General features: G+C 57.8%; 46 protein-coding genes and 1 other RNA gene (2 of these 47 cut by a window edge). 10 read left to right on the top strand and 37 right to left on the bottom strand.

The features are described from left to right. The 7 genes from EGK14_RS01865 to EGK14_RS01835 all read right to left on the bottom strand — a co-directional run. Nucleotides 1–640, bottom strand: partial view of an efflux transporter outer membrane subunit gene (locus EGK14_RS01865; RefSeq protein WP_125287370.1) — the beginning only. It extends 785 nt beyond the left edge of the window; the window shows 640 of its 1,425 coding nt (coding positions 1–640); it begins with the start codon at nucleotides 638–640; its stop codon lies off the left edge, out of view. Between the two features lie 9 nt (nucleotides 641–649). Next, nucleotides 650–3,739: a multidrug efflux RND transporter permease subunit gene (locus EGK14_RS01860; RefSeq protein ID WP_125287369.1), complete on the bottom strand. Its 3,090-nt coding sequence runs from the start codon at nucleotides 3,737–3,739 to the stop codon at nucleotides 650–652. Further along, the gene (locus EGK14_RS01855) at nucleotides 3,736–6,906 is read right to left on the bottom strand and encodes an efflux RND transporter permease subunit (protein WP_125287368.1); all 3,171 of its coding nucleotides are present in this window, start codon (nucleotides 6,904–6,906) and stop codon (nucleotides 3,736–3,738) included. Before EGK14_RS01855 ends, EGK14_RS01860 begins: the two co-directional genes overlap by 4 nt. Beyond that, nucleotides 6,903–8,096, bottom strand: coding sequence for an MdtA/MuxA family multidrug efflux RND transporter periplasmic adaptor subunit (locus EGK14_RS01850; RefSeq protein ID WP_125287367.1), 1,194 nt, complete (start codon nucleotides 8,094–8,096; stop codon nucleotides 6,903–6,905). The genes EGK14_RS01855 and EGK14_RS01850 overlap by 4 nt, the downstream gene beginning before the upstream one ends. Before the next feature lie 269 nt (nucleotides 8,097–8,365). Further along, nucleotides 8,366–11,329: an autotransporter domain-containing protein gene (locus tag EGK14_RS01845; RefSeq protein WP_233598421.1), complete on the bottom strand. Its 2,964-nt coding sequence runs from the start codon at nucleotides 11,327–11,329 to the stop codon at nucleotides 8,366–8,368. Between the two features lie 251 nt (nucleotides 11,330–11,580). After that, nucleotides 11,581–13,299 carry a penicillin-binding transpeptidase domain-containing protein gene (locus tag EGK14_RS01840; protein ID WP_125287366.1) on the bottom strand — a complete coding sequence of 573 codons (1,719 nt, stop codon included), beginning with the start codon at nucleotides 13,297–13,299 and terminating at the stop codon, nucleotides 11,581–11,583. A 492-nt stretch (nucleotides 13,300–13,791) separates the two neighbouring features. Continuing rightward, a complete protein-coding gene (locus tag EGK14_RS01835) occupies nucleotides 13,792–16,074 on the bottom strand; it encodes a molybdopterin guanine dinucleotide-containing S/N-oxide reductase (protein ID WP_125287365.1) in 2,283 nt (760 codons plus the stop codon). Nucleotides 16,075–16,428: 354 nt separating this feature from the next. Here EGK14_RS01835 and galR point away from each other — a divergent pair, with 354 nt between their 5' ends. Next, nucleotides 16,429–17,430 (top strand): HTH-type transcriptional regulator GalR, encoded by a 1,002-nt coding sequence (gene galR, locus EGK14_RS01830; protein ID WP_125287364.1) that lies wholly within the window; start codon nucleotides 16,429–16,431, stop codon nucleotides 17,428–17,430. Between the two features lie 3 nt (nucleotides 17,431–17,433). On the opposite strand, the gene lysA is transcribed toward galR, so the two are convergent. Continuing rightward, nucleotides 17,434–18,687, bottom strand: coding sequence for a diaminopimelate decarboxylase (gene lysA, locus EGK14_RS01825; RefSeq protein ID WP_125287363.1), 1,254 nt, complete (start codon nucleotides 18,685–18,687; stop codon nucleotides 17,434–17,436). A gap of 119 nt (nucleotides 18,688–18,806) precedes the next feature. Here lysA and EGK14_RS01820 point away from each other — a divergent pair, with 119 nt between their 5' ends. Next, nucleotides 18,807–19,727 (top strand): LysR family transcriptional regulator, encoded by a 921-nt coding sequence (locus tag EGK14_RS01820; protein WP_125287362.1) that lies wholly within the window; start codon nucleotides 18,807–18,809, stop codon nucleotides 19,725–19,727. On the opposite strand, the gene EGK14_RS01815 is transcribed toward EGK14_RS01820, so the two are convergent. Further along, on the bottom strand, nucleotides 19,724–20,887 hold the full coding sequence (locus EGK14_RS01815) for an MFS transporter (protein WP_125287361.1): 1,164 nt from the start codon (nucleotides 20,885–20,887) through the stop codon (nucleotides 19,724–19,726). The two genes, EGK14_RS01820 and EGK14_RS01815, sit on opposite strands and share 4 nt — an antisense overlap. 470 nt (nucleotides 20,888–21,357) lie before the next feature. Here EGK14_RS01815 and EGK14_RS01810 point away from each other — a divergent pair, with 470 nt between their 5' ends. Then, nucleotides 21,358–21,981 (top strand): serine protease, encoded by a 624-nt coding sequence (locus EGK14_RS01810; protein WP_125287360.1) that lies wholly within the window; start codon nucleotides 21,358–21,360, stop codon nucleotides 21,979–21,981. Nucleotides 21,982–22,268: 287 nt separating this feature from the next. Here EGK14_RS01810 and lysS read toward each other — a convergent pair whose 3' ends face one another. The 6 genes from lysS to xerD form a co-directional block, all read right to left on the bottom strand. After that, the gene (gene lysS, locus EGK14_RS01805) at nucleotides 22,269–23,789 is read right to left on the bottom strand and encodes a lysine--tRNA ligase (RefSeq protein ID WP_125287359.1); all 1,521 of its coding nucleotides are present in this window, start codon (nucleotides 23,787–23,789) and stop codon (nucleotides 22,269–22,271) included. A 9-nt stretch (nucleotides 23,790–23,798) separates the two neighbouring features. Further along, nucleotides 23,799–24,897, bottom strand: a protein-coding gene (prfB, locus tag EGK14_RS01800) for a peptide chain release factor 2 (protein WP_125287358.1) whose coding sequence is annotated in 2 segments (ribosomal slippage) — nucleotides 23,799–24,821 and nucleotides 24,823–24,897 — 1,098 coding nt in all. Because the reading frame shifts where the segments join, the coding sequence is not laid out codon by codon here. 68 nt (nucleotides 24,898–24,965) lie between these two features. Beyond that, complete coding sequence (locus EGK14_RS01795; protein ID WP_158616018.1) at nucleotides 24,966–25,166, bottom strand: type II toxin-antitoxin system HigB family toxin; 201 nt, start codon at nucleotides 25,164–25,166, stop codon at nucleotides 24,966–24,968. 147 nt (nucleotides 25,167–25,313) lie between these two features. Next, complete coding sequence (gene recJ, locus EGK14_RS01790) at nucleotides 25,314–27,032, bottom strand: single-stranded-DNA-specific exonuclease RecJ (RefSeq protein ID WP_125287356.1); 1,719 nt, start codon at nucleotides 27,030–27,032, stop codon at nucleotides 25,314–25,316. A 5-nt stretch (nucleotides 27,033–27,037) separates the two neighbouring features. Further along, entirely contained in the window at nucleotides 27,038–27,736 is a 699-nt protein-coding gene (gene dsbC, locus EGK14_RS01785) for a bifunctional protein-disulfide isomerase/oxidoreductase DsbC (RefSeq protein ID WP_125287355.1), read from the bottom strand. Nucleotides 27,737–27,780: 44 nt separating this feature from the next. After that, entirely contained in the window at nucleotides 27,781–28,674 is an 894-nt protein-coding gene (gene xerD, locus EGK14_RS01780) for a site-specific tyrosine recombinase XerD (RefSeq protein WP_125287354.1), read from the bottom strand. A gap of 95 nt (nucleotides 28,675–28,769) precedes the next feature. Between xerD and fldB the strand changes: the two genes are divergently transcribed. Continuing rightward, on the top strand, nucleotides 28,770–29,288 hold the full coding sequence (gene fldB / locus EGK14_RS01775) for a flavodoxin FldB (protein WP_125287497.1): 519 nt from the start codon (nucleotides 28,770–28,772) through the stop codon (nucleotides 29,286–29,288). 9 nt (nucleotides 29,289–29,297) lie between these two features. Here the strand turns inward: fldB and EGK14_RS01770 are convergent, their stop codons facing one another. Then, the gene (locus EGK14_RS01770; RefSeq protein WP_125287353.1) at nucleotides 29,298–29,696 is read right to left on the bottom strand and encodes a protein YgfX; all 399 of its coding nucleotides are present in this window, start codon (nucleotides 29,694–29,696) and stop codon (nucleotides 29,298–29,300) included. Next, nucleotides 29,677–29,943, bottom strand: coding sequence for an FAD assembly factor SdhE (sdhE, locus tag EGK14_RS01765; RefSeq protein ID WP_125287352.1), 267 nt, complete (start codon nucleotides 29,941–29,943; stop codon nucleotides 29,677–29,679). Before sdhE ends, EGK14_RS01770 begins: the two co-directional genes overlap by 20 nt. Nucleotides 29,944–30,159: 216 nt before the next feature. Between sdhE and ygfZ the strand changes: the two genes are divergently transcribed. Further along, nucleotides 30,160–31,140: a tRNA-modifying protein YgfZ gene (gene ygfZ, locus EGK14_RS01760; protein WP_125287351.1), complete on the top strand. Its 981-nt coding sequence runs from the start codon at nucleotides 30,160–30,162 to the stop codon at nucleotides 31,138–31,140. A gap of 26 nt (nucleotides 31,141–31,166) precedes the next feature. Here ygfZ and EGK14_RS01755 read toward each other — a convergent pair whose 3' ends face one another. From EGK14_RS01755 to EGK14_RS01705, 11 genes are all read right to left on the bottom strand, one after another. Further along, the gene (locus EGK14_RS01755) at nucleotides 31,167–31,820 is read right to left on the bottom strand and encodes a hemolysin III family protein (RefSeq protein WP_125287350.1); all 654 of its coding nucleotides are present in this window, start codon (nucleotides 31,818–31,820) and stop codon (nucleotides 31,167–31,169) included. A gap of 316 nt (nucleotides 31,821–32,136) precedes the next feature. Beyond that, on the bottom strand, nucleotides 32,137–32,880 hold the full coding sequence (locus EGK14_RS01750; protein ID WP_125287349.1) for an SDR family oxidoreductase: 744 nt from the start codon (nucleotides 32,878–32,880) through the stop codon (nucleotides 32,137–32,139). Between the two features lie 63 nt (nucleotides 32,881–32,943). Continuing rightward, nucleotides 32,944–35,811: an aminomethyl-transferring glycine dehydrogenase gene (gcvP, locus tag EGK14_RS01745; protein WP_370255915.1), complete on the bottom strand. Its 2,868-nt coding sequence runs from the start codon at nucleotides 35,809–35,811 to the stop codon at nucleotides 32,944–32,946. Nucleotides 35,812–35,924: 113 nt separating this feature from the next. Next, nucleotides 35,925–36,311, bottom strand: a complete 387-nt coding sequence (gene gcvH / locus EGK14_RS01740) for a glycine cleavage system protein GcvH (protein ID WP_125287347.1) — start codon at nucleotides 36,309–36,311, stop codon at nucleotides 35,925–35,927. A 62-nt stretch (nucleotides 36,312–36,373) separates the two neighbouring features. Continuing rightward, nucleotides 36,374–37,465 carry a glycine cleavage system aminomethyltransferase GcvT gene (gcvT, locus tag EGK14_RS01735; protein ID WP_125287346.1) on the bottom strand — a complete coding sequence of 364 codons (1,092 nt, stop codon included), beginning with the start codon at nucleotides 37,463–37,465 and terminating at the stop codon, nucleotides 36,374–36,376. Nucleotides 37,466–38,235: 770 nt separating this feature from the next. Continuing rightward, a complete protein-coding gene (locus EGK14_RS01730) occupies nucleotides 38,236–38,661 on the bottom strand; it encodes a hypothetical protein (RefSeq protein ID WP_125287345.1) in 426 nt (141 codons plus the stop codon). Then, a complete protein-coding gene (locus EGK14_RS01725; RefSeq protein WP_125287344.1) occupies nucleotides 38,658–39,026 on the bottom strand; it encodes a tlde1 domain-containing protein in 369 nt (122 codons plus the stop codon). Before EGK14_RS01725 ends, EGK14_RS01730 begins: the two co-directional genes overlap by 4 nt. A gap of 385 nt (nucleotides 39,027–39,411) precedes the next feature. Then, nucleotides 39,412–40,611: an FAD-dependent 2-octaprenylphenol hydroxylase gene (gene ubiI / locus EGK14_RS01720; protein WP_125287496.1), complete on the bottom strand. Its 1,200-nt coding sequence runs from the start codon at nucleotides 40,609–40,611 to the stop codon at nucleotides 39,412–39,414. Between the two features lie 13 nt (nucleotides 40,612–40,624). Continuing rightward, the gene (gene ubiH / locus EGK14_RS01715) at nucleotides 40,625–41,803 is read right to left on the bottom strand and encodes a 2-octaprenyl-6-methoxyphenyl hydroxylase (protein WP_125287343.1); all 1,179 of its coding nucleotides are present in this window, start codon (nucleotides 41,801–41,803) and stop codon (nucleotides 40,625–40,627) included. Then, the gene (gene pepP / locus EGK14_RS01710) at nucleotides 41,800–43,116 is read right to left on the bottom strand and encodes a Xaa-Pro aminopeptidase (RefSeq protein ID WP_125287342.1); all 1,317 of its coding nucleotides are present in this window, start codon (nucleotides 43,114–43,116) and stop codon (nucleotides 41,800–41,802) included. Before pepP ends, ubiH begins: the two co-directional genes overlap by 4 nt. Nucleotides 43,117–43,196: 80 nt before the next feature. Further along, complete coding sequence (locus EGK14_RS01705) at nucleotides 43,197–43,775, bottom strand: YecA family protein (RefSeq protein ID WP_125287341.1); 579 nt, start codon at nucleotides 43,773–43,775, stop codon at nucleotides 43,197–43,199. Nucleotides 43,776–43,945: 170 nt separating this feature from the next. Here EGK14_RS01705 and zapA point away from each other — a divergent pair, with 170 nt between their 5' ends. From zapA to EGK14_RS01690, 3 genes are all read left to right on the top strand, one after another. After that, nucleotides 43,946–44,275 (top strand): cell division protein ZapA, encoded by a 330-nt coding sequence (gene zapA, locus EGK14_RS01700; protein WP_125287340.1) that lies wholly within the window; start codon nucleotides 43,946–43,948, stop codon nucleotides 44,273–44,275. A 41-nt stretch (nucleotides 44,276–44,316) separates the two neighbouring features. After that, nucleotides 44,317–44,501: non-coding RNA, 6S RNA (ssrS, locus tag EGK14_RS01695), on the top strand. A gap of 82 nt (nucleotides 44,502–44,583) precedes the next feature. Beyond that, the gene (locus tag EGK14_RS01690; protein ID WP_125287339.1) at nucleotides 44,584–45,213 is read left to right on the top strand and encodes a 5-formyltetrahydrofolate cyclo-ligase; all 630 of its coding nucleotides are present in this window, start codon (nucleotides 44,584–44,586) and stop codon (nucleotides 45,211–45,213) included. On the opposite strand, the gene serA is transcribed toward EGK14_RS01690, so the two are convergent. Continuing rightward, entirely contained in the window at nucleotides 45,207–46,442 is a 1,236-nt protein-coding gene (gene serA, locus EGK14_RS01685) for a phosphoglycerate dehydrogenase (protein WP_125287338.1), read from the bottom strand. The genes EGK14_RS01690 and serA overlap by 7 nt on opposite strands. 456 nt (nucleotides 46,443–46,898) lie before the next feature. Continuing rightward, nucleotides 46,899–47,558 (bottom strand): ribose-5-phosphate isomerase RpiA, encoded by a 660-nt coding sequence (gene rpiA, locus EGK14_RS01680; RefSeq protein ID WP_125287337.1) that lies wholly within the window; start codon nucleotides 47,556–47,558, stop codon nucleotides 46,899–46,901. A gap of 198 nt (nucleotides 47,559–47,756) precedes the next feature. On the opposite strand from rpiA, the gene EGK14_RS01675 reads away from it, so the two are divergent. Then, on the top strand, nucleotides 47,757–48,653 hold the full coding sequence (locus tag EGK14_RS01675; RefSeq protein WP_125287336.1) for a LysR family transcriptional regulator ArgP: 897 nt from the start codon (nucleotides 47,757–47,759) through the stop codon (nucleotides 48,651–48,653). Between the two features lie 88 nt (nucleotides 48,654–48,741). On the opposite strand, the gene EGK14_RS01670 is transcribed toward EGK14_RS01675, so the two are convergent. From EGK14_RS01670 to epd, 6 genes are all read right to left on the bottom strand, one after another. After that, on the bottom strand, nucleotides 48,742–49,461 hold the full coding sequence (locus EGK14_RS01670; RefSeq protein ID WP_125287335.1) for an oxidative stress defense protein: 720 nt from the start codon (nucleotides 49,459–49,461) through the stop codon (nucleotides 48,742–48,744). Nucleotides 49,462–49,612: 151 nt separating this feature from the next. After that, nucleotides 49,613–50,233, bottom strand: coding sequence for an arginine exporter ArgO (argO, locus tag EGK14_RS01665; protein WP_125287334.1), 621 nt, complete (start codon nucleotides 50,231–50,233; stop codon nucleotides 49,613–49,615). Between the two features lie 179 nt (nucleotides 50,234–50,412). Next, the gene (gene mscS, locus EGK14_RS01660) at nucleotides 50,413–51,309 is read right to left on the bottom strand and encodes a small-conductance mechanosensitive channel MscS (protein ID WP_125287333.1); all 897 of its coding nucleotides are present in this window, start codon (nucleotides 51,307–51,309) and stop codon (nucleotides 50,413–50,415) included. Nucleotides 51,310–51,594: 285 nt separating this feature from the next. Beyond that, entirely contained in the window at nucleotides 51,595–52,674 is a 1,080-nt protein-coding gene (fbaA, locus tag EGK14_RS01655) for a class II fructose-bisphosphate aldolase (RefSeq protein ID WP_125287332.1), read from the bottom strand. Nucleotides 52,675–52,765: 91 nt separating this feature from the next. Continuing rightward, nucleotides 52,766–53,926, bottom strand: coding sequence for a phosphoglycerate kinase (gene pgk / locus EGK14_RS01650; protein ID WP_125287331.1), 1,161 nt, complete (start codon nucleotides 53,924–53,926; stop codon nucleotides 52,766–52,768). A 22-nt stretch (nucleotides 53,927–53,948) separates the two neighbouring features. After that, nucleotides 53,949–54,995, bottom strand: a complete 1,047-nt coding sequence (epd, locus tag EGK14_RS01645; protein WP_125287330.1) for an erythrose-4-phosphate dehydrogenase — start codon at nucleotides 54,993–54,995, stop codon at nucleotides 53,949–53,951. Nucleotides 54,996–55,479: 484 nt separating this feature from the next. On the opposite strand from epd, the gene EGK14_RS01640 reads away from it, so the two are divergent. Further along, entirely contained in the window at nucleotides 55,480–56,217 is a 738-nt protein-coding gene (locus EGK14_RS01640) for a polymer-forming cytoskeletal protein (RefSeq protein WP_125287329.1), read from the top strand. A 40-nt stretch (nucleotides 56,218–56,257) separates the two neighbouring features. On the opposite strand, the gene tkt is transcribed toward EGK14_RS01640, so the two are convergent. Beyond that, on the bottom strand, nucleotides 56,258–57,671 hold the 3' portion of the coding sequence (tkt, locus tag EGK14_RS01635; RefSeq protein WP_125287328.1) for a transketolase. Its footprint extends 578 nt past the window's final position; 1,414 of the gene's 1,992 nt are visible here — the last part of the coding sequence; its start codon lies off the right edge, out of view; it ends in the stop codon at nucleotides 56,258–56,260.

The raw sequence follows: 57,671 nt of genomic DNA, 5'->3' as shown, positions 1-57,671 counted from the left end.
TAATAGTCAGGTAGCGCTGACAGGCCTCAACGCTTTGCTGATACAGCGCGATCTGCTGGTCCATGATGCGCAGCCGGAAATAATCCTGCGCCAGCTCGGACTGGGCGCTGAGAGTGATATTCGCCAGCTCTGCCTCGCTGGCCTGCGCGCTGGCTTTATTCTCTTCCAGCGTGCGCCGCAGCCTGCCCCAGATATCCACTTCCCAGCTGGCGCTGGCCTGTAGCGAATGGCTGTCGCTGGCGGTGCGCTGGCCCGTGCCCGTGGAAGCGCTGCCGCTGCGCGTTGAGGAACCGCTATAGGCCGCACTGGGCAGAAGGTCAGAGCGCGCTTCACTGACCAGCGCCCTGGCCTGGCGATACTGCGCTTCATACTGCGCCACGTTCTGGTTTGAAACGGCAACCTGGCGCAGCAGGCCGCTCAGCGTATCGTCGTGACAGGCCGACCACCAGTCGCCTTTGCTTTGTGCATCCTGCGGCGCGGCCTCGCGCCAGCCCTGCGCTTCTTTATACTGCACCGGCACGCTCACCGCCGGACGATGGTAATCGGGGCCGACGGCGCAGCCGCTCAGCAGCAGCGCCAGAAAAACAGGCGCGAGCCTGGAACTTGTCCTTTGCCCGGACAGAAACGGTATTTTTTTCATTGTCATTATTTAAGCTCTGAGGCGCGCCCACTGACGTTTAGTGGCACGGCTGGCACGATCGAGATAGAGGTAAACCACCGGCGTGGTAAACAGTGTTAACAGCTGGCTCAGCGCCAGGCCGCCAGCGATAGCCAGGCCCAGCGGACTGCGCAGATCGGCATCGCCGCCGCTGCCCAACGCCAGCGGCAGCGCGCCGAAAAAGGCCGCCAGCGTGGTCATCATAATGGGGCGGAAGCGCATCAGGCAGGCCTGCACAATCGCCTGCTGCGGCGTCATGCCCTGCTTGCGTTCCGCCGCCAGCGCGAAGTCGATCATCATAATGGCGTTCTTTTTTACGATGCCGATCAGCAGCAGAATGCCGATCAGTGCGATCACCGTCAGCTGCGTGCCGGTCAGCAGCAGCAGCAGCAGCGCGCCGACGCCTGCGGACGGCAGCGTGGAAAGGATGGTCAGCGGATGAATATAGCTTTCATAAAGCATTCCCAGCACGATATAGACGGCCGCCAGCGCGGCAAGGATCAGCCACGGCATGGACGCGGTGAGATCGCCAAAGGCTTTCGCCGTGCCCTGGAAACCGGCCTGAATATCGCCCGGCAGCGCAATTTTCGCCATCGCGGCTTTAATCAGTGCCGAAGCCTGCTCCAGCGAAACGCCGTCCGCCAGATTAAAGGCAATCGTGCTGGTGGCGGACTGGCCCTGATGCGCCACCGACAGCGGCGCGTTGGCGCCGCTGAAACGGGCGAAAGCCGAAAGCGGCACCTGGTCGCCGGCGTCGTTAATCACATACAGCTTGTTAAGCGTTTCCGGATCGCGCGTCCACGTATCCTGCAATGACATCACCACATGATACTGATTCAGCGTCCTGTACAGCGTGGCGACCTGGCGCTGCGCAAAGGAATTATTCAGCAGCGTATCGACCATCTCAACGTTGACCCCCAGCCGTTTGGCGCGGTCGCGGTCGATCGTGACCATTACCTCCTGGCCGCCGGTTTGTGAGTCGGAATCGACGCTGGTCAGCTGCGGGATCGCCTCCAGCGCGGCCTTGACCTTCGGCGTCCAGACGCGCAGCGTCTCCAGATCGTCAGCCTGAAGGCTGTACTGATAGCTGGCATTGGCGCTGCGGCCGCCGATATGAATATCCTGCGCCGCCATCAGAAACAGCTCCACGCCCGGCACGTTGCGCGTTTTACCGCTCAGCCGGTTAGCGACTTCCGTCGCCGTCGCGTCACGCTGGTCGAAGTCTTTCAGATGCACGAAAAAGTTGGCGGTGTTACGCGAACCAAACGCGCCGCTGCCCATTGACGACATCACGCCGTCCACCGCCGGATCCTGCTGGATCAGTCTGGCGAACGCCTCCATTTTCGGCTTCATCGCCTGGAAAGAGACGTTTTGATCGGCACGCAGCATCCCCATCAGCAGGCCGGTATCCTGATTGGGGAAAAAGCCTTTCTGCACCACCGAATAGAGGAACAGATTGAGGATCACCGTCAGCATCAAGCTAAACAGCGTCAGCCGCTGATGGCGCATCACCCGGTTCAGCCCACGGGCGTAGGCGGCCAGCAGACGATTAAGGCCGTTTTCGATCCACTGATAAAGCGGATGCGGCCGCGCGGTGACGTTGGGTTTACGCTTCAGCAGCCGCGAACAGAGCATCGGCGTGAGGCTGAGCGACACCAGCATAGAGATAATCAGCGAAACGGTCAGCGTCACCGCAAACTCGCGGAACAGGCGGCCAACGATGCTGCCCATCAGCAGGATCGGGATAAACACCGCCACCAGCGACAGCGTCATCGACAGCACGGTAAAGCTCACCTCGTTCGCGCCTTTCAGCGCTGCGCGCACCGGGCTTAATCCCTCTTCGATATAGCGCGTGATGTTTTCCAGCACCACGATAGCGTCGTCCACCACAAAGCCGGTGGCGATGATCAGCGCCATCAGCGACAGGTTATCCAGGCTGTAGCCGAGCAAATACATCACCGCGCAGGTGCCCACCAGCGAAACGGGCAGCGCCAGCGCGGGAATGGCCACCGCCTGCAAATTGCGTAAGAAAATAAAGACCACGCCAATTACCAGCGCGATGGCGATCAGCAACGTTTCTTCGGTGTCATAAAGGGACGCGCGCACGTTAGGAGAGCGGTCAACCACGATTTTCAGCGAGACGTCGGCCGGCAGGTTTTCCTCCAGCGCCGGCAGCTGCGCTTTGATGGCATCAATGGTTTGCAGCATATTGGCGCCCGCCTGGCGCGTGACGCCGATCATCACCGACGGCGAACCGTTGAAGTAGCCGACGTTGTACTGGTCCTCTACCGAATCGTAAACGGTGGCGATGTCGCTGAGGCGGATAGCACGGCCGTTCTGGTAGCTGACCACTAAATCGCGGTACTGCTTTGCGCCGTCCAGCTGGCTGTTACCGTCAATCACCCAGCTCTGGTTAGCACCCTGCAACATCCCTTTCGGCAGATTGCTGGTGCTGTTGGCGATGGCGGCGCGCACCGTATCCAGCGAGATCCCGGCATGGGTCAGCATTTGCGGCTGTAAATCTATCCTGACCGCCGGCAGCGCGCTGCCCATCAGCGAGACGTCGCCGACGCCCTGCACCTGCGCGATTTTCTGGTCGATTTTGCTCTCGGCGATATCGTACAGCTCGCCTTTGGAACGCGTAGTGGACGTCAGCGCCAGCATCACAATCGGCGCGTCGGACGGGTTGGCTTTGCGATAGGTCGGCAGCGACGGCATGCTGCTTGGCAACAGGCTGCGCGAGGCGTTGATCGCCGCCTGCACATCCCGCGCCGCGCCGTTGATATCGCGGGTCAGCTCAAACTGCAAAATGATATTGCTGGAGCCCTGCGAGCTGCTGGAGGTCATCTCGGTAATGCCCGCGATTTGCCCCAGCGCGCGCTCCAGCGGCGTGGCGACCGTGGCCGCCATCGTCTCCGGGCTGGCGCCCGGCAGGCTGGCGGAAACCATAATGGTCGGGAAATCGACCTGTGGCAGCGGCGCGACGGGCAGCAAACGATAGCCCAGCGCGCCCAGCAGCAGTAGCGCCAGCGTTAACAGCAGCGTAGTAACGGGCCGGAAGATAAAAAAGCGCGTAATCATTTAGCCGCCCGCATTCTGCGGCGTGCCCGCCCGGCCAGGCGATCGAACCACAGATAGATCACCGGCGTGGAGAACAGCGTCAGCACCTGGCTGAAGATCAGACCGCCGACAATCACCAGCCCCAGCGGCTGACGCAGTTCCGCGCCCGAGCCGGAAGCCAGCATCAGCGGCAGCGCGCCAAGCAGTGCCGCCATGGTGGTCATCAGGATCGGCCGGAAGCGCAGCAGACAGGCCTGGTGGATCGCTTCCCGCGGGCTGAGGTGCTGTTTTTTCTCCGCATCCAGCGCAAAGTCGATCATCATAATCGCGTTCTTTTTCACAATGCCGATCAGCAATATCACCCCAATCAGCGCAATCAGGCTGAATTCCGTGCCCGCCAGCAGCAGCGTCAGCAGCGCGCCGACCGCCGCCGACGGCAGCGTGGAGAGAATGGTCACCGGATGAATAAAGCTTTCATAAAGGATGCCCAGCACCACGTACATGGTCAGCAGCGCGGCCAGGATCAGCCACAGGGTGTTGCCGGTGGCGTTCTGGAAAGCTTCGGTTTCGCCCTGATAGCGCAGCGTCATGCTCGACGGCACTCTCAGGCTTTGCTGCGTCTCCGCTATCGCCTTTTGCGCCTCTTCCAGCGAGTAGCCGTCGTTGAGATTGAACGAGACGGTCACCGCCGGGAACTGGTTCAGCCGCATATGCACCAGCGAGCCGATGCGCTGATGAATGGTGGCGACAGAGGTCAGCCGCACCATGCCGCCGCTGCTGGTTGAAGAAGCGCTGTCAGACGAGCTACTGTCGGTATCGCCTGAGGCACCGCTGCTCGTGGAGGTGGTCGAGGACGAAGCGGCAGCCGCCAGCCAGATGTCGTTAAACGAGGCCGGAGACTGCTGATACTGCGGCGCGACCTCCAGCACCACCCGGTACTGATTCGACTGGGTAAAAATGGTGGAGACCAGCCGCTGGCCGAAAGCGTTATACAGCGCGGTATCCACGTCGGCGGCGGTAATGCCGTAACGCGCCGCCGCATCGCGGTTCAGTTCGACCCAGGCGACCTGCCCCTGATCCTGCAAATCGCTGACCACCGAGCTGAACTCCGGCCGTTTTTCCAGCGCGGCCACCAGCTTCGGCGTCCAGGCGACCAGGTTTTCGCCCTCGGCGTCGTCCAGCGAGAACTGATAGCGATCCGGCGTGACCCGATCGTTGACCGTCAGATCCTGGGCGGCCTGCATATAAAGCTGAATGCCCGGCACGCTGCGGGTCGCCTGCTGCAGTTCGGCAATCACCTGGTCAGCCCGCTCGTCGCGCTGGTCAAACGACTTCAGATTAATTTGCAGCCGCCCGCTGTTCAGGCTGGTATTGTTGCCGTCGATGCCGATAGTGGAAGAAAGACTTTCCACCGCCGGGTTCTTCAGCACGATAGCCGCCAGCTGCTGCTGCCGCTTCGCCATTTCACCAAAAGAAACGTCCTGAGAAGCCACGGTCACGCCCTGGATCAGCCCGGTATCCTGCGCCGGGAAAAAACCTTTGGGAATAACCAGATAGAGCAGCGCGGTCAGCGCCAGCGTCGCCAGCGCCACCAGCAGCGTCAGGCGCTGGTGGTTGAGTACTCTCGTCAACAGGCGATCGTAACCGGCCACCAGCTTATCGAAGAACTGACCGCCCTTGCGGTAAAAGCGGCTCTGCTTCTCTTGCGGGATATGGCGCAGCAGATAAGCACAAAGCATCGGCGTAAGCGTCAACGAAACCAGCATGGAAACCAGGATCGACACCGCCAGCGTAATGGCGAACTCACGAAACAGCCGTCCGACCACGTCGCCCATAAACAGCAGCGGGATCAGCACCGCAATCAGCGAAAAGGTCAGCGAGATAATAGTGAAGCCAATCTGCGCCGAGCCTTTCAGCGCCGCCTCCCTCGGCGTTTCGCCCTGCTCCAGCCGCCTTGAGATATTTTCCACCACCACGATAGCGTCATCAATAACGAAACCGGTGGCGATGGTCAGCGCCATCAGCGACAGGTTATTCAGGCTGAAGCCCGCCAGATACATCACGCCAAAGGTGCCGACCAGCGACAGCGGCACCGCCACGCTCGGGATCAGCGTCGCCGCCACGTTGCGCAGAAACAGAAAGGTCACCATCACCACCAGCGCGATCGACAGCATCAGCTCAAACTGCACATCGCTGATGGAGGCGCGAATGGTCTGGGTACGGTCGGAGAGGATCTGCACTTTTACCCCGTCCGGCAGGGCGGCCTGAAGCGTCGGCAGCTGCTTTTTAATGTTGTCCACCACCGTAATCACGTTGGCGCCGGGCTGGCGCTGAACGCTAATCACAATAGCCGGGCTGTGGTTGGCCCAGGCCGACTGATAGCTGTTTTCCGCCGCCTCTTCGATATGGGCGATATCCTTTAGCCGCAGCGCCGCGCCGTTTTGATATGTGAGGATCAGATTGCCGTATTCCTCTGCGGTGCGCAGCTGGTCGTTGGCGTCGATGGTTATCGAGTGATATTTGCCGTCGAAGCCGCCTTTCGAGCCGTTGACGTTGCTGTTGCTAATCAGGGTGTTGACGTCTTCCAGCGTCAGCCCGTGCGCCGCCAGCGCTTTGGGATCCATCTGTACGCGGATAGCGGGCTGATGGCCACCCGCCAGCGTCACCATACCGACGCCGGAGATTTGCGACAGCTTCAGCGCGACGCGGGTGTTGACCAGGTCCTGGACTTTAATCAGCGGCAGCGTATCCGAGCTGGCGGCCAGCGTGATCACCGCCGTATCCGCCGGATTCACCTTTTTATAGGTTGGCGGATTAGGCAAGTCGGAGGGCAGCAGACTATTGGCGGCGTTGATCGCCGCCTGCACTTCCTGCTCCGCCACGTCCAGCGACAGATCCAGCGAGAACTTCAGCGTGATCACCGACGAGCCGCCCGAGCTGCTGGAGGCCATCTGGCTCAGGCCCGCCATCTGCCCCAGCTGCCTTTCCAGCGGCGCAGTAACGCCCGATGCCATCACGTCCGGACTCGCGCCCGGATAGAGCGTGGTGACCTGAATGGTCGGATAATCCACCTGCGGCAACGCGGAGGTCGAAAGAAACTTATAGGCGAAAACGCCGGAGATCAGCACGCCGATCATCAGCAGGATAGTAGCGACCGGACGCGCGATAAAAATGCGGGACGGATTCATTGCGCTTTCGCTTTGTCGCTGGCGGCCGGAGTTTCATCAGCCGTAACCACAGAGACTTTGCTGCCGTTGCTTAGCCGATCGATGCCTACGGTAACGACCTGCTCGCCCGCCTTCACGCCTTCGGTAATCGCCTGCTGCGTGTCGCCCAGCGTCGGCCCGGTTTTCACCGCGCGGCGCGTAACCGTTTTATCGCTGCCGATAACGTAGACGAAGCTGCCGTCGCTGCTGAGCTGCAACGCCTGCGCCGGGATCACGGTCGCCTGCTTCAGGGTGCCGGTTTGCAGCCGCAAATTCACAAACTGGTTGGGATAGAGCGCCTCATCCTGATTGTCGAACAGCGCTTTCAGCTCGACCGTGCCGGTAGCGGTGTCGATCTGGTTGCTGATAAACCGCACGCTGCCGGAAGCCAGCGCCTTATCGCCATCCTGATCGAACGCGGTCGCCGGCAGCGTCTGCCCGTTGTGCAGCGCCTTAATCAGCGTGGGAATGTTGCTTTGCGGAACGCTGAAGGTCACGGCGGCGGGCTGCATCTGGGTAATGGTCACCAGGCCGGTGGTGTCGCTGCTCTGCACCATATTGCCTTCGTCAACCAGGCGCAGGCCAACGCGCCCGGAAACCGGCGCGGTGATGCGCGCGAATTCAATATTCAGCGTTGCCGAGGCGATTTGCGCCTGGTCGGCTTTTACCGCCCCGCGATACTGCCCCACCGTGGCGGCCTGCGTATCCAAATCCTGGCGGGCTAAAGAGTCCTGCGCATAGAGCTTGCGGTAGCGCGCCAGCGTCAGCTCCGCGCTTTGCAGCAGCGCCTGGTTCTGGCTGAGATCGCCCTGGTACTGCGCCAGCGTGGCCTCATAGCTGCGTGGATCGATCTGCGCCAACAGCTGGCCGGCTTCGACCTGCTGGCCTTCCGTAAAGTAAACCTTCATCAGCTGCCCATCCACGCGGCTGGTAACGGTAACGGTAGCATTAGGGATCACCGTGCCGAGCGCGGTCAGGTAAACCGGCACGTCGGCAGTGGTGACCAGGCCGGCATGAACCGCTACCGGGCCGGCCATCATCATGCCGGGGCCGCCCGGCCTGCCCGCGCCGCTGCCGTGCGGCCAGAAACGCCACGCCAGCACGAGAGCCAGAATAATAAGAGCGGCAAGGATAAGTTTGCGACGGAAGGGGTTTGCTGTTGTAGAGGTCATGAGGCTCAGTCGGATCAAATAAAACAAAGAAGCGGCGGCATCTCGTCGTCGCCAGAGAAAAGCAGGTCATCTGACCCGGCGGTATTATGATTGAGCCGGCTGATTAAATTCCATGCTCGTAACGTAAGGTTTCCGTTAAGGGTGGTTTACAAGCTGCAGCTTTGAGAAATAGCCTGCGGTCAATGTGGCCTTTCTCAGGCCGAAACAAGGATCCCGGGGCGAAAAAAAAGCTGGCAGCAAGGCCAGCTTTTATCCGTGTCGCGCCGCGATTAAAAGGCGATATCCACGCCGCCGCGGAATACCGACTCGTCCCCTTTCTCCGCCACGTGCTTGTCCACCCGCAGGAACAGGCGCGCATCTTTCGCTTTGCCTACGTCCAGCCGCATCCCGTACCACTGAGAATCCCTGTCCAGCGTCATGCCCGGAATGGAGAAGCTGTCGCCTTCAGAACCTGTGCCTGTCCAGCGGGCGTTCACATCCAGCGACGGATTGGTAAAGGCGTGCTGAAGCTCGCCGTAGACGGAAAGCAGCGACCACCATTGATCGACCTCAAGCAGAGGTGCGCTCAGGTTAAGGCCGGTGAGGCCAACGGTGCGGCTGTAACGGGCGCTGTCGCCTTGCAGCCCCAGCGCGCCGCCCTCATCTTTAAAGCCGCCGGTGTAGAGCTGGCTTAGCTTCATGCCGACATAAGGTTGCAGCGTCAGCCTGTCGTCCAGCGACCAGCGGTAGCCAGTTTTAACCAGCGCCTGCCAGCTGTCGTTGCGCGTTTCTGATGAAGATGAACGCACGCCGTTCAGCAGCAGCACGCGATCGAGATCGGTCTCGCCATGCTGATAGCTCAGGTTGCCCTGCCAGAACCATTCCGGCGTGACGGCATACTGTCCATAGAGCATAACGCCCTGCAAACTGTTGGTGCTGTTGCCGCCGCTGCCTTCGTAGCTGGCCCGGATTTCGCTATCGGTGACGGCCGCGCCCACCCGCAGTCCCGGTACGTCGAAACTACTGTCGACGCCAATCGCCGTAGTGTTGGTGCGGTAGTGGCTGCCCAGATAACCATCCTGTTGCAAATCGCCGTGCAGCGTGCCCGTCTCCGCCCACATGCCATAAGGCTTTTGCCGCGCCGGATCGAGGCGGTTATTCAGCAGCTGATTCTGGTAATCCAGGCTGTTGAAGAGGATAGCGTTGCCGCTGGCGTGCGCCTGGCCGGAAAGCGAGTCCAGCACCGCCTCAGCCGCCGCGCCGCTGCCGATGCGCTGGAAAGCCGCCGCATCCTGCAGCAGTTCGGTTTGCTGTGCGGAAAGGCCCGACTGCGTCGCCAGCCTGTCGGCTGTCTGTAACGCCCGCTCAACGTTGGCGGCGCTTTGCAGCGTTGCCTTGCTGGTGACGCCTGCCGCCTGCGCGCCCTGAACGGTATTTACACGCTGAAAGTGGCCGATCACGCTGTTGGCGCTGTAAGCCACGGCGCCTTTCAGGAAAACGCCGGTATCCACGCTGGCGAACCGCCCGCTGATGCCCTGCCCGCTTTCCAGCAGCGATTCGTTGGTCTGCACAATATAGGTATCGGAAGGCAAGGTAACCTGAAGCGCGCCGTTGAGCGTCGCCGGGCCTGCAACCGTCAGCGGCTGAGAGAGCGTTATCCGCAGCGTGCCGTCGGCGCCTTGCTGATAGCTGCCGACCACGTGCAGCCCGCCAGCGGCGGTGGTTACCACCGTGCCCTGGTTGCTCAGATTGCCGCCGATCCTGCCCGATCCCGCCAGCAGCCCGCTGCCCGTTACGCGTACGTCGCTGGCGACGCTGCCGTCGATATACAGGCTATTGCTTTCCACCCGCGTTGCGCCGGTGTAGGTGTTATTGCCGCTCAGCGTCAGGCTGCCGCCCGCGTTGCTGGCGCCGCTGACAATCAGGCCGCCGCTGCCGCTGATATCGTTAGCGAACACGTAGCTGCCGTAGGTCAGCGCGGCGGTAAAGTCGTCGCCATAAAACATGCCCGGGCCTCGTAACGCCTTATCGACATTCACATTTCCCCAACCGAACGTGTTGTTATAAGGTCGCCCGTTAGCGCTATCCTGGCTGACGCCCGCCACGGCATCGCTGTGGTAGTCCGCCGTCGTCAGCAAAGTTTGCTGAAGATTATAGCCGGTCATCCAGGGAAACTGCGCCGACACGCGGGATGCCGCGCCGGCCACGCGAGGCGCGGCGAAGGAAGTACCGTATTTACGGCCCAGCGTGCCGTTGTCCTGCAGGTAATCCGCATAGCCGGGCGCGGCCAGACACCAGGCGGCGACATCGCCGCAGGCGTCAAACACAAACAGCTCCGGCGGACGGCTGCCCTGCGCCACGGTATAGCCAGGCACGTAGCCGGTCACGGCGATCAGTCCTTTTTGCAGGCTGGGGTCGTTGTAGATTAAAGGGATCTGCGCGTTCGGCGAAGGCGTGGAGGTGCCGTTGTTGCCGGTCACCACTACGCCCAATGCGTCAGCGCTGACGATGCTGCTCAGGCTGTCACGCAGCAGATCGTAACGCCCGCTGGCTCTGGCGCTTTGCTGCTGTGCAGTTGTAGCCAGTCGCTCGCTGGAAGCATAAGACATGTTAATTATTTTTACGCCGTTATTGAGCAGCCCGCTGATAGCCTTTTGCGTATCCTGGTAATAAAAAAGGTTATTACTGGAAGCCTGCGCTATCCATAAATCGCTGTCCGGCGCCACGCCGCCGGCAAACGCCCCGCTGGCCAGGCCAGCCGCCGTCAGCGCCACCAGCGTGCCGTGCCCTGCCTGACCATTATTATCGTTCAGGGTCTGGCTGCCGCCGGACAGATATGAGGCGAAGTGGACGTTATCGTAGTTGATGTCAGAACGACCGGCCGCCAGGCCCGAATCGACAATACCGACTTTAACCTTGCCATAGGTAACAACTGGCGAAACCGGCGTTGGCTCACGGGTCGGCGTCGAATCAGTAACAGGCGTCGTCTCGGCTACGGGTTCGGTTGCTGGCGTTGGCGTTGGCGTTGGCGTTGGCGCTGGCGCTGGCGCTGGCGTTGGCGCTGGCGCTGGCGTTGGCGTTGGCGCTGGCGCTGGATTGTTTACGGGTGACGGCGCCATGTTTAGCGTTTCACCACCGCCACCACCACCGCCGCCACCACCACATCCGGCAAGTAATAACGTACTGATTAAAACGGCCAGCACCGATAGCTGAGAAGGTGCCAGGAAGTCAGGAGTCGATCTGATAATGTGCACGAATGTCCTCTTGGATCGTATGAAAGTAGAGCCATCCATGCTTTGATATGAACAGTTTAGGTCTTATCTGGAGATATAACTGATATTGATATTTTAGTAGATAACGAAACTTCCAATAGTCAGAATAGCTGATGTTTAACAGGGGTATTTGTGCGTTAAAGCCGGAGCGGATGACGAGACGTTAAGATGAAAAAAAGCCCACGCGCTGGCGTGGGCTTCTTGTTGACGGCGGCCTCAGGTATCGGACCGTATCAGGTGCCGCTGTGCGTGGAGTAGAGCGCGTCCGGCGCCACGTTCATATGCTTGAGCACGGGGCCGATAATATTGCCGAAGACCGGCGCGGCGACCGAGCCGCCAAAGTGATCCCCTGCTGTCGGGTGGTTGATCATAATCACCAGCGCCACCTGTGGATTACTGGCAGGCGCCACCCCCGCAGTATAGTTAATATAGCCGCCGTCATATTTGCCGCTCGCGCCCATTTTTTCGGCCGTTCCCGTTTTAATCGCCAGTCGATAGCCCGGCACCGCCGCGCGCACGCCGCTGCCGCCGGGCAACGCGTCGCTTTCCATCATATGGACCACCGAGCGCACGATGTCTTCGTCTGCTACCCGCGTGCCGATCACGGGCGGCGTCACTTTGGTAATCGAAAGCGGGCGATAAACGCCGAAAGATCCCAGCGTGGCGTATTCACGTGCTATTTGCAGCGGCGTGACGCGCAGACCATAGCCAAAGGAGAAAGTGGCCCGTTCGATATCGGCCCAGCGTTCACGGTGCAGCGGGAAGTAGCCCACGCTTTCGCCGGTCAGCCCCAGGCCGGTAGGTTTTCCCAGGCCAAAAGAGTGGAAGGTGTTGACCAGCACTTCAGCGGGCATCGCCAGTGCGATGTGCGATACGCCGATATCGCTCGATTTTTGCAGGATGCCGGTCATGGTCAGTCGCGGCCAGTGGCCCACGTCACGGATCAGATGGCCATTAACGCGATAAGGCGTGGTATCCAGCACGGAATCCGGGCGTACCAGCCTGCGCGCCAGCCCTTCCATCACCACCAGTGGTTTTACCGTCGAGCCGGGTTCATAGCTGTCGTTAATGGCCGCATTACGCATCTGGTTAGGCGAAACATCGCTGAAATTATTGGGGTTATAGGAAGGATAAGACGCCATCCCCAGAATCTCGCCGGTATCGACTTTAACCAACACCGCCGCGCCAGAATCGGCTTTGTTCAGCAATACGCCGTCGCGCAGCCTGGTGTACAGGGTGTACTGATCGAATTTATCAATGCTGAGCTGTACCGTTGGCGGCTGGCGAGGCGGCTCATAGTTAATCATGGCGATAATATTGCCGTGGGCATCCTGACGATATTTCTCTACGCCTGCGGTGCCCTGCAACACCTTATCAAAACCTTTTTCCAGCCCGTTCAGGCCGCTATTATCCGCGCCAACAATGCCGAGCAGCGGCGCAGTCGCCTCGCTCATCGGATAGAATCGGCTGTCGTCATAGACGGTGGAAATACCAGACAGATGCAGTTTGGCGATATCTTTAGCGATGCCCAGCTCGATTTTATGGCCCAGATAAAGAAAACGGCGGTTGGGATTGGCTTTGATCTGCCGGGCGATCTCTTCAGGGCGCTGATCCAAAGCGTTAGCCAGATATTCCCATTTCGCGCTGGTAAAATCGGGATTGGCTTCCAGCACGCGCTGCGGATCGGCAATGATATCGCGCGATGGCACGCTCAGCGCCAGCGCTTCGCCGTTACGATCCAGCAGCGTACCACGATTGGTCGGAATAGTGACCGTGCGCAGCGAGCGCTCGTCCGCCTGTTTTTCCAGCATCGGATGATTAATCAGCTGCAAATCCCCTACCCAGAGCAACAGCAGCAGCATGGAAACGAACACGCCAAGACAAATCAGGCGAAAGCGAACGGGATGAAACGGCTCCTGGTCTTTAGCCAGTGATTTCTTTAAGCGGGGCATGGCTCTTCTGTCGGCGAATAGCGGATAACTGACCGGGAGTTATACAAAAAATGCAGGGGTGATAACAGGAAAACTGTGTTTCAGATCGTGATTATTGCCGTGTGGTTTAGCAAAAACGCCGGGTAAAAAAAACCTGCGCATCTGCGCAGGTCGGTGAAACAAAGTTATTTTGATGTTCACCCATCAATACCTCTGGGACATAAACTGTAGCAACCGGGCCAGTCTGCTCGCCAGCCCGCATTCGCAACAGTTACCCGCAAAATGTAACCAGCCATGTGATTTCTATATGTTTTTGCAACTTTAGCCAGCGGGTGCCGAAAAATACCTCCCGCCCTGGCGGGATGGCAGACTGCTGACAAAGCTATGTTCAGCCCTCAGCCGCTACCAGTCTGGCGAACAGCTACGGAGCCCGGACTGGCCGTGAATACGGCTATCCCGACTCGTTTCGCGCGCCCATGCGCGATATTGGCACTATTAAGCGCGGTTCCTGATTTATTCCTGGCGTTGCGCTCTGGTCGCCCTGCAGATTTCCACCAGGCAGCTCATGGCGTTTGGCCCCTGCGTCAGCGACGAGGTGCCGATATCCAGCGTCAGCACGTTGGGGTTGCCCGCCTGGTCATACGGCAGCCAGGCTTTGCCAAAGCCCGGATCGAACCAGGCGCCGGTGGCGATCAGCACCACGCTGCGGCTGACGCCGTCCGTAAGCCTGACGCCAGCCAGCATCCGCCCGCGATCGTTGCTGACCTCAACGGTGTCGCCATCGGCAATCCCGCGCGTTTCGGCATCTTCCGGATGCATCCACAGCGTTTCCCTCCCGGCCGTTTTGTTAGCCTGCACCGTCGGCGTCGCATCCATCTGGCTGTGAAGACGATCGCCAGGCTGCATGGAGATCATATGCAACGGGAAGCGCTGGCAGATTTCCGCACCCAGCCACTCCTGCGGCGGCTGCCATTCCGGGTGCGGCGCAAAATCTGCCAGGCCAAAGCCCGCAATGGTTTCGCTGAACAGCTCAATTTTGCCGCTGGGGGTCTGGATCGGATCCTGCTGCGGATCCCGGCGAAAATCCTCCATAAAAATAAACGGCTTGTCGCCTTCTGGCACTTCTACGTAGCCCCGTTCCCAGAAAGTCTGGAAATCCGGCCAGTCGACGCCCCGGCGCTGGTGTGCCACCGCACACTGCTGGTAAAGGTGCTCAATCCACTGCGCTTCGTTCCGGTTTTCGGTAAAGGCGTCGCGATAGCCCAGGCGCTCCGCCAGATCGGCAAAAATATCAAAGTCGTTACGCGCCTGATGCTGCGGTTCGATCGCCTGATGCATAGCCAGCACAAAGCGGTCGCGGGACGAGCCGCCGATATCGTTGCGCTCCAGCGAGGTGGTCACCGGCAGCACGATATCCGCCATCTGCGCCGCGGGCGTCCAGACGATATCCTGCACGATAACCGTTTCCGGCTTCTGCCAGCCCTCGACCAGCCGGTTAAGCTGCTGATGATGATGAAACGGATTGCCGCCCGCCCAGTGGATCAGCTGAATATCGGGATAAGTATGGGTTTGGCCCTGGAAAGCGTATGGCTCGCCCGGATGCAGCAGCATATCGCTGATGCGCGCCACCGGGATCGCCTGGTCGGCAATGGGGTTGACGCCGGTTGACATCATCGGCGCCGGCCCGTCAACGCGCGGGTTGCCTACGCTGTTCATTGAGCCGTGTCCAAAAGAGAACCCGGCGCCCGGCAGGCCCGGCTGGCCCAGCATCGACGAGAGCGCGATCATCATCCAGTAAGGCTGTTCGCCGCGATGGGCGCGCTGCACGGAATAAGAACTGGTAATAAAACTGCGTTTGCCGATCAGCTGTCTGGCCAACAGCTCAATGCGCGCGGCCGGAATACCGGTGATCTCGCTGGCCCAGCGCGGGGTTTTCGCCACCCCGTCGCTGTCGCCCAGCAGATAGCCGCGCAGCTGCGGATAGCCTACGCAGTGCGAAGCCAGAAAATCGCCATCCGCCGCGCCCAGCCGCTCCACTTCGTACCCCAGCGCCAGCATCAGCGCCACGTCGGTATTGGGTCGGATCGGGATCCACTCGGCGTTAACAAATTCCGGGCAGTCATCCCGCATCGGACTGATGTTGATCGCCGGCGTGCCTTTGGCCGCCAGTTCAAGCAGTGCCGGTTTCAGGCTGTGCTGCCCTGCACCGCCGGAGGCAACCTGGCCATTTTTCAACGCCAGTCCGCCAAAGGCGACAAAAATTTCGCAATGTTCCACCACGCTCGGCCAGTCGGTAACGCGACCGGTCAACGGCATATAGGTGCCGATGATATAGGGCAGGAAAAACTGCGCGGCACCCCAGCTGTAGTTGCCCAGCTGATCGACACCGCCGCCGCCGGTAAAGTAGAAGCGACGGATCAGGGTGCGGGCATGGTTAACACGTCCCGCTGAAGACCAGCCGTAAGAACCGTTAAAAATACCGGCGGCGCCGTAGCGATCGCGCACCCGACGGTTTTCTTCCGCCACTAAATCCAGCGCTGTTTCCCAGTCCACCGCCACGAAATCTTCCCGCCCCCGCAGCGTGCGGTCGCTTTTCTCGCGCGATTTAAGCCAGGAGCGGCGCACCATCGGCTGACGAATGCGCCGGTCGGAATAGACCAGCTCGGGAATAGTGTTAAGCATTGGCGACGGATCGCGATCGGCGAAAAAGGGTTCGCAGCGCTGCAGTTTGCCGTTTTCGACAACGGCGGTAAAGGCGCCCCAGTGGGCAAGATGCGGCACTTTTTTTAGAGTCATGGCAGGCAGTCCGGCTGGTGATCGTGTCAGGCTACAGGCTACCATTTTTCCGGCGCGTTTCAGCACACTTCTGTGCGTCCGACGTGCGATCGTAAAAGCCCGCGGTTCCGTTGCCTGTTGCGCCAGAAGCTCGTTAATGAAGCCGTGCTTTCCAAAGTGCCCGGGCTGGCGTACTTGCGCGCGGGAAGCGGCAAAGCGTGAAGGAAAAGACGCTGCGGTAAAAGGATCTGCGGATAACAGCTGGCCTTTTTCGTCGGCTTTGCGACATTCGCAGCATTCTGTCTGCTTGAAGTAGCTGGCAATTTCCGCAACACTGGGGCCATGTAAACGTTTACCCTGGAAGGCTTTGTCACTATGGCTACCATTAAGGATGTCGCCAGGCTGGCGGGTGTGTCCGTCGCTACGGTCTCTCGCGTAATTAATAATTCGCCTAAAGCCAGCGACGCTTCTCGTCAGGCCGTTAACAGCGCAATGGAAGAGTTGCAGTATCATCCCAACGCCAACGCGCGCGCGCTGGCGCAGCAGTCAACGGAAACCATGGGGCTGGTCGTCGGCGACGTTTCCGATCCCTTTTTCGGCGCGCTGGTCAAGGCGGTCGAGCAGGTTGCCTACGGCACCGGCAACTTTTTGCTGATTGGCAACGGTTATCACAATGAGCAAAAAGAGCGCCAGGCGATTGAACAGCTGATCCGGCACCGCTGCGGCGCGCTGGTGGTGCATACCAAAAAAATCCCGGACGCCGACCTGATCCCTCTGATGAAGCAGATCCCCGGCATGGTATTGATTAACCGTGCGCTGCCGGGTTTTGAAAAGCGCTGCATTGCGCTGGACGATCGCTACGGCTCGTGGCTGGCAACGCGCCATCTGATCCAGCAGGGCCATCAGAACATCGCTTTTATCTGCTCAAACCACCCTATTTCCGATGCGGACGAGCGGCTACAGGGCTATTACGACGCGCTGAAGGAGCACAATCTGCCGGGCAGCGATCGGCTGGTCGCGTTTGGCGAACCGGATGAGATCGGCGGCGAACAGGCGATGACGGAGCTGCTGGGACGCGGCAAGGCCTTTAGCGCCGTAGCCTGCTATAACGACTCAATGGCGGCGGGCGCGCTGGCGGTACTCAGCGATAACGGCGTGCGGGTGCCGGAAGAGATGTCGCTGATTGGTTTTGATGACGTGCTGGTATCGCGCTATGTCCGCCCGAGGCTGACCACGGTGCGCTACCCCATCGTCACCATGGCGCAGCAGGCAGCGGAGCTGGCGTTAGCGCTGGCTAATAACCAGCCGCTGCCTGAGGTGACCAATCTGTTCAGCCCGACGCTGGTGCGCCGCCATTCGGTCGGCTCGCCAGACTGATGCTTACGCCTCCAGCGCCAGCAGCTCCTGAACGGTCTGCGCGCGGCGGATCTGGCGCGGCTGGCCGTTTTCAAACAGCACTTCCGGCAGCAGCGGCCGGCTGTTGTAGTTAGAGGACATCGACGCGCCGTAAGCGCCGGTATCATGGAATACCAGATAGTCGCCCGGCCTGACGTGCGGCAGCGCGCGGGTTTCGACTTTGCCGCCTTCCTGCTGGGTGAAAACGTCGCCGGATTCGCACAGCGGCCCCGCCACCACGGTGTCAATCGTCCGGCTCTCCTGCAGATCGCGTCCGTCTCCGGCAATGGCGGAGATATGATGATAGCTGCCATACATCGCCGGACGCATCAGATCGTTAAAACCGGCGTCCACCAGCACGAAGTGGCGGCTGCCCATCTGTTTAACGGCGCGCACTTCAGATACCAGCACGCCAGATTCCGCCACCAGAAAGCGTCCCGGTTCAATTTCCAGCTTCACCGCATGGCCTAAATGCTGCGCCACTCGCTGGCGCGCCGCATCCCACAGCCCAAAGTAGTGAGCGGTATCGATCGCTTCTTCACCAAAACGGTAAGGAATGGAAAGCCCGCCGCCGGCTGAGATTGCCTCCACATCCTGTCCGAAGTCGATAACCAGCCTGACCATCGCGTCGCAAACCTGCTCCAGATGACCATAATCCACGCCCGACCCAATATGCATATGGATGCCGACCAGCTGCAGCCGGTGCTGCCGGATAGCGGCCAGCGCCAGCTCAAGATCGCCGTGCCAGATCCCGTGCTTGCTGTTTTCGCCGCCGGTGTTGGTTTTCTGGCTGTGGCCGTGACCAAACCCCGGATTAACGCGCAGCCAAACCTTATGGCCCGGCGACACTTCGCCCAGCTGATGCAGCATATCAACCGAACCGGCATTCACCGGGATCGCAAGCTCTGCCAGGCGGGCAAGCGTAGGCGCATCCAGCAGATCGGCCGTAAAGACGATCTCTTCGCCGCCGGGCTGAAAGCCTGCCGCCAGCGCGCGTTCCACTTCTCCCAGCGACACCGAATCGACGCGAACGCCCGCTGCACGCATCAGCTTAAGGATATGAACGTTAGAGCAGGCTTTTTGCGCAAAGCGCACCACGTCAAACTGTTGCAGCTGCGCGATACGGTCAGCAATGACGTCGGCATCATAGGCCCAGACGGGGCCGCCATACTGGCGCGCCAACTGGAGCAAATTGTCATGGTTCAGAGCAGTTTCGGTAGTATTAAGCGGGCGTGGCATCGGGCTTTCTCCTGTCATTAATAGCGTTATTACGCCATAGCAACAGCGCGATGAAAAATATCTGTTTTAGCGAAGTCTATTCATTCATGATATGAACGATTCTTTTTGCGAGGGTAGTTATGGCTGGCATCACGCTACGACATATCGAAATTTTTCATGCGGTTGTTACCACCGGCAACCTGACCGAAGCGGCGGCTATGCTGCATACCTCGCAGCCCACGGTCAGCCGCGAGCTGGCCAGGCTGGAAAAGCTGACCGGCCTGAAGCTGTTCGATCGCATCCGGGGCCGCCTGCACCCTACCGTACAGGGACTGAAGCTGTTTGAAGAAGTGCAGCGATCCTGGTACGGTCTGGACAGGATTATCAACGCGGCCGAAAGCCTGCGCCAGTTTCGCCAGGGCGAGCTGTCTGTCGCCTGCCTGCCGGTGTTTTCCCAGTCGCTGCTTCCCCTGCTCTGCCAGCCCTTTTTGCAGCGCTACCCCGACGTCAGTTTGAATATTATTCCGCAGGAGTCGCCGCTGCTGGAAGAGTGGCTGTCGGCACAGCGTTACGATTTAGGCCTAACGGAAACCGGCCAGACGCCGGTCGGCACGCAGCGCAGCGTGATCTTCACCGGTAATGAGGTTTGCGTGCTGCCGCAGGACGACGCGCTGGCGGAAAAAAGCTGCCTGACGCCGCAGGATTTTGCCGGAAGGAATTTTATCAGCCTGTCGCAAACGGACAGCTATCGTCAGTTACTGGATCAGCTATTCAGCGAGCAGGGCGTCCAGCGCAGAATGGTGATGGAGACGCACAGCGCGGCCTCGGTTTGTGCGATGGTGAGAGCAGGTGTGGGCGTCTCGATAGTCAATCCGCTTACGGCGCTGGACTATGCGGGCAGCGGCGTAGCGATCCGCCGCTTCAGTATTGCGGTGCCTTTTACCGTCAGCCTGATCCGGCCACAGCACCGTCCCGGCTCGGCGCTGGTTGACGCCTTCAGTCTGCATCTGCGCGAGCATAGCAGCCTGTTCAACCAGCGCCTCGCGACATTACTGGCTTAAGCGCGCGCCGCCTGCTGCTGGCCGCGTGCGCGGCGGAAGGTCAGCAGACAAATCAGCAGGCCCATAACGGCCAGTACGGCGGCCGCGACCGGCACGGAAGTCAGCCCATAACCGCGATCAATCACCGCACCGCCCGCCCATGCGCCAAACGCGTTGCCGACGTTAAACGCAGAGATATTCAGCGTGGACACAAGGTTCGGCGCCTCTTTGCCGTGGCGAACCACGTTGATTTGCAGTCCCGGTACGGTAGAGAACGTTGCCATCGCCCATAAAAACAGGTTGATTTCCGCCAGCCACAGCGCATGGCTGGTCCAACTGAAGGCAAGCGAAAACAGCGCGATCAGCGAGAAGCTGAGGATCAGGCTAAAAGAAACCTTCCAGTCGGCCAGCCTGCCGCCCAGAATATTGCCGACCGTCAGGCCGCCGCCAATTAAAAACAGCGTCCAGCTGACGCCTTTGTTGCTGATACCGGTGATCTGCAGCAGCAGCGGCGCAATATAGCTGAACAGCGCGAACATGGCGGCGGCGAAAAACACCGTCATCAGCAGCGACAGCCACAGCTTGCCGTTAGCCAGCGCGCTAACCTCGCTGGCCAGATGTACCGGTTTTTCGTCGCGGTTGGTAGGCAGGCTGACAATCAGCGCAATAAAAGCCAGTACGCCAATCACCGCCACGCCCCAGAAGGTAGCGCGCCAGCCAAACAGCTGGCCAAACCAGGTGCCCAGCGGCACGCCCAGCACGTTAGCCAGCGTTAAGCCGGTAAACATCAGCGCTACGGCGGACGCCTGCTTGTCGGGCGCGACCAGGCTGGCGGCTACCACGGCGCCGATGCCGAAAAAAGCGCCGTGACAAAGCGCGGTGATCACCCGTGCCATCATCAACAGGTTGTAGCTGTAAGCCAGCGCGCAAAGCACGTTGCCGACAATAAAGATCGACATCAGTAAAATCAGCGTCTTTTTACGCGGCAGCTTAGCCGTGAGCAGCGCCATAATCGGTGCGCCGATCGCCACGCCCAGCGCATAGCCGCTGATTAACCAGCCCGCCGAAGGGATCGTTACGCCGAGATCGCCTGCCACTTCCGGCAGCAGGCCCATAATAACGAATTCCGTGGTGCCGATAGCAAAAGCGCTCAGCGCCAGCGCCAGTAAAGAAACGGGCATCTCATCTTCTCCAGAAAAAATTATCTTTCCGCCGACAGCGGTCGACAGACAAAAAAGGGCGGGGGAAAGTATTACAGAATGTGAATTTTGATCTACATCACACCAAAGATTAAAGCACAGCTCATCAGGGACTTATACCCCTTCTCAGGCAACAATTTTTTGCCTGGAAGGCAACAATCGCCGCCGACTCACCTTCAGATCCACCGATTTTAGCCTTTACGCATCGTTTTTGGGCTTCGCGGTTTGTCTATACTTGAGCAAAATACGCCGCTACTTTAGTAAATAATGGCCGTATTTTGCGCGCATTGAGACGGCACTCATTACGGAAAATTATCAATTATCTGATAATCATTTGATGCGGAGTGCGGTTAAATAGGTAAAGTTTTCCGAGTGTTGGCCGATACCTCGATGATGGATGCAACGGGCGTTTATTGAGCTGTGCTTGATCGATTCATTACCGAGGAGTAAAGATGCGACTGGCTATTTGCCTGCTGACGCTGAGTATCACCGGGTGCTCAGTAGGAAAATATGAGTACAGCAGCGAAGCAGAGAAGCGTGTGGATATGACCGTTACCGGCATTCCGACCATTCTGGGCGTGGGCACGCTGGGCACCACTATTCCGCTAAACGCCGATTACAGCCTGACGGCAGCGCACGTGGCGAAATATTCGCTTTATCGCGTTAAGTCGCGCCATCCTGAATGCGACCTGGCGGTGGTTTACCATAAAAACGGCAACGTGCCCGCGCCGCGCTTCCGTAACGGCTTTATGGGCGACAAAATCAATCTGTATGGCTACAGCTTTATCTCCGCCATGCCGGTGGCCTCGACCGGCACCAACCTGGTGAATACCGGTCTGAAAAACGACTGGAACAAGCTGAGCTGCGTCGTGGTGGCCTCCGACGCGGGCGTGGTGCAGGGCATGTCCGGCGGCGCGGTCTATAACGCTTCCGATGACTCCGTGGCGGGCGTTATCGTCGGCTATTCCAATCGCATTAACGATATTAAAACCGGCAAGACGCTGTATAAAAACGTCTCGCTGTATGTGCCTTACGCCCGCTTTAAAGACTGGCTGGACGAGGCGATAAAATCATAACGGCTCAGCGGTTTGCTCGCTGACAGCCAGGGGCTCATCGCTGTGTCGATCTGAAGGGCGACGGGGGTCAAAGCGCGGCACCAGATGCGCGGCCGGTTTCAGTAACAGACCGGTTTGACGGCGGCAAATATTACGTACTCCGTCCGGGCACAGGTATTAGCCCAGCCGGGAGCAAAATCCGCCACTTTGATGACGCCTTCCTGCAACCGTCCAGGGCATCGCCTTCCGGCCTGAAATCAGCGATAAAAAAGGGGCGACAAGTCGCCCCTTAATCCCACAGCCTTCGCTTATTTTCCTGACGGGCGCAGCGCCGGGAACAGGATCACGTCGCGGATAGTGTGGCTGTTGGTAAACAGCATCACCATACGGTCGATACCGATACCCAGACCCGCTGTTGGCGGCAGGCCGTGCTCCAGCGCCGTTACGTAGTCTTCGTCGTAGAACATCGCTTCGTCGTCGCCTGCATCCTTGGCGTTCACCTGCTGCAGGAAGCGTTCAGCCTGATCCTGCGCGTCGTTCAGCTCGGAGAAGCCGTTACCGATTTCACGGCCGCCGATAAAGAACTCGAAGCGGTCGGTGATTTCCGGGTTAACGTCGTTGCGGCGAGCCAGCGGCGACACTTCGGCCGGATATTCGGTGATAAAGGTCGGCTGGATCAGATGGCTTTCCGCCGTCTCTTCGAAGATTTCGGTTACCACGCGGCCCAGGCCCCAGCTCTTCTCAATCTTGATGCCCAGAGACTGCGCGATAGCGCAGGCTTTGTCGAAATCATCCAGGTCGGCCAGATCGGTTTCCGGACGGTATTTCTGAATGGCTTCTTTCATCGTCAGTTTGTCGAACGGCTTGCCGAAGTCGAATTCCTGATCGCCGTAAGGCACTACCGTGGTGCCCAGCACGTCCTGCGCCAGCGTACGGAACAGGCTTTCGGTCAGTTCGATCAGGTCCTTGTAGTCCGCATAGGCCATATAGAGTTCCATCATGGTGAACTCTGGGTTATGACGCGGCGAAATCCCTTCGTTACGGAAGTTACGGTTGATCTCGAAGACGCGATCGAAGCCGCCGACCACCAGACGCTTCAGGTAAAGCTCGGGCGCGATGCGCAGATACATGTCGATATCCAGCGCGTTATGATGGGTGATAAACGGACGGGCAGAAGCGCCGCCGGGGATCACCTGCATCATTGGCGTTTCCACTTCCATAAAGTCGCGGCCGACCATAAAGCTGCGGATGCCCGCCATGATCTGCGAACGAATTTTAAAGGTTTTGCGCGAGTCGTCGTTAGAGATCAGATCCAGATAGCGCTGGCGATAGCGGGTTTCCTGATCGGCCAGGCCGTGGAACTTATCCGGCAGCGGGCGCAGCGCTTTGGTCAGCAGACGCAGTTCGCTACAGTGGATAGAAAGCTCGCCGGTTTTGGTCTTAAACAACCTGCCGCGAGCGCCGACGATATCGCCGAGATCCCACTTTTTAAACTGTTCGTTGTAAATGCCTTCCGCCAGATCGTCGCGAGAAACATACAGCTGGATGCGACCGCCTACGTCCTGCAGCGTGACGAAGGATGCCTTGCCCATAATACGGCGCGTCATCATGCGTCCCGCCACGCTGACTTCTGTGCCCAGCGCTTCCAGCTCTTCATTCTCTTTCGCGTCATATTCTGCGTGCAGCTTATCGGAAAGGCTGTCGCGACGGAAATCATTGGGAAATGCCACGCCGTTCTCACGCAGCGCGCTCAGCTTTTCGCGACGCGCTTTCAGTTCATTATTCAGCTCAAGTGCGGCGTCGGCGCCCTGCGGTTGTTGTTCTGACATGTCAGTTCCTTATAGCCCTGCTTTTAAACTTGCTTCAATAAATCGGTCCAGATCGCCGTCCAGCACCGCCTGAGTATTACGGGTCTCCACGCCGGTGCGCAGATCCTTGATGCGTGAATCGTCCAGCACGTAGGAGCGGATCTGGCTGCCCCAGCCGATATCGGATTTGTTATCTTCCAGCGACTGTTTCTCAGCATTTTTCTTCTGCATTTCCAGCTCGTACAGCTTCGCCTTCATCTGCTTCATCGCCTGGTCTTTGTTCTTATGCTGAGAACGGTCGTTCTGGCACTGGGTCACCGTGCCGGTTGGAATATGGGTAATACGCACCGCCGATTCCGTACGGTTAACGTGCTGACCACCGGCGCCGGAGGCGCGGTAAACGTCAATACGCAGGTCGGCCGGGTTAATCTCGATATCGATATCGTCGTCCACTTCCGGGTAGACAAACGCGGAACTGAAAGAGGTATGGCGGCGGCCGCCGGAGTCGAACGGGCTTTTACGCACCAGGCGATGCACGCCGGTTTCGGTACGCAGCCAGCCGAAAGCATAATCGCCGCTGATGCGCAGCGTGGCGGATTTAGTGCCGGCTACTTCACCTTCGGACTCTTCGATCACTTCCGTTTTAAAGCCTTTCGCCTCGGCCCAGCGCAGGTACATACGCACCAGCATACTGGCCCAGTCCTGCGCTTCCGTCCCGCCTGAGCCGGCCTGAATGTCGATGTAGCAGTCCGCGCCGTCGTACTCGCCGGAGAACATGCGGCGGAATTCAAGATCGGCGAGCTTTTTATCCAGACCGTCCAGCTCGGCAACCGCTTCGTTGAAGGTTTCTTCGTCGTCCGCTTCCACCGCCAGCTCCAGCAGGCCGGCAACATCTTCCAGCCCCTGGCTCAGCTGATCCAGCGTTTCTACTACCGCTTCCAGCGCGGAACGCTCTTTGCCCAGCGCCTGCGCGCGTTCAGGCTCGTTCCAGACGTCCGGCTGTTCCAGCTCGGCGTTAACTTCTTCTAAGCGCTCTTTCTTGGCATCGTAGTCAAAGATACCCCCTGAGAACGCTGCTGCGCTCAGTGAGATCCTGAATTCGGTTCTTTACCGGATTAATTTCAAACATGATTTAGATCTTCAAAAGTCTGCAATGTAACTACGCAGTTTAAACGAATTTGCGGGGAGTTTGTAGCGTTAGCGCGGCAGCAGTTTACCGCAGCCAATCCCATAGTCGGAAGGCGCACCGGCGGCCACCAAATCGGCTGACGGATAGCGCCTCTTTATATCCTGTGGCGTCCGCCAGGCCGCTTTTCTGACTTCATCAACCCAGGCCTTAGGCGGCCTGATTGTGGGGGGCCAGAATTCCCGTAATGGCGCTACCGCGATAATCTTCATGTCCCCTCCCTGGGTAAACATTCGCCTTGACTATCCCAGTCCCATTTTGGGGCTGCAGGATAATGAAAAGCGTTTACTTGTTACGCTATCCCTCTGCCATGACAAATCACAACCTCTTCCTGACTGAGTAAGACTGGCCTGTTCAGGCTACAGCGGCCAGAGATGCTCGATAATCAGCTGTACGCTGCGGTTGCCGCGAAACTCGTTGATATCCAGCTTGTAGGCCAGCTCTACCTGCTTCACGCTCGCATCGGGCCAGAGCGCGGTATCAATATTAAAAGCGATACCGTCCAGCAGCGGCCCGCCGCCCAGCGGCTCCAGCATAACCTTCAGATGGCGCTCGCCCACCAGCCGCTGCTGGATCAGCTTAAATTTGCCGTCAAACTGCGGTTCGGGAAACGCCTGCCCCCACGGCCCGGCTTCACGCAGCAGCTCTGCGGTGGGCAGCGTCAGCTCCTGCGCCATCAGCTGGCCGTCTGACCAGACCACGCCCTGCAAAGACTCTTCGCTGAGCCATTCGCCGATCAGCTCGCCAAAGCGCTGGCGGAATTCGTCGAACTTCTCCGCCTCCAGCGACAGGCCCGCCGCCATCGCGTGGCCGCCAAACTTGATAATCAGGCCGGGATAGAGCGTATCCAGCCGCTCAAGCGCGTCGCGCATATGCAGCCCGCTGATGGATCGTCCCGACCCTTTCAGCGTGCCGTCACCGGCGGGCGCAAAAGCGATAACCGGACGGTGAAAGCGCTCTTTCAGCCGCGAAGCCAGGATGCCGACCACGCCCTGGTGCCATTCCGGATGATACATAGCGATGCCAAGCGGCAGCGCTTCGCTGCTGCGCTCCAGCGCATCGCACAGCGCCAGCGCCTCCGTCTGCATCCCCTGCTCTATCTCTTTGCGCGTCTGGTTCAGCGCATCCAGCTCGCTGGCCAGCATGCGCGCCTGGGCGAGGTCTTCGCTAAGCAACAGCGCGACGCCGACCGACATATCGTCCAGCCGTCCGGCTGCATTGAGACGCGGCCCCAGCGCAAAACCCAGGTCGCTGGCGGCAAGCTGGCGCGCATCACGATTGGCGATTTCCAGCAGCGCCCGGATGCCGACGCGGCATTTACCGGCGCGAATACGGCTCAGCCCTTGCCAGACCAGGATGCGGTTATTGGCGTCCAGCGGCACCACGTCCGCCACCGTGCCCAGCGCCACCAGATCCAGCAGCTCGGCCAGGTTCGGCAGCGTGGCGACGCCGCTGTCGCGCAGCCGCGCGCGCAGCGCCAGCATAAGATAAAACGCGACGCCCACCCCCGCCAGCGAGCGTGAAGGGAACTCGCTGTCCGCCAGGTTAGGATTAACAATCGCTTCCGCATCCGGCAGCGTATCGCCAGGAAGATGGTGATCGGTGATCACTACGGCAATGCCTTTTTCGTGCGCCAGCGCGACGCCCGCATGGGAAGAGATGCCGTTATCTACGGTCATAATCAGCTGCGCGCCGCGCGCCGCCGCCTGCTCCACCACTTCCGGGCTCAGGCCGTAGCCATCGTCAAAGCGGTTTGGCACCAGATATTTGATATTGCGACCGCCCATGCTGCGTAAAGCCAATACGGTCAGCGCGGTGCTGGTGGCGCCGTCAGCATCGAAATCGCCGACGATCATAATGCACAGGTTATCGGCAATCGCCTTTTGCAGGATCTCTGCCGCCCGCTCAATGCCGCTGAGCGAGTGAAACGCGTGGAGATTTTTGGCACCGCGTTCCAGCTCGACGGCCTGCTTAACGCCGCGGTGCGCATAGAGGCGTCGCAGCAGAGGATGGAGATCCTCCGGCAGCTCGCACGCCTGCGCCGCCACGCGGCGGCGTAATTCGGTTTTTCCTTTCACTGGGCTTAGCCGCCTGTCTTCTGGCTATCCAGCAGCTTTTTCATCTCCTGCGGCCCCTGATAGCCAGGGATCATCATACTGTTTTGCAGCAGGATGGCTGGCGTGCCCTGAATACCGTAGAGAATGCCCAGCTGATAATGCCTGGCCAGGTCGATTTTGCAGTCGGCCGCCGCAGGGGTTTCGCCTTTCATCGCCGCGTCGAACGCTTTTTTGCGATCGGCCACGCACCAGATTGACTTCATCTCTTTGGCAACCTGTCCGTTCATGCCTTCACGTGGGAAGGCCAGATAGCGCACGGTGATCCCCAGCGCGTTGTAGTCCGCCATCTGCGAGTGCAGCTTGTGGCAGTAGCCGCAGGTGATGTCGGTAAAGACGGTAATGACATGCTGCTCTTTCGGCGCTTTATACACGATCATTTCGCTGCTCAGCGCGTCGACTTTTTTCTCCAACAGTTTGTTGGTGACGTTGATCGGCTGCGCGCCGCTGATATCGTACAGCGGCCCCTGGATAAACTGTTTGCCGTCTTCGCTGACGTAAAGCACGCCGCTTTCAGTCAGTACGGTTTTCATCCCTGGCAAAGGCGACGGCTGGATCTCCATCTGCTGTAGTCCCAGCTTCGCCAGAGATTGCTTAATGGCCGCATCATCGGCGTGCGCCAGGCCGGCTGCTACCAGCAGGGAAAGGAGAAAGTAACGCTTTTTCATTGATTATCCTCATGGCCTTATAGTTTGGCCGTTTGATCACCGCGTCAGGCGCGGGGATGATGCTGTTGATGTAACTGCCGTAGCCGCTCGGTGGCGACGTGGGTATAAATTTGCGTGGTGGACAGGTCGCTATGCCCTAACAGCATCTGTACGACCCGCAGATCGGCGCCGTGGTTCAACAAATGCGTGGCGAAAGCGTGTCGCAGCACGTGGGGGGAGAGCTTTTCACTGTCGATGCCCGCCAGCGTCGCATAATGCTTGATGCGGTGCCAGAACGTTTGTCGGGTCATTTGCTGTGCGCGGTTGCTGGGGAAAAGCACGTCCAGCGTCTGTCCATTCAGCAGCCACGGACGACCATATTCAATGTAATGCTCCAGCCAGTGCAGCGCCTCTTCGCCCAGCGGCACCAGCCGCTCTTTATCGCCTTTGCCCACCACGCGCACCACGCCCTGGCGCAGGCTGACGTTGTTCAGCGTCAGGCTGACCAGCTCCGTGACGCGCAGCCCGGTGGCATAGAGCAGCTCCAGCATGGCTTTGTCGCGCAGCTCTATCGGGATATCCGTAGAGGGCGCCTGCAGCAGCCGCTCTATCTGCGCTTCGCTAAGATCTTTCGGCAGCCGCTGCGGCAGTTTAGGCGAGGCCAGCAGCGCGCTGGGATCGTCTTCACGCAGCTTCTCCCGATAAAGATACTGGAACAGACGCCGCATGGCGCTGAGCAGGCGAGCAGAACTGCTGGCCTTATAGCCGCCTTCCACGCGCTCGGCCAGAAAGTTCTGTAGCCCGGCGCTGTCTACATGCAGCAGATCCAGCCGGTGATGCGCCAGCCAGTTCACCAGCGACATCAGATCGAGCCGATAGGAAGCTACGGTGTTTTGCGCAAGATTTCGCTCAATCCATAAGGCATCAAGAAACTGCTCTGTCAGATCGCTGTCCGGCACGTTGACTCCTTTTCCACTTACCCGACGGCACACCGTCAAAGCTCAATTCTGATATAATTCGCGCCATTGAACCAGGAGAATTGAGTAAACCGCGTATGAACATCGGGCTTTTTTACGGTTCCAGCACCTGTTATACCGAGATGGCGGCGGAGAAAATCCGCGATTTTATCGGCGAGGATCTTGTTACGCTGCACAATCTGAAAGAGGACTCGCCGCAGCTGATGGAGCAGTACGACATGCTGATCCTGGGCATTCCCACCTGGGACTTCGGCGAAATCCAGGAGGACTGGGAGGCGGTTTGGACCGACCTCGCTACGCTAAACCTGCGCGGCAAAACCGTGGCGCTGTACGGCATGGGCGATCAGGCCGAATACAGCGAATGGTTTCTGGACGCGCTTGGCATGCTGCATGAGGTGCTGCAACCGCTGGGCGTCGTTTTCGTTGGCTACTGGCCTACCAAAGGCTACGAGTTTATCAGCCGGAAGCCGCTAACCGCCGACGGCCAGCAGTTTGTCGGCCTGGCGCTGGACGACGTTAACCAGTTTGAGCTGACGGACGAGCGTATCGCGCAGTGGTGCGAACAAATCCTGACGGAAATGGCCGCCACGCTGTAAGCCTGGCGTTCAGTGAATAGCGAGCAGCTGTTGACGGAGCTGCCGCCACTCGCTTTCGTTCATGCTGTCGCGCAGCAGCCAGAGCTTCTCGCGCTCGCCTTTAGCGGAGCGCAGCGCCAGCAGGATCGCTCGCCGTGTCATCCACGGCCGACCGCAAATGCGCCAGTGCTTCTGCCGCCATTGCAGCTGACGGTCGGCCAGCAGCGCGATATCGCCTTCCCGGCTGCGAATGCGCCGCTGGCTACGCACGCACTCCAGCACCACCAGCGTCAGCAGCAGCATCCACACTACCGTTAGGCTGGCCGGCCACGGCGCCAGCAGCAGCGCTATCACCACCACGCCGTGCAGCGAAAGCGACATCCACTGCGCCTGCCAGGAGACCCGCAGATCAGAACGCCACAGGGCCACGCTGCTGGTTTCGCTGCTGGATCAGATGAACCATGCGTTTCAGTTCCGGATCGGCAGGTTCGCCATGATTCATCATCCAGTTGAACAGATCGGGATCGTCGCTTTCCAGCAGGCGAATAAAGATCTTTTTATCGCCATCGCTCAGCGTGTCATATTCATATTCAAAGAACGGCATGATGGAGATATCCAGTTCCCGCATACCGCGCCGGCAGGCCCACTGCACGCGCGCTCTATTTTCAATATCCATGCTTTCCATCGTCAGTCGGTGAAAGATGGCCGCTAGTGTAGCGCTTTTTTAAGCCAATGTTGATGGCGCAATTTGGCTTTGCGTAACGCGCCGCACGATAAAAGCATTTGTTGCCGCGCAAGCGCGCCTTTTGTGCGTCGCCTTCAGAAAACAGGTTGCAAAGCCGGGCGGCTCTTTTAACATGAATGCAGGCTTATTTGACTTCAGGAATCCGCTATGCCGACTTTATCTTTCCCGCCTCGTCAACCTGCGGCCTCTGCCCGTCTGCCGCTTACGCTGATCTCGCTGGAAGAGTGGGCGCTGGTCAACGTGACCGGCGCGGACCGCGTCAGCTATTTGCAGGGGCAGCTGACGCTGGACGTCGCCGCGCTGGGCGTCAATGCGCATCTCCCCGCAGCCCACTGCGATGCAAAAGGAAAAATGTGGAGCAATCTGCGTCTGTTTCACCGTGGCGAAGGCTTTGCCTATCTCGAACGCCGCAGCCTGCGCGATACGCAAATCAGCGAGCTGAAAAAGTATGCCGTTTTCGCCAAAGTCGCTATCGAAGCGGATGACGAAGCGGTGCTGCTGGGCGTAGCCGGTTTTCAGGCTCGCGCCGCGCTGGCCGGGCTGTTTGACGCGCTGCCGGACGCCGAAAACCCAGTGGTGCAGCAGGATGATGCGACGCTGCTGTGGTTTCCCGCGCCAGCGGAACGCTTTCTGCTGATCCTGAATCGCGACAGAGCACTGGCGCTGCGCGCAGCCCTGGACGGTCAGGCACAGCTAACCGACAGCTCGCAGTGGCTGGCGCTGAATATCGAAGCTGGCCTGCCCGTTATTGATGCGGCGAACAGCGCGCAGTTTATTCCTCAGGCGACAAACCTGCAGGCGCTGGACGCTATCAGCTTTAAGAAAGGCTGCTATACGGGCCAGGAAATGGTGGCGCGCGCTAAATTCCGCGGTGCCAACAAGCGTGCACTTTATTGGCTGGCCGGCAAGGCTGCCCGCGTTCCGGCCGCTGCGGATGCGCTGGAAATGAAGCTGGGCGACAACTGGCGCCGCACCGGCACCATACTGGCAGCCTGTCAGCTGGATAATGGCGATGTCTGGGTGCAGGCGGTGCTGAATAACGATCTGGAGCCGGAAACGGCGCTGCGGGTACAGGGCGACGAGGGCGGCAGCCTGGCTATTCAGCCGCTGCCCTACGAGATTTCTTAACCGTCAGGGGCCTGAGGGCCCCTTTTTTATGAAATATAAAAGTAAATCGCCAGAAAATGGCAGATGCTGCCGCCAAGCACAAAGCCGTGCCAGATAGCGTGGTTATAGGGGATGCGTTTTGAGACGTAAAAAATTACCCCCAGCGAATAGATGATGCCGCCCGCCGCCAGCAGCCAGACGCCGCCCGCCGACAGTTTCATCGCCAGCTGATAAATCACAACCAGTGACAGCCAGCCCATCAGCAGATAGGTGATGACCGATAAAGCCTCGAAGCGGTGCACAAAAAACAGTTTAAACAGCACGCCCACCAGCGCCAGGCTCCAGATCACCACCATCAGGCCGTGCGCCAGCGGCGACTTAAGCCCCACCAGCAGAAAAGGCGTATAGGTGCCGGCAATCAGCAGATAAATAGCGCAGTGATCCAGCTTTTTCAGCCAGCCTTTGGCGCGCGGATGAGGGATAGCGTGATAAAGCGTCGAAGCCAGAAACAGCAGGATCATGCTGCCGCCGTAGAGGCTGTAGCTGGTGATGGCGATGGCATTGGCCTGGCTGTCGATGGCCTGCGCCAGCAGCAGCACCAGCCCTACAATGCCAAAGATAAAGCCAATGCCGTGGCTGATGCTGTTGGCTACCTCTTCTGCTACAGAGTAGCCCTCCGTTAACATTTTTTTATTGGTCATGCGTTGTCCTCTTCCCAATCTGAAGCAAACGGGCGACCAAAGGGGATATACGTCCCGGCTGGTTTTCAGCCGCCTGTCCGAAAGTTGCGCACGTTCAGCTTAAACGAGAATGATTTCAGAGTACAACTGTACGCTTAAATAAACTATGAATGGCTGTAACAGCTGTTTAACCAAAAAAAACTGGCCGTTATTCGGCGACCTTCACCCTGTTAACGCCCGGTTGCGGCATTGATAAAAGTGCTGGGGATATAAGAAGCCGCTTCGCTAAGCAGCCAGAGAATGGCGCGGGCGCCGTTATCCGGCAGCCTTCATCCCGTCAGCGTCCGCCAGCGGCATCGATAAAGGTACCGGTGACATAAGAAGCCGCTTCGCTAAGCAGCCAGAGAATGGCGCGGGCAATCTCATCCGGCTCGCCGCCGCGCTGCATGGGAAGCGTCGGCGCAATACGATTGACCCGATCCGCCTCGCCGCCGTCGGCGTGCATATCGGTATAGATTAATCCCGGCCGTACCGCGTTAACCCGGATGCCCTGCGCCGCCACTTCCAGCGCCAGTCCTCTGGTTAGCGTATCTACGGCCCCTTTAGAGGCGGCATAATCGACATATTCGTGCGGTGCACCGCTACGGGCAGCGGCGGAAGAGACGTTTACGATTGCTCCCCCCTGCCCACCATACTGAAAACTCATGCGCTTTACCGCTTCGCGACAGCAGAGAAAGGTTCCGGTGACATTGGTAGCGAAAATGCGATTGATGCGTTCGGCGTTTAGCTGCGCCACGCTGGCCTGCTGAAACAGGATCCCGGCATTATTGACCAACGCACTCAGCACGGCGCCCTGTTGATCAAGGCTGCGAAACATCGCTACTACCTGTTGTTCATCAGCAATATCGGCCTGCACGCTGAACGCTTTTCCGCCTTGTTGCTGAATAAGCGACACCACTTCCGCCGCCGCCGCCTCACGCTGACGATAGTTAACCGCAACCTGATAGCCCTGCCGCGCCAGCAGCAGCGCGGTGGCTCGCCCAATTCCCCGGCTGCCGCCGGTTACCAAAGCCGTTTTCATTTTTGCCTCCCGATAAAAATAAAGGGCACCCGGGTGCCCTTCAGTCTGTATCGCTATGCTGCTTTATTCATATTCGCTCATCGGCAAACAGGAACAGAACAGATTTCGATCGCCATAAACATCGTCAAGCCGCTTGACGGTCGGCCAGTATTTATTCGCACTGCCTGCCGGGAAGACCGCCAGCTCGCGCGTGTAGGGATGCGACCACTCGCCGACCAGCTCCATTTGCGTATGCGGCGCATTAACTAACGGGTTATCTTCCGCTGGCCACTCACCTTCCGCCACGCGGTCGATCTCCATGCGGATAGCCAGCATGGCATCGATAAAGCGGTCCAGCTCCCCTTTGCTTTCCGATTCCGTCGGCTCCACCATCAGCGTTCCCGCCACCGGAAAGGACATGGTCGGCGCATGGAAGCCATAGTCAATCAGTCGCTTGGCGATATCCAGCTCGCTGATGCCGGTTTGCTCTTTCAGCGGACGAATATCCAGGATGCACTCATGCGCTACCCGACCGTCCCGTCCGGCATACAGGATCGGATAGGCCGATTTCAGGCGCGCGGCGATGTAGTTGGCGTTGAGGATGGCTACCGAACTGGCCTGCTTCAGCCCTTCTGCGCCCATCATGCGGATATACATCCAGCTGATTGGCAGAATAGAAGCGCTGCCGAACGGCGCGGCGGACACCGCGCCCTGCCGCGTCAGCATGTCGTCAATCTGCACCACGCTGTGACCCGGCACAAAAGGCGCCAGATGGGCTTTTACGCCAATTGGTCCCATACCTGGCCCACCGCCGCCGTGCGGAATACAGAAGGTTTTATGCAGGTTAAGGTGCGAGACGTCCGCGCCGATATAGCCAGGCGTGGTGATACCGACCTGGGCATTCATGTTGGCGCCGTCCAGGTAAACCTGGCCGCCATACTGATGAACGATCTGGCAAACCTCGCGGATGGTTTCTTCATAGACGCCGTGGGTGGATGGATAGGTCACCATAATGCAGGAGAGCGCTTCGCCCGCCTGTTCGGCTTTCTGCCGCAGGTCGTGCAGATCGATATTGCCCTGCTTGTCGCAGGCAACCACGACTACCGCCATGCCCGCCATCTGTGCCGAGGCCGGATTGGTGCCGTGCGCCGAGCCGGGGATCAGACAGATATTACGTCCGGCTTCGCCACGGCTTTCGTGATAGCGGCGGATCGCCAGCAGGCCTGCATACTCGCCCTGCGCGCCGGAGTTAGGCTGCATACAGAGCGCGTCATAGCCGGTCAGCTGCACCAGCCACTGCGACAGCTGGCCTATCATCTGCAGATAGCCGGCGGCCTGATCGGCAGGACAGAACGGGTGCAGCTCCGCGAATTCCGGCCAGGTAATCGGGATCATCTCAGCGGCGGCGTTCAGCTTCATGGTGCAGGAGCCAAGCGGGATCATCGCCTGATTCAGCGCCAGATCCTTGCGTTCCAGACTGTGCATATAGCGCATCATCTCGGTTTCGCTGTGGTAGCGGTTAAAGACCGGATGCGTCAGGATGGCCTCTTTGCGCAACATCGCTGGGGGAACGGACGCGCTGTCGACCACGGCGCTGTCCAGCGCGTCGATATCCAGACCGTGATTTTCGCCCAGCAGCACGGAGAACAGCGCCGCCACGTCTTCCCGCTGCGTGGTTTCATCCTGGGTGATGCCAACCGCATTGTGGATATCGGTGCGCAGATTGATGCCAAAACTCAGCGCGCGATCCAGCACCGCGGCTTTATCCGTGACTTCAACGGTCAGCGTATCGAACCAGCTCTGATGGCGCAGCGTCATACCGCCCTTTTGCAGCCCGGCAGCCAGAATATCCGTCAGGCGATGAATGCGCGAGGCGATGCGTTTCAGGCCGTGCGGGCCGTGGAATACCGCGTACAGGCTGGCGATATTGGCCAACAGCACCTGTGACGTACAGATATTGGAGTTGGCCTTTTCACGACGAATATGCTGCTCGCGAGTCTGCATCGCCATCCTAAGCGCCGTGTTGCCCGCCGCATCGCGCGAGACGCCGATAATGCGCCCTGGCATTGAGCGCTTGTACTCGTCGCGGGCGGCAAAGAAGGCTGCGTGAGGGCCGCCGTAGCCCATCGGAACGCCAAAACGCTGCGCAGAGCCAAACACGATATCCGCGCCCTGTTTTCCCGGTGCGGTCAGCAGCACCAGCGACATAAAATCCGCAGCGACGCTAACTATCACTTTCCGCGCCTTCAGCTCATGGATCAGCGAGGTGTAGTCATGTACCTCGCCAGTGGTGCCGACCTGCTGGAGCAGCACGCCGAACACGTCCTGATGATCCAGCACGCGCGCCGCCTTATCGACCACCACCTCAAAGCCAAAGGTTTCCGCCCGCGTCCGCACCACGTCCAGCGTTTGCGGATGAATATCTTCGGCCACAAAGAAGCGGTTGGCGTTTTTTAGCTTGCTGACGCGCTTCGCCATCGCCATCGCCTCGGCGGCGGCGGTCGCTTCATCCAGCAGCGAAGCGGAGGCGATATCCAGGCCGGTCAAATCCAGCGTGACCTGCTGGAAGTTCAGCAGCGCTTCCAGTCGGCCCTGAGAAACTTCAGGCTGATAAGGCGTGTAGGCAGTGTACCAGCCGGGATTTTCCAGCATATTGCGCAGAATAACCGGCGGCGTCAGCACCGGCGTGTAGCCCATCCCGATACAGGATTTATAACGCAGGTTGCGGCTGGCGATTGCTTTCAGCTCGGCCAGCGCCTGATGCTCGGTCAGGGGATCGCCGACGGCAGGCGCGCCGGGCAGCTGAATATCAGCCGGGACGATAGCGGTAATCAACTCGCTGAGGGAAGCGGCGCCTGTCGCGTTCAGCATCGCTTCCTGCTGCGCTGGCGAAGGGCCGATATGGCGTTCGATAAAAGCGCCGGTATGTTCAAGCTGGCTGAGAGTAGTCATTAGCGGTAAATCCTGCATCGGGCAAAGGCATTAAGGAGACGGAGCTCCGGAGAGGGCTAATAAATCGCTGACGAAACGACGGGCCGTAAAAGTACGGCCCGCGCTGCCGCCGTCTATTCGTCAATGCTGGTTTTGTACGCGTCCGCGTCCATCAGCGATTCCAGTTCGGACTCGTCGCTGGCCTTAATGCGGAACAGCCAGCCATCGCTGTAGGGATCGCTGTTGACCAGTTCCGGTTCGCTTTCCAGCGCGCCGTTAACCTCGACAATTTCCCCGCTGACCGGCGCATAAATATCGGATGCGGCCTTTACCGACTCGGCTACGGCGCAGTCTTCGCCCTGGCTGTAGGTGTTGCCCACTTCGGGCAGATCGACAAACACCATATCGCCCAGCAGCTCCTGCGCGTGGGCGGTGATGCCTACGGTATAGGTGCCGTCTTCTTCTTTACGCACCCACTCATGGCTTTCACGGTATTTCAGTTCGTTTGGAACATTGCTCATCGCCTGATCTCCTTAAAATAATTCCGGGTCGTTTTCCGCAGCTGAAGCGCGGAAAGCGCCTTTCACGCCACCGCTTTACCGGCACGTACAAAAACGGGTTTGGTCACGCGAACCGGCATTTCACGGTTGCGGATTTGCACAATCGCCTGCTCGCCAATGCCTGCGGGAACGCGAGCCAGCGCAATGCTGTAGCCTAAAGTTGGCGAGAAAGAGCCGCTGGTGATAACGCCTTCCTGCAGGTTGCCGGTCGCGTCGGTAAAGCGCACCGGTAAGCCGTTGCGCAGTACGCCTTTCTCGGTCATCACCAGGCCGACCAGCTGCCCGGTGCCTTTTTCACGCTGCGACGCCAGCGCCTCGCGGCCGATAAAATCGCGCTCTTGAGGCTGCCAGCCGATCGTCCAGCCCATATTGGCCGCCAGCGGCGAAACGCCCTCGTCCATTTCCTGTCCGTATAAATTCATGCCGGCTTCCAGGCGCAGGGTATCGCGCGCGCCCAGACCGGCAGGCTTCACGCCCGCTGCCAGCAGCTTTTGCCAGAAATCCGCCGCCTGCTCGTTGGGCAAGGCGATTTCATACCCGGCTTCGCCGGTGTAGCCTGTGGTAGCGATAAACAACTCGCCAGCCTGCACGCCAAAGAAGGGCTTCATGTCCGCTACAGCCTCCCGCTGCGCCTCATCGAACAGCGAACGGGCTTTTGCCTGCGCCTGCGGCCCCTGCACCGCGATCAGCGCCAGGTCGTCGCGCTCGGTCAGCGTCACGCCATAGCCTTCCGCATGTTGGGCAATCCAGGCGAGATCTTTTTCCCGCGTGGCTGAGTTCACCACCAGCCGGAAAAACTCTTCGGTCATAAAGTAAACAATCAGATCGTCAATTACGCCAGCGGAGGCGTTGAGCATAGCGGTATAAAGCGCTTTGCCGGTCTGGGTCAGTTTGGCGACGTCATTGGCCAGCAGGTAGCGTAAAAATTCCCGGGTGCGGACGCCGTGCAGATCGACAATGGTCATATGCGACACGTCGAACATGCCGGCATCGCTACGAACCGTATGATGCTCATCCAGCTGCGAACCGTAGTGCAGCGGCATCATCCAGCCATGAAAATCCACCATGCGCGCGCCGCAGGCCTGATGCTGTTCGAACAAAGGGGTCTGTTTCATCTTCTTCCTCAGGCAAAGTGTTCGGCGTCGGCAGGCAGCCCGGCGCAAACGATATCCTTGCTCCGAACTTACCACCGAAATCCAGCGTTAACCATAAGTTAAAACGGGTATGATTTTTTTGACGGCGTTCTCAGGCAGCGAAATCAGACAGATAAAATCACCACTTTTTGCGCAGTTAATACGCAAATATGTTATTAAGCAGCCAAAATCTCAGGATAAAAGTAAGGTATCAGCCCGTTGAAGATAAAAACCTGCTTTATGGCTTAAACCTGATGATTAGTAAAAGTAATGCGAAGAAGCACACTAAATTAGAATTTCTCAAACGACGCGCCCGTTTGGGGCAGGCTGCACAATCAAGATGCACCAGATGAAATTTCCTTGTTTACATCTTAAGAATGGCGCGCTCAGGATGTACTTCACCTGTGATTTAAAAACATAAAGACTCAGTATCAGGCATGAAAGGTGTGCTGGTGCATAAAGTTACTGTATTACTTACAACCTGGCGTTTTTTGCATGTGCTATCTACAAAGTATGAATGTCGCTCTGGCCTTTTTGCTTCCAACTCTACGGTAGACAGGGAAGCGTTAATAGCGGAGACGCGCTGCGCTGGCCTCGGATTTAAGCCTATGCCAGCCAGGCTTACCGTGCCTTTTTTGATACTGGTGACGAATGCGAGGGTCGAAAAAAATCATGCTGGTGCGCAGTCCGGAAAGTAACGCGCGGAAATTAACAAGCCCCTACACCGGGGCAAAGAGGCAAAGGAGCAAAAATCAAAATTCACGCTTAACAGTAATAAAACCATTAAAATTCACGTCGCATTCGTAATCATTAGCGATAGCCGAAACCAGAAAGATATCTTCTTTATTGTTGATATCTTTGAATGTGAACTTAATTATCAGGTTCCTGGCATTGTATTGGGAAAAGATCTCCTTTACTTTGGGTATTTTTTCACTCTGGGCGTTCTTTAAAACTTCAAGAGCATATTGTTCTGAAAGAATGTCACTTACAGGCTCGTTAAAAATAAGCTCTGTTTTAGTTTCCTCCTTTGCTATCGTATTTTTATCTATATTCAAAGTAGCAGACATTGTATCTGTCATGGCTATTGCAGTTCCGGAGTGCAGGTCTTTGCAATTATTATCAATAACAGCTACAGAGCTGAATGCGGTCAGGCACAGAAATAACAGTAGATACTTCATTCAACAATCAGCTCCTTGTCCATGCTGTCCCATATTTGTTGACGATACCAGGGAGCCAGTATAATGCAGCCATTTGATGCCGTACCGGGCGCCTTTTTGCTGTCACCATGAATTAAAAAACCCTCGCGATTGCACATGCTGTTGCCCCTGTCTGGTTCCAGCCTTAGCGTAAACACACCTGCTTTTTTATGCGTGAACGGTATGCCCACAATCCTGTACTTCCCTCTCGGTAATGGACCTTTATCACGCAGACATTCATACTCAGGATTATCCTTATAGCCCGGCGCGCCAGCGTAACGCGCACTGAACTTATATATACCGTTATGTTTGAAGGTACTGAGTATTACATTGTAATTCCATGCCATGAGTTACTCTCCTTGTTTACATCGACTATCGTTTTACTCCTGTTGCGTAGTGACTTAACACAATTCCTTTAAACACTTCCAGAGCGGCAAAGCAAAATCAGGCAGTCTTATGACCATCATCAAAAAAGGGATTGATTTTGTCCGGGCCGGTCGTATTATCTGCGCAAACCAGGAATTCTCTGCGTATGACATTTACGGGTCATGCACCGCTCCCCGATGTGTTTTCTTTTCGTATTGTGGCAGAAGCACCAGGTTGCAGACGGGTAAGTGCCTGCCGCATTATTTCTCAGACTGAAGCAAGGAAGATAAGGAAATATGAGGTAAACAATGACAGATGTGGGATAAAATAACCAGCGTTCAGGTCGGGCCTGAACGCTGCAATTTATTACCGCAGCCACTCCGGCAGATCGTGCAGGCCCATCGCCTGCTTTAACAGACGCGGCTTCACGCAAGGCAAATTATCTGCCAGGCTCAGGCCGATATCACGCAGCAGCTTCTTCGCGGGATTATTGCCTTTAAACAGCTCGCGAAAGCCCTGCATACTTGCCAGCATCACGGCCGCGCTGTGCTTGCGGCTGCGCTCGTAGCGTCGCAGGTAAAGGTGCTGGCCAATATCTTTGCCCTGCTGATGCAGACGTTTGATCTCGCCGATCAGCTCGGCGGCATCCATAAAGCCCAGGTTAACGCCCTGCCCCGCCAGGGGATGAATGGTATGCGCCGCGTCGCCAACCAGTGCCAGACGATGCGCCGCGAAATTGCGCGCATAGCGGCCCATCAGCGGGAAAGCCTTGCGCTCGCTTTCCAGCCTGCAAAGCCCCAGACGCATATCGAAGGCGACCGACAGCTGCTGGTTAAAGACTTCTTCCGGCATTGACTGTAAACGCGTGGCTTCCTGCGGCGGCAGCGACCAGACAATTGAGCTGAGGTGCGGATCGCTGAGCGGCAGAAATGCCAGAATGCCTTCGCCGTGAAACACCTGGCGCGCAACGGCGTCGTGCGGCTGTTCGGTACGAATATTGGCCACCAGCGCATGGTGATCGTAATCCCAGAACGCCAGCGGAATATCCGCCTTGTTACGTAACCAGGAGTTGGCGCCGTCGGCGGCCACCAGCAGGCGCGCCGTCATCATGGTGCCGTCGCTGAGCGTGACGAAAGCCTCGTTATCGCCAAACGCCACCTGCTGCAGCTCCGCTGGCGAAATCAGCGTGATATCCCGTGATCCGCTGGCTTTTTGCCACAGCGCCTGGTGAATAACCGGATTTTCAATAATGTGGCCCAGATGCGCCAGGCCCTGCTGAGCGTCATCGAATTCAATGCGGCCGAAGCTGTCGCGATCCCAGACTTCCATCCCGTGATAGGCGCTGGCGCGGTTGGCCTGAATGGCGCTCCAGACATCAAGGTGCTGCAGCAGGCGCTCGCTGGCGGCATTAATGGCGGAGACGCGCAGCGCCGGCGCGCTGTCGTTCGTCGCCTGCGGCGCTTCGCGTTCCAGCACGGCGATTTTCATGCCGCTGCCCTGTAAGCCACAGGCGACGGCCAGGCCGACCATTCCGCCACCGGCGACAATAACATCATAAGTTTGCATCACTGCTTTCTCCTTAACGCTCGACCCAGCCTAACGTGCGCTCGGCCAGCAAATTACGCGCCAGCGGCAGCGAATCCATCACCATCAGGCCCAGATTTCGCCCCAGCACCAGCGGCGTGTAGCGGTTAGCAAACAGCCTGACCAGACTGTCGGTTATCCCGATAGTAGCAACGGCATCCGGCTGGCGACGCTGCTGAAACTGTTGTAGCACGCCGTAGCTGCCGATATCCTGCTGCGCCCGCCAGGCGGCGGCCACGGATTCCGCCAGCGACATTACGTCCCGAATACCTAAATTAAACCCCTGGCCCGCAATCGGATGCAGCGTTTGCGCCGCGTTGCCAACCAGCGCCAGCCGATGGGAAACGTGCTGCGAAGCGGACAGCAGCGCCAGCGGATAGCTGTAGCGCTGCCCGACCTGGGTAAAGCGTCCCAGCCGCCAGCCAAAGGCTTTTTGCAGCTCGTCTAAAAATTGCCGATCGTCCCAGCTATCAACCTGCGCTTTTTGCGCCAGCGGGTGGCACCACACCAGCGAACTGCGACCAGAGGACATCGGCAGCAGCGCCAGCGGGCCATTTTCGGTAAAGCGTTCAAATGCCCTTCCCTGATGCGGCTGTGCGGTGGAAACGTTGGCAATAACAGCAACCTGCTGATAATCCTCAGAAGCCACCTGCACGCCGCAGGAGGCGGCCACCGCGGAGCGGGAACCGTCTGCGGCCACCAGCAGCTGCGCCGTCAGCGTTTCGTCATTATCCAGCAGCACGCTGACCTGCTGCGGCGTCCGCTCCACCTTCGCCACCTTCGCCGGACAGACCACGCGTACGCCCGGCGCTTTTTGCAGCAGCTTAAACAGCCGCTGGCCGATATCGTGCAGCTCAACCACCTGCCCCAGCGCGGGAATGTCATAATCTTCCGCAGCCAGCGACACAAAGCTGGCGTGCCCGCGATCGCTGACGTGAACGTGGGTGATCGGCGTGGCGCACGCTTTCAGCGCGGGCCAAAGGTTGATCGCCGCCAGCTGCTGGCAGGTGCCTTCCGCCAGCGCTATCGCCCGCCCGTCATAGCCGGGGTGCGTTCTTGAAGCCGGATCCTGCGCTTCGACCAGCGTCACCGGCAGCCTGCCCTGGGTCAGCCAGGAAACAGCCAGCGCCAGCGTCGCGCCCGTCATCCCGCCGCCTGCGATGATCATGCTCATAATGTTTTAGCCGCCGCCATTAATGCTTCAATCTCATCCGGATCTTTCACCACGCTGTCGGTCAGGTTTTCGTTGCCATCCTCGGTGATCACAATGTCATCCTCTACGCGGATGCCGATGCCGCGATATTCCACAGGCACATCCGCATCCGGTGCGATATACAGACCGGGCTCGACCGTCAACACCATGCCCGGCTCCAGCAGCCGATCGCGCTCGTGACCGTAGCCGCCAACATCGTGCACGTCCAGCCCCAGCCAGTGGCTCAGGCCGTGCATAAAGAACCGGCGATGCGCCTGTTCCGCAATCAGCGTCTCGACATCACCCTGCATCACGCCCAGCCCGACCAGCCCCGTCACCATCATGCGCACGACTTCCACATTGACTTCGCGGATGCTGGTGCCGGGGCGAAACAGTTCCAGCGCCCGATTGAGCGATGCCAGCACGATAGCGTAGACGGCACGCTGAGGCTCGCTGAATTTGCCGTTAACCGGGAAAGTGCGCGTAATGTCGCCCGCATAGCCTTTCAGCTCGCAGCCCGCATCGATCAGCACCAGATCGCCGTCGCGCATCCTGGACTCGTTTTCGGTGTAGTGCAGGATGCAGCCGTTTTCACCGGCGCCAACAATGGTGTTGTAAGAAGGAAAGCGCGCGCCGTGACGGATGAATTCGTGCTGGATTTCGCCTTCGAGCTGATACTCAAACATACCGGGCCGACACTGCCGCATCGCCCGCGTATGCGCCAGCGCGCTGATACGACCGGCTTCACGCAGCACGGCCAGCTCTTCCGACGATTTAAACAGGCGCATCTCGTGCACCCAGGGCCGCCAGTCGGTCAGCGTCGAGGGCGCGGCCAGGTTCTGACGAACGCCGCGCCGCAGCTTCTCCAACGCGCCAAACAGCAGCGTATCGGCCTGCTCGTAAAGCCCCTGCGCGTGATAAACCACGTCCAGGCCGTTCAGCAGCTGCGGCAGCTGGTCGCTGATGGCATCCCAGGGCAGCGCACGATCGACAGCGAGTTTTTCCGGGGCGGCATCCTGACCCAGACGACGGCCAAACCAGATTTCAGCGGTCAGATCGCGAACGCGATTAAACAGTACGCTGTGGTTATGGTTTTCCGCGCTTTTGATCAGCACCAGCGCCGCTTCCGGCTCGTTAAAGCCGGTAAAATACCAGAAATCGCTGTTCTGCCGATAAGGGTACTCGCTGTCATTGCTGCGCGTCGCCTCCGGCGCGGCAAAGATCACCGCCGCGCTGGCCGGTGCCATTTTTGCCAGCAGCGCCTGGCGACGGCGCACGAACTCTTGCTGTGTCATCCGCTTCTCCTGAATGCAATCCATCTTAGCGCCCGCATACAGCGCGCTTTTTTTCTGTCGCCGCCCTGGCGCGGCAGAAATTAGTGCAGCGTGGGTTTTTTCACTTCCACCGCCGTTGGCGCGATATGGGTAAAGGTGTCGTGGCAAAGCAGCGCCGCCACGCGCACATACTCAATTACCTCTTCCAGCGACTGTTCCAGCTCTTCCTGGTCTTCATCTTCATCATAGCCGAGCTGGGCGATAGTACGCAGATCGTCAATCGCCTCACCCGTTTCGCCCTTGACCTTATCGAGCTTCGGCTGCGACACGCCCAGGCCCAGCAGGAAGTGGTTGACCCAGCCCGCCAGCGCATCCGCCCGATCGAAGACGGTGATGTCGTCATCTTCCGGCAAGTAGAGCTGAAACAGAAAACCTTCGTCTTCCAGCGTATCGCCGATGCCCTGGTGCAGCTGCTGTAAAGGCTGAGCCAGCGTCTGCGAGAAGGCCATGCCCTCGTTCGTTAAATCGTGTACCAGCGTCTGCCAGCTGCTGTCCTTGTTGCCGCCGCAGAGGATCCCGCTGATCAGGCCGTGCATTTCAGCCGGGGTCATTCCCACGCCCTGCTGCGTCAGTGCTGAAGCCAGCGCGTCGTAGCCCGGCATTGTGTTTGTTAGTGACATAGGTTTTGGTCATCGTTGGCTGGATAAGTTCGTGTTATGCTACCACCAGGTGCCTCTTTGATTCCAGAAAGGGGTTGTTTCTTCTGCCAGGGGTAGATATAGTTGCGCCCCTCCCAAGCCATTGAGCGGCAAGGGAGATTACCGGCGAAGTAATCAGTCAGGATGGTTTTATGTCTGCACAGCCCGTAGATATTCAAATTTTTGGCCGTTCCTTAAGAGTGAATTGTCCGCCTGAACAGCAAGATGCGCTGAATCTGGCCGCCGAAGACCTTAATCAACGGTTGCAAGATCTTAAAGTTCGCACTAGAGTCACCAATACTGAACAATTGGTTTTTATCGCCGCGTTGAACATCTGCCACGAGTTAGCGCAGGAAAAGATGAAAACCCGCGATTATGCCAGTAATATGGAACAGCGTATCCGAATGTTACAGCAGACTATCGAGCAGGCCTTGCTTGAACAAGGCCGCATTACGGAAAGAACCGGAACGCAATTCGAATAACACGTTAACGTTATCTGTGGTACAGTAACGGTGATGTAAAAAATTCTCTGAGGTGTTTGCAAGCGGGCCAGTCCCCTGAGCCGATATTTCATACCAAACAGAGTGTGGCGCTCTGTAACCTGTGTGCATGCTCGGTCCGTCCGAGAAGCCTGATGGTTATGACGGTACACTCACCTTGAACCAAGGGTTCAAGGGTTACAGCCTGCGGCGGCATCTCGGAGATTCCCTTCTTTACCACCTGCAAAGCCATGTTCTTCCCGGCGCTTTCGGGTTTCCTGCTTTATCCCGCTTCCGACACGGTGAAACTGATGAACCTCAGCCTTCTCGATCGTCAGGATATTCGTACTCACATTCGCCATCTGCGTCGTGACCTGACACCAGAACAGCAGCGCCTGGCCGCCGTAACGGTCGCCGAACATGCGCTAAGCTTTAAACCCGTTCAGCAGGCTCGCAAAATCGCGCTGTTCCTGTCGTTCGACGGTGAACTGGATACCCGCCCGCTGATTGCCAAACTTTGGCAGCGTCATCAGGAAGTTTATCTGCCCGTGCTGCACCCTTTTTCCCCCGGCCAGCTGCTTTTTCTGCGCTATGACACGGAAACGCTGTTGCAGCCTAACCGTCTGCGTATTCCGGAACCGCCGCTGGATATCCGCAATCTGGCTACGCTGGACGAGCTGGATGTGATAATGGTGCCGCTGGTGGCGTTCGATCGGGCCGGGCAGCGTCTGGGTATGGGCGGCGGCTTTTATGATCGCACCCTGCAAAATTGGCCGCAGCACGGCCTGTTGCCGATTGGCCTGGCGCATGACTGCCAGCAGGTAGAAACATTGCCCGTGGCGGAATGGGATGTGCCTTTGCCGGCGATAATTACGCCTTCGCGGCTCTGGCAATGGCAGGAAAAGCGTCCCACGAGCGGGGACGCTTTGCGTCATCAGTAAAGCAGACGAGCGCGAATGGTGCCCGGAATCGCTTTCATTTGCTGCAGCGCGTTGTCGGCCACTTCCTTCGTCGCATCAATATCGATCACCACATAGCCCATTTGCGGCGTGGTTTGCAGATACTGCGCGGCAATGTTGATGCCCTGACCGGCAAAGATATTGTTGATGGCGGTCAGCACGCCGGGACGGTTCTCGTGAATATGCAGCAGACGGCTCTGCTGGCCATGCATCGGCAGCGACACTTCCGGGAAGTTAACCGCTGACAGCGTCGAGCCGTTATCTGAGTATTTCGCCAGTTTACCCGCGACTTCAATCCCGATATTTTCCTGCGCTTCCTGCGTTGAACCGCCGATATGCGGCGTCAGGATCACGTTGTCGAACTCGCACAGCGGCGAATTAAACGGATCGGCGTTGGTTGCCGGCTCTTCCGGGAAGACGTCGATGGCCGCGCCGGCCAGATGTTTGTCCGCCAGCACTTTGCACAGGGCCGGAATATCGACCACGGTGCCACGTGAAGCGTTGATCAGCAGCGAGCCGGGTTTCATCATCGCCAGCTCTTCCGCACCCATCATATTCTGAGTAGAGGCCGTTTCCGGCACGTGCAGGCTGACCACATCGCTCATATTCAGCAGTTCAGAGAGGTAGCGAACCTGCGTGGCGTTGCCGAGCGGCAGCTTGCTTTCGATATCGTAAAAGTAGACGTGCATCCCTAAGCTTTCGGCCAGCACGCCCAGCTGCATACCGATGTGGCCGTAGCCGATAATACCCAGTTTTTTGCCGCGCGCTTCATAGGAGCCGACCGCCAGCTTGTTCCAGATGCCGCGGTGCGCTTTAGCATTGGCGGCCGGTACGCCGCGCAGCATCAGCAGCAGCTCGCCGATTACCAGTTCTGCTACGGATCGGGTATTGGAGAAAGGCGCATTGAACACCGGAATCCCGCGCTTTTCTGCGGCCTGCAAATCGACCTGGTTGGTGCCGATACAGAAGCAGCCTACCGCGACGAGTTTTTCTGCCGCGGCGAAAATCTCTTCGGTCAGGTTGGTACGCGAGCGGATACCGATAAAGTGCGCATCGCGGATCGCTTCTTTCAGCGATTCGCTGTCCAGCGCGCCCTTGTGAAATTCGATGTTGGTGTAGCCTGACGCCCGAAGATTCTCAATCGCGCTCTGGTGCACGCCTTCGACCAGCAGGAACTTAATCTTGTCTTTCTCCAGTGATACTTTTGCCATTTCCCGACCCTATTCAGCAGACTTCAGAAGTGGCTGACCCCATGAGGAATAAGTCAGCCTTCTGTCAAAATATCAAAATTTACGCGCGCGGCAATACAAACGATTGCCTTACCGCCAGCACCGCAGCCGAAAGCATCAGCATAAATCGGCAGATAATCATGACACGTGAAGCATCGTCAGCAGGATCGCGAGGCAGGGGTAAATTCCGTGACATAAGTCACCAAATTTGCAGGGAAAAAGAAAAGATGTTTTTTTATAAAAATTAACCGAGGCGATAACCGCGCCGGTCAGATCGTTTTTTTATGGTTCAGAGCTTAGCACTCAGCGCTCATGGCTATGGCATGGGGCTATGGCTACAGCTATGGCTTAAAGCCTGGGGCTTAAGGTCGCGGCTGGCGGCCACGACCTTGATGCGCTACCTGCCCTTTCCGGATGAAAAAAGGCCACGCTAATCAGCTAATTGCCCAGCGTTTTTACGCCGTTTGCCGTGCCGATCAGCGCCACGTCTGCGCCACGCGTGGCGAAAAGCCCCACCGTGACTACGCCCGGCAGCGCGTTGATGGCTTTTTCCAGCGCGACGGCATCCAGGATTTTCAGATTATGCACGTCCAGGATGACATTGCCGTTGTCGGTGACCACCTGCTGACGGTATTCCGGCAGGCCGCCCAGCTTCACCAGCTCGCGCGCCACAAAGCTGCGGGCCATAGGAATGACCTCGACCGGCAGCGGAAATTTGCCCAGCACATCGACCTGCTTGGATTCGTCGGCAATGCAGACAAATTTTTTCGCCACGGCGGCAATGATTTTTTCACGGGTCAGCGCCGCGCCGCCGCCTTTAATCATCTGCATCGCGCTGTTGATCTCGTCGGCGCCGTCAACGTAAACCGACAGGGAATCCACCTCGTTCAAATCGAAAACCGGAATGCCTAAGCTTTTCAGCCGAAGCGTGGAAGCTTCCGAGCTGGACACCGCGCCTTCAATCTCATTTTTAATCGAGCCCAGCGCATCAATAAAGTGGGCGGCGGTCGATCCGGTGCCCACGCCAACGATAGTGCCGCGTTCAACATAGTTTAACGCGGCCCAGCCAACGGCTTTTTTCAGTTCATCCTGCGTCATGGTAAGTTTAGAATCCGTGCTGCTACTGTGTGGCGATAGTATAAAGCAACCCTCGTTGAAAAAACCGCCCTGTGGCGCCATTTGTTGTCACTCTGGAAGAGAGGCCGCAAAACCGGGACGCCAGCTTTAAGCGCAGGGCAAAATGGCAAAAATATGGCATAGTGCAGATTCCACACCTGAAAGAGAGCTAAAACAACAATGAAACGCCCGGACTATCGAACGCTTCAGGCGCTGGATGCAGTCATTCGCGAGCGCGGCTTTGAACGCGCGGCGCAAAAACTTTGTATTACCCAGTCAGCCGTTTCCCAGCGCATCAAGCAGCTGGAAAATATGTTTGGTCAGCCGCTGCTGGTGCGCACCGTGCCGCCTCGCCCTACCGAACAGGGACAAAAGCTGCTGGCGCTGCTGCATCAGGTAGAGCTGCTGGAAGAAGAGTGGCTGGGCGATGAAAACAGCGGCACCACGCCGCTGCTGCTGTCGCTGGCGGTAAACGCCGACAGTCTGGCGACCTGGCTGCTGCCCGCGCTGAAAACGGTGCTGAGCGATTCGCCGGTGCGCCTGAATCTTCAGGTGGAAGACGAAACCCGTACCCAGGAGCGCCTGCGGCGCGGCGAAGTCGTCGGCGCGGTAAGTATCCAGCCGCAGCCGCTGCCAAGCTGCCTGGTGGATCAGCTTGGCGCGCTGGATTATCTTTTTGTCGGCTCGAAAGAGTTTGCCGCGCGCTACTTCCCGAACGGCGTGACCCGCTCCGCGCTGCTGAAGGCGCCGGCGGTGGCTTTCGATCATCTTGACGATATGCATCAGGCGTTTTTACAGCAGAATTTCGATCTGTCGCCCGGCAGCGTGCCGTGCCATATCGTTAACTCGTCGGAGGCTTTTGTGCAGCTGGCGCGTCAGGGCACGACCTGCTGTATGATCCCGCACTTACAGATTGAGCGCGAGCTGGCGGAAGGCGAACTGATCGATCTGACGCCGGGGCTGTTTCAGCGTCGAATGCTGTACTGGCATCGTTTTGCACCGGAAAGCCGCCTGATGCGCAAAGTGACCGACGCGCTGATTGCTCACGGCCATCGCGTGCTGCGCCAGGGAGAATAGCGCTAAGGTTGGCGCTGATTTTGCCAGGCATCCCTGGCAAAGAAAAGCGTCCGGAATGCTTACCGGACGCGGCTTTCAGCAGGCGAGATTACTGCTTGCGCTGTAGCTCAAACACCACATCCACCTGATCGTCAAAGTGAATGCTCTGCTGCTCGTAGGTTTGCGCGGCCGAGCTCATTGGCGCGGCGTCGGCGGTTTTAAACATTCTCGCCATTGGCATCGGCTGATAGTTGGCTACGTGATAGCGAATGCTGTAAACCGGCCCCAGCTGAGCGTTAAAGCCTTTCGCCAGCTCGCCAGCCTGATGCGTGGCGTTTTCGATAGCGGCCTGGCGGGCTTTATCGCGATAGCTATCGGGGTTAGCCACGCCCAGCTCAACGGAGCGGATTTCGTTCAGTCCGGATTTCAGCGCGCCGTCCAGCAGCTCGTTCAGCTTATCCAGCTGGCGCAGCGTAACCTGCACCTGACGCACCGCGCGATAGCCTTTCAGCTCCGATTTGCCGTCTTTCAGATAATCGTATTCCGGCTGCGTACGCAGGTTGGCCGCGTTGATGTCTTTTTTATCAATGCCGTTTTTCTGGAGAAAATCAAAATACTGGGCGACGCGGCTGTCGGCCTGTTTTTTCGCTTCAGACGCATCTTTTGACGAGACGCCAACCTCTATCGCCAACGTGGCGATATCAGGCATCGCGTCAACGCTTGCCTGCCCGGAGGTGACAACATGCGGGCCGTTGGGCAGTTCATCCGCCACCGAGGCAAAAGGCGAGGTAAAAATAAGGGCGGCCAGCGCCAGTTTGGTCAGCTTCAAAGGAGATCCTCCATGGGACTTCAGTCATAGCAGAAGAAGCCGGCCTGACTACAGCGTACCGGCTTCCGCAATTTACTCCATCAGTGCGCATCTTAGTGCGATTGTACCTGCCAGACTATGACCTTAATTCCTGGAATGAGTTCGGCCGCGTTCACCAGATATTCAGCGCCTGTAGCGCCAGCTTCAGGGCAATCAGCCACATCACCAGCCCTACCAGCAGATTAATAATGCGCTGCGCCCTGGTGGTATTAAGACGCGGCGCCAGCCAGGCGGCAAGAATAGCCAGGCCGAAAAACCAGATTAGCGAGGCGCAGGCCGATCCCAGTGCAAACCATTTGCGCGCTTCTGCCGGAAGCTGGCCGCCCAGGCTACCCAGCACCACAAAGGTATCGAGATAGACGTGCGGATTCAGCCAGGTTACGGCCAGCATGGTGGCGATAATGCGCCAACGGCTTTGCTTCATCGCTTCCGATGACGCCAGCGCCACATCGCCGCTGAAGGCGGAACGCAGCGCCCCCCAGCCGTACCACAAAAGAAACAGTACGCCGCCCCAGGTCACCAGATTCAGCAGCAGGGTGGAATGGGTCAGCAGCGCGCTGCCGCCAAACACGCCGCCGCAGATCAGCAGGATATCGCTTAAGGTACAAAGCGCAGCAGTCATTAAATGGTAGTGGCGACGCACGCCCTGGCTCATCACAAAAGCGTTCTGCGGCCCCAGCGGCAGGATCAGCGCGGCGCCCAGCGCCATGCCCTGCAGGAAAACGGCAAACATAAAGTATTCCTCAAACGGTTTCAGCTGGCGGCGAGTGTATAGCGCCAGCATCATTAGAGGAAATTGAATATTCTAATACAGTATAAAATTAGCTAATAGTAGCAACCGGTAAAAAGGCGAACCGCAGTCCGCCTTTTCTTTGGCATAATCAGCAAGCCATTAAGTTCAACCGGCTGAAATTACTCTGTCTTTGCCTGTGCTGGCGCAGCAGTCTGAACAGCGTCGCTTTTGGCGTCGGCGGACTGATGCAGGTGCACATCCATCTGCGGATAAGGAATACCGATATTGTTGGCATCCAGCGCACGCTTAAAGTTCTTCATCAGATCCCAGTAAACGTTTTGCAGATCGCCCGCGTTGCTCCAGCAGCGCACCACGTAGTTAACCGACGAAGCCGCCAGCTCGTTCAGGCCAATCTGTACGCCCATATCCTGCAGCACGCGAGGATCGGCATCCACCACTTCGCGCAGCAGTTTGAGAACCTGGTCCGCGTCGGCATCATAGGAGACGCCAATGATAAATTCATTACGGCGAACCGGCTCGCGAGAGAAGTTTACGATGTTGCCGGCGATAATTTTACCGTTTGGCACTACAACGGTTTTACCGTCCGCGGTTTTCAGCGTTGTTGAAAAAATCTGTACCTGTTGTACGGTGCCCATAATGCCGATATCGATAAAGTCACCGGTGCGGAACGGGCGAAAAGTCACCAGCAGTACGCCAGCCGCCAGGTTGGAGAGCGAGCCCTGCAAAGCCAGGCCGACGGCCAGACCTGCGGCACCCAGCACGGCGATAACCGATGCCGTCTGTACGCCTACGCGCCCAAGCGCCGCGATCAGCGTAAACGCAATCACCGCATAGCGCACCAGCGCCGAAAGGAAGTCGGCTACGGTGGCGTCGATATGACGAGCGCGCAGCACCTTGTTCAGCGTTTTTGAAATGATACGCGCTACGATTGTCCCGATAATCAGGATGATAATGGCCGCTACAATATTTACCGCATAGCTCAGCAGCAGCGCCTGATTGTGTACCAGCCAGCTGCCAGCGCGGTTTACGCCGTCGACTACGTTCAAATCTTCCATTTGCTTATCCTGTTGTTGTTCCCCGACGGGAAGTAAGCAGACTGCCAGTCCAGGCTGGCATCCCAAACCTCAAGCGTAACTAAAAATCCTGTACGGTGCCAAATAACGAGGCAAATTAATAATTTGTTACCGCAAAGACGCTTTTTTTGCAGGGTTTTTAACAAGGGAAAAGCGGATAACAGCGCGGATATTTTCAGAAAAGCGCAGGGCAAACGTCAGCGGGCATTCCAAAACTTACCCATAAAAAAGGCTCCGCGAGGGAGCCTTCTGTTCAGAACCAGAAAATTACAGTACGTCTACCGCGTTCAGCTCTTTAAACGCCTGCTCCAGACGAGTAATCATGGAAGTCTGAGCAGAGCGCAGCCATACGCGCGGATCGTAGTATTTCTTGTTTGGCTTATCGGCGCCTTCCGGGTTGCCCAGCTGCGCCTGCAAATAACCTTCGTTCTTTTTGTAGTACTGCAGGATGCCGTCCCAGGTCGCCCACTGGGTATCGGTATCGATGTTCATCTTGATCACGCCGTAGCTGATAGATTCTTCGATTTCAGCAGCGGAAGAACCGGAACCGCCGTGGAAGACGAAGTCCAGCGCGTTATGGGCCAGGTTATGTTTTTTGGTCACATATTCCTGAGAATCACGCAGGATGGTTGGCGTCAGCTTAACGTTGCCTGGCTTATACACGCCGTGAACGTTACCGAAAGAGGCCGCAATGGTGAAACGCGGGCTGATTGCGTTCAGTTTTTCGTAAGCGTAGTTGACGTCTTCTGGCTGGGTATACAGGGCGGAAGCGTCCATATGGCTGTTATCAACGCCATCTTCTTCACCGCCGGTGCAGCCCAGCTCGATTTCCAGCGTCATGTTAATTTTTGACATACGCGCCAGATATTTGCTGCAAATCTCGATGTTTTCTTCCAGCGACTCTTCAGAGAGGTCGATCATATGGGAAGAGAACAGCGGCTTACCGGTTTTCTCAAAGTGGGCTTCACCCGCGTCCAGCAGACCGTCGATCCACGGCAGCAGTTTTTTCGCGCAGTGGTCGGTATGCAGAATAACCGGCACGCCGTAATGTTCGGCCATCTGGTGTACGTGATGCGCACCAGAAATGGCACCCAGGATAGCTGCAGCCTGCGGCTTATCGGACTTCAGGCCTTTACCGGCAATAAAAGCCGCGCCGCCGTTGGAGAACTGGATGATAACCGGCGCTTTAACTTTAGCGGCGGTTTCCAGCACGGCGTTGATGGAGTCGGTGCCGACACAGTTAACCGCTGGCAGTGCAAATTTGTTCTCTTTTGCGACTTTGAAGATTTTCTGTACGTCGTCACCGGTGACAACGCCTGGTTTTACGAAATCAAAAATTTTAGACATGTCTTTTGTCCTGTTTCGTCGGCAGTAGGAAAAGATGTTGCGCCTTTAAGGGGCAAATCATTCTGGCGGAGGCAGCCCTCCGCCCCAGAGGTTACTGTTTCGCGCGTTCTTCCAGCATAGCTACCGCAGGCAGTGTTTTGCCTTCCACGAACTCCAGGAAAGCGCCGCCGCCGGTAGAGATATAAGAAATCTTATCTTCAATGCCGAAGAGGTCGATGGCAGCCAGCGTATCACCGCCGCCGGCGATAGAGAATGCATCGCTGTCGGCAATGGCTTTCGCCACGATTTCGGTGCCTTTGCGGAAGTTCGGGAATTCAAACACGCCCACCGGGCCATTCCACAGAATAGTTTTGGCTTCTTTCAATAACTTAGCCATGGCTTCTGCGGTTTCGTCGCCAAAGTCCATGATCTCTTCATCATCTTTAACTTCAGAGACTTTCTTCACGGTTGAAGGCGCAGTTTCAGAGAATTCCGTGCCGACACGGGAGTCGGTTGGCACAGGAATTTTGTATTCGTCGCGCAGTTTTTTCGCGGCTTCCACGAAATCCGGCTCGTACAGGGATTTACCCACTTTGTTGTCGATAGCCACAAAGGTGTTGGCGATGCCGCCGCCGACGATCACCGTATCGGCGATTTTCACCAGCGAGTTCAGCACGTCGAATTTGGTGGAAACTTTAGAACCGCCAACCACCGCTACCATTGGACGAGCAGGCTCTTTCAGCGCTTTACCCAACGCTTCCAGCTCATTGGCCAGCAGCGGGCCGGCGCAGGCTACCGGCGCGAATTTCCCCACGCCATGCGTGGAAGCCTGAGCGCGGTGCGCGGTGCCAAAGGCGTCCATCACGTAAACGTCGCACAGCGCGGCATATTTTTTCGCCAGCGCCTCGTCGTCTTTCTTTTCGCCTTTGTTAAAGCGGACGTTTTCCAGCACCACCAGTTCGCCTTCGGCGATATCAATGCCTTCCAGGTAGTCTTTTTCCAGACGAACCGGAGAAGAAATTTTTTCTTTCAGATAGTTAACTACTGGCAGCAGGGAGAACTCTTCGTTGTACTCGCCTTCGGTCGGGCGGCCCAGGTGAGAAGTGACCATCACTTTCGCACCCTGTTTCAGCGCGGCTTCAATGGTCGGCAGTGAAGCACGGATACGTGCGTCAGAGGTGACTTTACCCTCTTTAACCGGCACGTTTAAATCAGAACGAATCAGTACGCGTTTCCCGGCAAGATCCAAATCGGTCATTTTAATTACTGACATGGTGAGTCCTCTCGTTGATTCTCTAAATTTTAAAGGCGCAGTCCGCGCCCTGGCTGAAACCGCTGGCGGCCATGGCTAACGTCGTGTCGAGCATTCGGTTAGCAAAGCCCCATTCGTTGTCACACCAGACCAGCGTTTTGATCAGGTGCTGTCCGCTGACCCGCGTTTGCGTACCGTCCACAATGGCACTGTGCGGATCGTGATTAAAATCAATGGAGACTAACGGTAGTTCCGTATAGTCAACTATACCACTAAATGCTTTTTCTGATGCGTTTCGCAGCAGCGCGTTTACCTCGCAAGCCTTTACCGGCGTGCGGACGCTGACGCTTAAATCAATGGCGGTCACGTTAATTGTCGGTACACGCACGGCGATCGCTTCAAAACGGTCATTGAATTTCGGAAAAATACGCGTGATACCAGCAGCAAGGCGAGTATCCACCGGAATTATCGACTGGCTGGCCGCGCGAGTGCGGCGCAAATCAGTATGGTAAGCGTCAATGACCTGCTGATCGTGCATGGCGGAATGGATGGTGGTGACCGTTCCCGACTCAATGCCGAAAGCATCATCCAATAGCTTAATCACAGGAATAATACAGTTTGTGGTGCAGGAGGCGTTAGAAACGATCAGGTCGTTGGCCCTTAGCGCTTTTTCATTGACGCCGTAAACCACGGTAGCGTCAAGATCGTTGCCGCCCGGATGGGAAAACAGAACTTTTTTTGCGCCGGCGGCCAGGTGCGCTTCGCCGTCGGCGCGGCTGCCCCAGACGCCGGTACAGTCCAGCACCACATCCACGTTCAGCTCCTTCCAGGGAAGATCGGCGATAGCGGCCCGATGCAGGATGCGGACGGGATCTTCGCCTATCCACAGCAGATCGCGCTCCTGACGAACGTCCCACGCAAAGCGGCCGTGACTGGTATCATATTTCAGCAGATGCGCCATGCCGGCGGCTTCCGCCAGCTCGTTAACCGCCACGACGGTAATCTCCGCCCGGCGTCCGGTTTCATAAAGCGCGCGCAGCACGTTGCGTCCAATGCGTCCAAAACCATTGATGGCAATACGAACCGTCATATCACTCCTGCATCCAAATTCTGTGCAAAACCGGAGCGTTAGCCTGAGCCAGGCGTTCCCATTTGTACAGGGAATTTTTGCGTTACCGGGCCGTTTTTCCAACGGAAAGAGGTCAGCCCCAATGCTTGTTGAAACGGTTCAGCTACAATAAAGACAATGCGGAATAATTGGAATGCGCCAGATCAATCCACAGTTTAAAAATCTGACCTGCATCACATTTAGGTAAGGTTCTGTATAAAAAACAGGCCAATCATCCCCAACAAAGTAGTAAAGTAACTTTTACTGATATTTACTTTCAAATAACCAGTTAGCGACACGATCAACGGCGTTTTCTTACTTTTGCAGATGAATATCAGAATTTTCTCTCTGACAACCGTTTCCAGGAAGGAGACGCCCACAGCAGAGCGCCGGTAAAAGCGCGGCTGGCTGTAGCAGGATCGGGAAGGATCTGGCGTCCACTTGCTGGTACTAACCGTGCCGGAATATGAATTACAACCTGCTTTGGTATCTCTGGATTATCTGGGCTTCAGCGCTGCTCGTCTACTCCCTTAGCTGGGCGACCACGCTGTTGCTGATCCACCAGCATCGGGGGCTGTTAATGGCCGTAGCCTCCGCCATTTTTACCTGGCTTGCCTTCAGGAAATCCACGTTAAATAAGGAAATAGCGATGTTCAAACGTAAAGAGAATCCCCGTCAGCCCGGCGCTCCGCTGAATTATACTTCGCCCGTGCCGCCCTCCTCCGCTTCGCTAATGGACGGCGAATTTGAGGAAAGCGTCTCTGCCGCAACCGTCGTCAGCGTCGCCAGCGCGCCTGCCACAGGCACCACCACTATCCCGGATACCTGCACCATAGTGGGTGAAATCAGCGCGGCAGGCGATATTCATATCACCGGCAGCGTTAACGGTAAGGTAAATTCAGAAAAAACCGTTTTTGTGCAGAAAGATGGGCGGGTCGAAGGGGAAATCCGGGCGCAGCGCACCGAAATCAGCGGCGAGCTGAAAGGGTTATGCTGTAGTCGGGAGGTGGCCATTAACGCCAACGGATTTATGGATGGCACCATCGAGTGCGAATCGCTTTCGATCAACCAGCAGGGCAAATTTTATGGTCAGTCCAAGCCCTATAAGACGGAAAGAGAACAGGAAAGCAACGTGGTGAAAAGCTTTGCGGAGCCGGTGATAGCACCCAGCCAGGATTTCCATTTGCGGGACACTGCGCAGTAGGCAAGAAGGTTCGCCTGTTTGCACAGGCGAACCCGGTTTATTACAGCAGCTCTTTCGCTTTAGCGACCACGTTGTCTACGGTGAAGCCGAAGATTTCAAACAGCTTCTCGGCCGGTGCCGACTCGCCAAAGGTGGTCATGCCAACCACCGCACCATGCAGGCCAGTGTACTTGAACCAGTAATCGGCGATACCGGCCTCAATCGCCACGCGCGCGCCAACCGCTTTCGGCAGTACGGCTTCACGGTAGGCCGCATCCTGCTTGTCGAAAGCATCGGTAGAAGGCATGGACACCACGCGAGCCTTATGCCCTTCCGCGCTCAGCTTCTCGTAAGCACCAACCGCCAGCTCAACTTCAGAACCGGTTGCAATCAGGATCACTTCCGGCGTGCCGTCGCAATCTTTCAGGATATAGGCGCCGCGAGCCACGTTAGCCAGCTGCCCGGCGCTACGCTCCTGCTGCGCCAGATTCTGGCGAGAGAAGATCAGCGCGGTTGGGCCGTCGTGACGCTCAATCGCATATTTCCAGGCTACCGCAGACTCAACCTGGTCGCACGGACGCCACACGCTCATGTTCGGCGTGACGCGCAGGCTGGCCAGCTGCTCAACCGGCTGGTGCGTTGGGCCATCTTCACCCAGACCGATAGAGTCGTGGGTATAGACCATCACCTGACGAATTTTCATCAGCGCGGCCATACGGGCAGCGTTACGCGCATATTCCACAAACATCAGGAAGGTGGCGGTATACGGCAGGAAACCGCCGTGCAGCGTAATGCCGTTGGCGATAGCGGTCATGCCGAACTCACGCACGCCGTAGTGAATATAGTTGCCCGCCGCGTCTTCGTTGATCGGCCTGGAGCCAGACCACATGGTCAGGTTGCTTGGCGCCAGGTCGGCGGAACCGCCCAGATATTCCGGCAGCAGCTTGCCAAAAGCTTCCAGCGCGTTTTGCGAGGCTTTACGGCTGGCGATTTTGGCCGGATTGGCCTGCAGCTGTTCAATGAATTTCTGCGACTCGGCCTGCCAGTTCTCCGGCAGCTCGTTTTTGGTGCGGCGCTGGAACTCCAGAGCCAGCTCGGGATAAGCTTTGGCATAGGCCGCGAACTTCTCGTTCCAGGCTGCTTCTTTCGCCTTGCCTGCTTCTTTGGCATCCCACTGCGCGTAGATATCCTGAGGGATTTCAAACGGCGCGTGGTTCCAGCCCAGCTGTTTACGGGTCAGCGCGATTTCTTCGTCGCCCAGCGGCGCGCCATGGGAATCGTGCGTGCCGGCTTTATTAGGCGAACCGAAACCGATCACGGTTTTGCACATCAGCAGTGAAGGCCTGTCGCTGACCGCTTTTGCTTCTTCAACCGCTTTACGGATGGCTTCCGCGTCGTGTCCGTCCACGCCGCGCACCACGTGCCAGCCGTAGGCTTCAAAACGCTGTGCCGTATCGTCCGTAAACCAGCCGTCG

Source organism: Erwinia sp. 198, assembly GCF_003937915.1.
Taxonomy (GTDB): Bacteria; Pseudomonadota; Gammaproteobacteria; order Enterobacterales; family Enterobacteriaceae; genus Erwinia; species Erwinia aeris.
The sequence above is the reverse complement of the archived record's forward strand: the minus strand, read 5'-3'. Positions and strand labels throughout refer to the sequence as shown.

What these genes read in the sequence shown, in the direction of transcription:
- EGK14_RS01860 (WP_125287369.1), bottom strand. Translation starts at nt 3,739, where the DNA reads ATGATTACGCGCTTTTTTATCTTCCGGCCCGTTACTACGCTGCTGTTA.
- EGK14_RS01855 (WP_125287368.1), bottom strand. Translation starts at nt 6,906, where the DNA reads ATGAATCCGTCCCGCATTTTTATCGCGCGTCCGGTCGCTACTATCCTG.
- EGK14_RS01850 (WP_125287367.1), bottom strand. Translation starts at nt 8,096, where the DNA reads ATGACCTCTACAACAGCAAACCCCTTCCGTCGCAAACTTATCCTTGCC.
- EGK14_RS01840 (WP_125287366.1), bottom strand. Translation starts at nt 13,299, where the DNA reads ATGCCCCGCTTAAAGAAATCACTGGCTAAAGACCAGGAGCCGTTTCAT.
- EGK14_RS01835 (WP_125287365.1), bottom strand. Translation starts at nt 16,074, where the DNA reads ATGACTCTAAAAAAAGTGCCGCATCTTGCCCACTGGGGCGCCTTTACC.
- galR (WP_125287364.1), top strand. Translation starts at nt 16,429, where the DNA reads ATGGCTACCATTAAGGATGTCGCCAGGCTGGCGGGTGTGTCCGTCGCT.
- lysA (WP_125287363.1), bottom strand. Translation starts at nt 18,687, where the DNA reads ATGCCACGCCCGCTTAATACTACCGAAACTGCTCTGAACCATGACAAT.
- EGK14_RS01820 (WP_125287362.1), top strand. Translation starts at nt 18,807, where the DNA reads ATGGCTGGCATCACGCTACGACATATCGAAATTTTTCATGCGGTTGTT.
- EGK14_RS01815 (WP_125287361.1), bottom strand. Translation starts at nt 20,887, where the DNA reads ATGCCCGTTTCTTTACTGGCGCTGGCGCTGAGCGCTTTTGCTATCGGC.
- EGK14_RS01810 (WP_125287360.1), top strand. Translation starts at nt 21,358, where the DNA reads ATGCGACTGGCTATTTGCCTGCTGACGCTGAGTATCACCGGGTGCTCA.
- lysS (WP_125287359.1), bottom strand. Translation starts at nt 23,789, where the DNA reads ATGTCAGAACAACAACCGCAGGGCGCCGACGCCGCACTTGAGCTGAAT.
- EGK14_RS01795 (WP_158616018.1), bottom strand. Translation starts at nt 25,166, where the DNA reads ATGAAGATTATCGCGGTAGCGCCATTACGGGAATTCTGGCCCCCCACA.
- dsbC (WP_125287355.1), bottom strand. Translation starts at nt 27,736, where the DNA reads ATGAAAAAGCGTTACTTTCTCCTTTCCCTGCTGGTAGCAGCCGGCCTG.
- fldB (WP_125287497.1), top strand. Translation starts at nt 28,770, where the DNA reads ATGAACATCGGGCTTTTTTACGGTTCCAGCACCTGTTATACCGAGATG.
- sdhE (WP_125287352.1), bottom strand. Translation starts at nt 29,943, where the DNA reads ATGGATATTGAAAATAGAGCGCGCGTGCAGTGGGCCTGCCGGCGCGGT.
- ygfZ (WP_125287351.1), top strand. Translation starts at nt 30,160, where the DNA reads ATGCCGACTTTATCTTTCCCGCCTCGTCAACCTGCGGCCTCTGCCCGT.
- EGK14_RS01755 (WP_125287350.1), bottom strand. Translation starts at nt 31,820, where the DNA reads ATGACCAATAAAAAAATGTTAACGGAGGGCTACTCTGTAGCAGAAGAG.
- EGK14_RS01750 (WP_125287349.1), bottom strand. Translation starts at nt 32,880, where the DNA reads ATGAAAACGGCTTTGGTAACCGGCGGCAGCCGGGGAATTGGGCGAGCC.
- gcvP (WP_370255915.1), bottom strand. Translation starts at nt 35,811, where the DNA reads ATGACTACTCTCAGCCAGCTTGAACATACCGGCGCTTTTATCGAACGC.
- gcvH (WP_125287347.1), bottom strand. Translation starts at nt 36,311, where the DNA reads ATGAGCAATGTTCCAAACGAACTGAAATACCGTGAAAGCCATGAGTGG.
- gcvT (WP_125287346.1), bottom strand. Translation starts at nt 37,465, where the DNA reads ATGAAACAGACCCCTTTGTTCGAACAGCATCAGGCCTGCGGCGCGCGC.
- EGK14_RS01730 (WP_125287345.1), bottom strand. Translation starts at nt 38,661, where the DNA reads ATGAAGTATCTACTGTTATTTCTGTGCCTGACCGCATTCAGCTCTGTA.
- EGK14_RS01725 (WP_125287344.1), bottom strand. Translation starts at nt 39,026, where the DNA reads ATGGCATGGAATTACAATGTAATACTCAGTACCTTCAAACATAACGGT.
- ubiI (WP_125287496.1), bottom strand. Translation starts at nt 40,611, where the DNA reads ATGCAAACTTATGATGTTATTGTCGCCGGTGGCGGAATGGTCGGCCTG.
- ubiH (WP_125287343.1), bottom strand. Translation starts at nt 41,803, where the DNA reads ATGAGCATGATCATCGCAGGCGGCGGGATGACGGGCGCGACGCTGGCG.
- pepP (WP_125287342.1), bottom strand. Translation starts at nt 43,116, where the DNA reads ATGACACAGCAAGAGTTCGTGCGCCGTCGCCAGGCGCTGCTGGCAAAA.
- EGK14_RS01705 (WP_125287341.1), bottom strand. Translation starts at nt 43,775, where the DNA reads ATGTCACTAACAAACACAATGCCGGGCTACGACGCGCTGGCTTCAGCA.
- zapA (WP_125287340.1), top strand. Translation starts at nt 43,946, where the DNA reads ATGTCTGCACAGCCCGTAGATATTCAAATTTTTGGCCGTTCCTTAAGA.
- EGK14_RS01690 (WP_125287339.1), top strand. Translation starts at nt 44,584, where the DNA reads ATGAACCTCAGCCTTCTCGATCGTCAGGATATTCGTACTCACATTCGC.
- serA (WP_125287338.1), bottom strand. Translation starts at nt 46,442, where the DNA reads ATGGCAAAAGTATCACTGGAGAAAGACAAGATTAAGTTCCTGCTGGTC.
- rpiA (WP_125287337.1), bottom strand. Translation starts at nt 47,558, where the DNA reads ATGACGCAGGATGAACTGAAAAAAGCCGTTGGCTGGGCCGCGTTAAAC.
- EGK14_RS01675 (WP_125287336.1), top strand. Translation starts at nt 47,757, where the DNA reads ATGAAACGCCCGGACTATCGAACGCTTCAGGCGCTGGATGCAGTCATT.
- argO (WP_125287334.1), bottom strand. Translation starts at nt 50,233, where the DNA reads ATGTTTGCCGTTTTCCTGCAGGGCATGGCGCTGGGCGCCGCGCTGATC.
- mscS (WP_125287333.1), bottom strand. Translation starts at nt 51,309, where the DNA reads ATGGAAGATTTGAACGTAGTCGACGGCGTAAACCGCGCTGGCAGCTGG.
- fbaA (WP_125287332.1), bottom strand. Translation starts at nt 52,674, where the DNA reads ATGTCTAAAATTTTTGATTTCGTAAAACCAGGCGTTGTCACCGGTGAC.
- pgk (WP_125287331.1), bottom strand. Translation starts at nt 53,926, where the DNA reads ATGTCAGTAATTAAAATGACCGATTTGGATCTTGCCGGGAAACGCGTA.
- epd (WP_125287330.1), bottom strand. Translation starts at nt 54,995, where the DNA reads ATGACGGTTCGTATTGCCATCAATGGTTTTGGACGCATTGGACGCAAC.
- EGK14_RS01640 (WP_125287329.1), top strand. Translation starts at nt 55,480, where the DNA reads ATGAATTACAACCTGCTTTGGTATCTCTGGATTATCTGGGCTTCAGCG.